Source organism: uncultured Capnocytophaga sp. (genome assembly GCF_937936315.1).
Classification (GTDB): Bacteria; Bacteroidota; Bacteroidia; order Flavobacteriales; family Flavobacteriaceae; genus Capnocytophaga.
On sequence record NZ_CALGWU010000013.1, the window covers coordinates 1 to 47107 of the forward strand.

Annotated in this window: 37 protein-coding genes and 1 tRNA gene; 20 read left to right on the plus strand and 18 right to left on the minus strand. The window is 37.5% G+C overall.

Annotated features, from left to right (window positions below):
- Positions 1-120 precede the first annotated feature (120 nt).
- Both rpsT and Q0162_RS01870 read left to right on the plus strand, forming a co-directional pair.
- The gene (gene rpsT, locus Q0162_RS01865; RefSeq protein ID WP_002682001.1) at positions 121-378 is read left to right on the plus strand and encodes a 30S ribosomal protein S20; all 258 of its coding nucleotides are present in this window, start codon (positions 121-123) and stop codon (positions 376-378) included.
- Between the two features lie 86 nt (positions 379-464).
- A complete protein-coding gene (locus Q0162_RS01870; RefSeq protein ID WP_297888228.1) occupies positions 465-1586 on the plus strand; it encodes a hypothetical protein in 1122 nt (373 codons plus the stop codon).
- Positions 1587-1784: 198 nt separating this feature from the next.
- Here the strand turns inward: Q0162_RS01870 and Q0162_RS01875 are convergent, their stop codons facing one another.
- The 7 genes from Q0162_RS01875 to dgt all read right to left on the minus strand — a co-directional run bounded on the left by Q0162_RS01875 (position 1785) and on the right by dgt (position 9417).
- Positions 1785-2657 (minus strand): OmpA family protein, encoded by an 873-nt coding sequence (locus Q0162_RS01875; protein WP_297888230.1) that lies wholly within the window; start codon positions 2655-2657, stop codon positions 1785-1787.
- Positions 2658-2708: 51 nt separating this feature from the next.
- Positions 2709-4397 (minus strand): OstA-like protein, encoded by a 1689-nt coding sequence (locus tag Q0162_RS01880; protein ID WP_297888232.1) that lies wholly within the window; start codon positions 4395-4397, stop codon positions 2709-2711.
- Between the two features lie 44 nt (positions 4398-4441).
- The gene (locus Q0162_RS01885; protein WP_297888235.1) at positions 4442-6091 is read right to left on the minus strand and encodes an alpha-1,3-galactosidase B; all 1650 of its coding nucleotides are present in this window, start codon (positions 6089-6091) and stop codon (positions 4442-4444) included.
- Between the two features lie 15 nt (positions 6092-6106).
- Positions 6107-6871 (minus strand): acyl-ACP thioesterase domain-containing protein, encoded by a 765-nt coding sequence (locus tag Q0162_RS01890; protein ID WP_297888238.1) that lies wholly within the window; start codon positions 6869-6871, stop codon positions 6107-6109.
- 18 nt (positions 6872-6889) lie between these two features.
- The gene (locus tag Q0162_RS01895; RefSeq protein WP_297888242.1) at positions 6890-7678 is read right to left on the minus strand and encodes an HAD family hydrolase; all 789 of its coding nucleotides are present in this window, start codon (positions 7676-7678) and stop codon (positions 6890-6892) included.
- A 176-nt stretch (positions 7679-7854) separates the two neighbouring features.
- A tRNA-Asp gene (locus Q0162_RS01900) sits at positions 7855-7928 on the minus strand.
- Between the two features lie 145 nt (positions 7929-8073).
- Positions 8074-9417 carry a dGTP triphosphohydrolase gene (dgt, locus tag Q0162_RS01905; RefSeq protein WP_297888245.1) on the minus strand — a complete coding sequence of 448 codons (1344 nt, stop codon included), beginning with the start codon at positions 9415-9417 and terminating at the stop codon, positions 8074-8076.
- A gap of 134 nt (positions 9418-9551) precedes the next feature.
- On the opposite strand from dgt, the gene Q0162_RS01910 reads away from it, so the two are divergent.
- From Q0162_RS01910 to Q0162_RS01930, 5 genes are all read left to right on the plus strand, one after another.
- The gene (locus tag Q0162_RS01910; protein ID WP_297888248.1) at positions 9552-11699 is read left to right on the plus strand and encodes a S46 family peptidase; all 2148 of its coding nucleotides are present in this window, start codon (positions 9552-9554) and stop codon (positions 11697-11699) included.
- Positions 11700-11743: 44 nt separating this feature from the next.
- Positions 11744-12697, plus strand: coding sequence for a hypothetical protein (locus Q0162_RS01915; RefSeq protein WP_297888250.1), 954 nt, complete (start codon positions 11744-11746; stop codon positions 12695-12697).
- Positions 12698-12733: 36 nt separating this feature from the next.
- Positions 12734-13507, plus strand: coding sequence for a hypothetical protein (locus tag Q0162_RS01920; protein WP_297888252.1), 774 nt, complete (start codon positions 12734-12736; stop codon positions 13505-13507).
- Between the two features lie 64 nt (positions 13508-13571).
- Positions 13572-14234: a deoxyribose-phosphate aldolase gene (gene deoC / locus Q0162_RS01925; RefSeq protein ID WP_297888254.1), complete on the plus strand. Its 663-nt coding sequence runs from the start codon at positions 13572-13574 to the stop codon at positions 14232-14234.
- Positions 14234-14998, plus strand: coding sequence for an exodeoxyribonuclease III (locus tag Q0162_RS01930; RefSeq protein WP_297888256.1), 765 nt, complete (start codon positions 14234-14236; stop codon positions 14996-14998). Before deoC ends, Q0162_RS01930 begins: the two co-directional genes overlap by 1 nt.
- An 83-nt stretch (positions 14999-15081) precedes the next feature.
- Here Q0162_RS01930 and Q0162_RS01935 read toward each other — a convergent pair whose 3' ends face one another.
- From Q0162_RS01935 to Q0162_RS01970, 8 genes are all read right to left on the minus strand, one after another.
- Positions 15082-16092 carry a 3-oxoacyl-ACP synthase III family protein gene (locus Q0162_RS01935; protein ID WP_297888258.1) on the minus strand — a complete coding sequence of 337 codons (1011 nt, stop codon included), beginning with the start codon at positions 16090-16092 and terminating at the stop codon, positions 15082-15084.
- A 19-nt stretch (positions 16093-16111) separates the two neighbouring features.
- Positions 16112-17074 carry a type I phosphomannose isomerase catalytic subunit gene (locus tag Q0162_RS01940; RefSeq protein ID WP_297888261.1) on the minus strand — a complete coding sequence of 321 codons (963 nt, stop codon included), beginning with the start codon at positions 17072-17074 and terminating at the stop codon, positions 16112-16114.
- A 332-nt stretch (positions 17075-17406) separates the two neighbouring features.
- Complete coding sequence (locus Q0162_RS01945; RefSeq protein ID WP_297888264.1) at positions 17407-18093, minus strand: hypothetical protein; 687 nt, start codon at positions 18091-18093, stop codon at positions 17407-17409.
- A 37-nt stretch (positions 18094-18130) separates the two neighbouring features.
- Positions 18131-19234, minus strand: a complete 1104-nt coding sequence (locus tag Q0162_RS01950) for a response regulator (protein WP_297888266.1) — start codon at positions 19232-19234, stop codon at positions 18131-18133.
- Positions 19231-21351 (minus strand): sensor histidine kinase, encoded by a 2121-nt coding sequence (locus Q0162_RS01955; protein ID WP_297888268.1) that lies wholly within the window; start codon positions 21349-21351, stop codon positions 19231-19233. The genes Q0162_RS01950 and Q0162_RS01955 overlap by 4 nt, the downstream gene beginning before the upstream one ends.
- Positions 21348-22610, minus strand: a complete 1263-nt coding sequence (locus tag Q0162_RS01960) for a DNA cytosine methyltransferase (RefSeq protein ID WP_297888269.1) — start codon at positions 22608-22610, stop codon at positions 21348-21350. The genes Q0162_RS01955 and Q0162_RS01960 overlap by 4 nt, the downstream gene beginning before the upstream one ends.
- 287 nt (positions 22611-22897) lie before the next feature.
- A complete protein-coding gene (locus tag Q0162_RS01965; protein ID WP_297888271.1) occupies positions 22898-23332 on the minus strand; it encodes an SMI1/KNR4 family protein in 435 nt (144 codons plus the stop codon).
- Positions 23333-23337: 5 nt separating this feature from the next.
- Complete coding sequence (locus tag Q0162_RS01970) at positions 23338-24057, minus strand: nitroreductase family protein (protein ID WP_297888273.1); 720 nt, start codon at positions 24055-24057, stop codon at positions 23338-23340.
- Between the two features lie 156 nt (positions 24058-24213).
- Here Q0162_RS01970 and rsmH point away from each other — a divergent pair, with 156 nt between their 5' ends.
- The 9 genes from rsmH to Q0162_RS02015 all read left to right on the plus strand — a co-directional run bounded on the left by rsmH (position 24214) and on the right by Q0162_RS02015 (position 35416).
- Positions 24214-25128, plus strand: coding sequence for a 16S rRNA (cytosine(1402)-N(4))-methyltransferase RsmH (rsmH, locus tag Q0162_RS01975; RefSeq protein WP_297888275.1), 915 nt, complete (start codon positions 24214-24216; stop codon positions 25126-25128).
- A gap of 21 nt (positions 25129-25149) precedes the next feature.
- Complete coding sequence (locus Q0162_RS01980; protein ID WP_002677480.1) at positions 25150-25476, plus strand: FtsL-like putative cell division protein; 327 nt, start codon at positions 25150-25152, stop codon at positions 25474-25476.
- A gap of 24 nt (positions 25477-25500) precedes the next feature.
- Positions 25501-27519 carry a penicillin-binding protein gene (locus Q0162_RS01985; RefSeq protein ID WP_297888286.1) on the plus strand — a complete coding sequence of 673 codons (2019 nt, stop codon included), beginning with the start codon at positions 25501-25503 and terminating at the stop codon, positions 27517-27519.
- Between the two features lie 4 nt (positions 27520-27523).
- Positions 27524-28984 carry a UDP-N-acetylmuramoyl-L-alanyl-D-glutamate--2,6-diaminopimelate ligase gene (locus Q0162_RS01990; RefSeq protein WP_297888288.1) on the plus strand — a complete coding sequence of 487 codons (1461 nt, stop codon included), beginning with the start codon at positions 27524-27526 and terminating at the stop codon, positions 28982-28984.
- Positions 28985-29121: 137 nt separating this feature from the next.
- Positions 29122-30861 carry a hypothetical protein gene (locus tag Q0162_RS01995; protein ID WP_297888290.1) on the plus strand — a complete coding sequence of 580 codons (1740 nt, stop codon included), beginning with the start codon at positions 29122-29124 and terminating at the stop codon, positions 30859-30861.
- Positions 30862-30974: 113 nt separating this feature from the next.
- Complete coding sequence (locus Q0162_RS02000) at positions 30975-32294, plus strand: hypothetical protein (RefSeq protein WP_297888292.1); 1320 nt, start codon at positions 30975-30977, stop codon at positions 32292-32294.
- Between the two features lie 115 nt (positions 32295-32409).
- Positions 32410-33405, plus strand: coding sequence for a hypothetical protein (locus Q0162_RS02005; RefSeq protein WP_297888295.1), 996 nt, complete (start codon positions 32410-32412; stop codon positions 33403-33405).
- Positions 33406-33847: 442 nt separating this feature from the next.
- The gene (locus Q0162_RS02010) at positions 33848-34630 is read left to right on the plus strand and encodes a hypothetical protein (RefSeq protein WP_297888298.1); all 783 of its coding nucleotides are present in this window, start codon (positions 33848-33850) and stop codon (positions 34628-34630) included.
- A gap of 126 nt (positions 34631-34756) precedes the next feature.
- Positions 34757-35416 carry a hypothetical protein gene (locus Q0162_RS02015; RefSeq protein ID WP_126371943.1) on the plus strand — a complete coding sequence of 220 codons (660 nt, stop codon included), beginning with the start codon at positions 34757-34759 and terminating at the stop codon, positions 35414-35416.
- Here Q0162_RS02015 and Q0162_RS02020 read toward each other — a convergent pair.
- Positions 35413-36306 carry a WYL domain-containing protein gene (locus Q0162_RS02020; protein WP_297888305.1) on the minus strand — a complete coding sequence of 298 codons (894 nt, stop codon included), beginning with the start codon at positions 36304-36306 and terminating at the stop codon, positions 35413-35415. The two genes, Q0162_RS02015 and Q0162_RS02020, sit on opposite strands and share 4 nt — an antisense overlap.
- 355 nt (positions 36307-36661) lie before the next feature.
- Between Q0162_RS02020 and Q0162_RS02025 the strand changes: the two genes are divergently transcribed.
- The 4 genes from Q0162_RS02025 (at position 36662) to Q0162_RS02040 (ending at position 45883) form a co-directional block, all read left to right on the plus strand.
- On the plus strand, positions 36662-39787 hold the full coding sequence (locus Q0162_RS02025) for a TonB-dependent receptor (RefSeq protein WP_297888308.1): 3126 nt from the start codon (positions 36662-36664) through the stop codon (positions 39785-39787).
- Between the two features lie 13 nt (positions 39788-39800).
- Entirely contained in the window at positions 39801-41273 is a 1473-nt protein-coding gene (locus Q0162_RS02030; RefSeq protein ID WP_297888311.1) for a RagB/SusD family nutrient uptake outer membrane protein, read from the plus strand.
- Between the two features lie 132 nt (positions 41274-41405).
- Complete coding sequence (gene uvrA / locus Q0162_RS02035) at positions 41406-44162, plus strand: excinuclease ABC subunit UvrA (protein ID WP_297888314.1); 2757 nt, start codon at positions 41406-41408, stop codon at positions 44160-44162.
- 92 nt (positions 44163-44254) lie between these two features.
- Positions 44255-45883, plus strand: coding sequence for an acyl-CoA carboxylase subunit beta (locus tag Q0162_RS02040; protein ID WP_095902146.1), 1629 nt, complete (start codon positions 44255-44257; stop codon positions 45881-45883).
- An 87-nt stretch (positions 45884-45970) separates the two neighbouring features.
- On the opposite strand, the gene Q0162_RS02045 is transcribed toward Q0162_RS02040, so the two are convergent.
- Both Q0162_RS02045 and Q0162_RS02050 read right to left on the minus strand, forming a co-directional pair.
- Positions 45971-46471, minus strand: coding sequence for a hypothetical protein (locus tag Q0162_RS02045; protein ID WP_297888327.1), 501 nt, complete (start codon positions 46469-46471; stop codon positions 45971-45973).
- Positions 46468-47001, minus strand: a complete 534-nt coding sequence (locus Q0162_RS02050; protein WP_297888330.1) for a hypothetical protein — start codon at positions 46999-47001, stop codon at positions 46468-46470. The genes Q0162_RS02045 and Q0162_RS02050 overlap by 4 nt, the downstream gene beginning before the upstream one ends.
- Positions 47002-47107: the final 106 nt, after the last annotated feature.

The window sequence follows — 47107 nt, forward strand, 5'->3', positions numbered from 1 at the left end:
AGGACGCAAGGTTTTCATCCTTGTAACAGGGGTTCGATTCCCCTACGGACTACTACACTAAATGCACTTGCACTATTAGTATCTAAAAGATACAACTTAAAATTAAATTAGTAAAGGAAAATGGCAAACCATAAATCAGCATTAAAAAGAATTAGAAGAAACGAAGCAGCTCGCTTGCGCAATCGTTATCAACACAAAACGGCTCGTAATGCCGTAAGAAAACTACGTGCTTTAGAAAATGTAGAAGAAGCAAAAACTCTTTTCCCTAAAGTAGTTTCAATGATCGACAAGCTCGCTAAGAAAAATATCATTCATGCTAACAAAGCAGCGAATTTAAAAAGCAGTTTAGCTAAACATATCAATAAATTAGCTAAATAGTCATTTAGGTTTTAGATTTATCACTGATAGCCAGATTTATGCAAGTAAATCTGGCTTTGGTGTTTTAAAGTTAAATATATAAAATTATGAAATATACATCTTATGCCCTACTCTTCTTACTTTCAGGAGTTATTTCTTGTAATGACACAAATCAATCAGATAAAGAAAAACAAACTCATAAAACAAAGTCTATAGAGTTTGAAGAATTTAAACTCATAGACCTAACTCCTAAAGCTCAAGAAGATATGAAGCACTGGAAGAATTTCCAATCACTGATGCAGGTTATCGTATCAATGGCTCCTGCCAAGATTAAAAACACCGATGATTTGATGCTCTCTAATCCTGATAGTTTGTTAGTATACAGTCGCTTGTATCCTATCAATTCTAAAACAGAAGTTATCAATAGTATTGTAGAACACGATTGGAGAACTCCAGCCGATGCCGCTAAAGATACTGTTTTTAGGTTTGAAAAAAAGAAAAATAATGCAGTAGGCTTTTTACAATGGAATCGCTTTTTGGTAGCAAATATTCCTTACACTTTTTCCATAGTATTGAAAAAAGTAAATTATCCCAATGTAAAACTAAATTTTTTAGAAGGTGAAAATGATGAATTATCAGCAACTTTAGCTCTTGATACCCTTAGCTCTTCCACTAATAATGTAAAGAGAATAACCCTATCCGATGATTGGTACAGCTACCAAATTGATTTCTCACCTAAAAAATCAGCGTCTTACTCTATAAGACTTTCCTTAGACGAAAATGCCAAAGAAAATGACAATTTCATACTATACCGATCCATTTTAGAGCTTCCTGCAAAACATTTCCATCAAGTAGGAAAATTTTCTGATAAAATTGTAGGAGAACACTCTGATGTAGAAAGTTCTTATTATTCTGTATTTTTTTGGTTAGTACAAATAGAAGACGCTCTCAAGGAACTACTCAATAGTGACACCTTTCCAGAACGTATTAATGTCCCTACAGTAAAAGCTCGTTTTAGGCTCTTTCAAACACAAATTAAATCATTAGCTGATAATGTTAAGAACAACCCTGATTTCAACGAAAATGAGCTTAAAAACAATATCTTTCTATTAAGAGAAACTTTTAATAGTATTATCGCTCGTATCAATAATATATATGGCAACGACTTAGATGAACGTATGAAATATATCGATACTCAACAAGATTCCATTCCTTCAATTGACAATTAAATTTAAACGTATCATCTATTGTGATATGAACCTATAAGATATTATTGGCTTTTTTCAAAAGTTTAAAAAACCTACTACACTCTCTTTTTCATCAAATATCTTCCATACAAAAAGTCAGCAATTAGCTTTACACTAATTACTGACTTTTTTTCATATTTTTGTATTTTTCAAATTTGCTAACTACTTATGGAGTTTGCATTATTTTCCTTTTCCTCCTATAGCAGGGTCTTTCATACCCTCTTCGATCATAGTGTAGAATTGGTCGAGTTTAGGTAATACTACGATACGGGTACGGCGATTTAGAGCGCGACCATTGGCATCACCATTACTTGCTAATGGAACATAGTAGCTACGACCGGAAGCAGTCATACGTTCAGGAGCAATACCAAAATCTTTTTGCAATACACGTACAATCTCGGTAGCGCGCATTACGCTCAAATCCCAGTTATCGCGTATACAAGCTGTTTTAATATTTACGTTATCGGTATGACCTTCTACCATAAATTCAAAGTCAGGTTTGTTTTTCACTACTTTAGCTACTTTTTCGAGTACGTTCTTAGCGTTTTTAGAGATGGTATAGCTACCACTGCTGAATAGCATTTTATCGGAGATATTGATGAATACCACTCCTTTTTCTACTTTCACATCTACATCTTGGTCGTCTAAGTTACCTAACACTCCTTTAAGGCTTTGTACCAAAGCGAGGTTTACAGAGTCGCGGCGGGTAACTGCATCGCGCAAGTTTTTGATAGTTAAATCTTTTTCGCGCAAACTTTCCAATGATTTTTCGAGGTTTTCAGCACCTTTTTGGGTAAGTGTAGTGAGGTTGCCCATATTGTTGATGAGCTGCTGATTGTTCTCTTTGAGCAAATCGTTTTGGTTTTTCAAACTCTCAATTTTATATGCCAAATTGTTTTTCTCGTCTAAACACATATTGAGTTTTACGGTAGCAGTGTTTAGCAAATCTTCAGTTTGTTTGTTTCTCGCTTCTAACTCAGCATACTTCTTTTTAGATACACACGATGTGGTAACTAATGCCAACATCGATAGTGCGATAATAAATTTTTTCATACTAGTTTATGTTTTATAATTAATGAATATGTTACAATAAAAGTGCCAAGATTATCTCTTATTTGTTTTTTGCTTGGCTTTGGATTTCTCTTTAGCGTTTTTGAGTTCTTTTTTCAGAGATGGATTGGCTAATATCATTTCGTCTTCATCTATCTCTTCAGGAGACTTCATTCCCTTTATTTCTTTAGGCTTTATCTTCTTCTCGGCATCGCTATATATTTGTTCTTTACTGCGAATACGCTCATCACCTCGCCAGATAAATTCCTTAAACTTGCGATCGTTCACGTGCAATTTCTCCTCTGGGTATAAATTCCCCGAAGGCTGTGTAATAAACACAGTTTGTTGTAGTTGCTGCTTTTTATCCAAATAGAGTTTAATATGACTGCAAGTGAGTTTGTTGATGCCTACCAGTTCTTTAGCATCGTTGTACACGTAGTAAATAGACTCAGTATTCTGCAAAAAGTCTATCTGTCGCAATGCATTATCTTTAAACTTGCCATATAAGAACTTACCTTTCACTTGGTTATAACCATCGCCCAAAGTATCTTTTTCTACCACCAAAGCATTGTTGAACACTTTTAGGGAGTCTAACTGTTGAGTTTTTGTATTGGCAATCAGGTGGATATTGTCGCCCGTCATTTGGCTTTCACCTGTCCACGCTACAGGTTTGCCTACGAGTTGCGTAAGTCCGTTAGCTTCGTTAGAGTGGATGGAATCGCATTTGGCTTGCATATCGCTTTTGAAGATACGAGCATCGGGATAAGCGCGAATCACGCGGTGTTGAGGTTTGCCTGTAACCAAAATGCGCTTGCCGTGCATATACATCGAATCCTTCTCTACTAACGTAATTACAACCGCTTTTTTGGTGATAAACATCGAATCTTTTGCTTTGTGAATTTCACCATAATGGCCTCGTACAAAGGTTTTATTCACAGTGTCTGAAATAAAAATATTGTTAGAGCCTGAAGAGAACTGACGGCGTTTATCAAAGTACAAGCTATCACCTACTAAGGTTTTGAGGTCGTATTCTATTTTAGCGTTCTTCATAAAATATCCTTGTTCTCGTTTTGTATCATAAAAACCACGTTCACAATACACTTTATAATCAGCTCCTACAATGGTAGTTTTGCCATAAAAATAGGCATTTCCTGAATTGTGATAATAGTCTAAGACCTGTGAATTGACAGTAAAATCACGATTGACAATCTTTACTGAATTGGTAAACTGATTTTTTTTAGTAGTTACATAATATTTTCCGGTTTGGCTCGTAAGTTCATTTTCGGGGTCGGTGATTTTACCAAAGTTATTGTAGTAAGCTTCTTGTTTATTGCGGTCGAAAAATAGTTCTTCGGTTTCAAGGGTCATATTTCCATTTCGCAACACCACTCCCTCGCGGGCTACTGCTGTTTTGGTATTTCCTTTATAGGTTATATACTGGCTGTTCATTTGCAATGTATCACCTTGTTGTAACACTACATCACCATGAGCGATTACCTCGTTTTTTTCCTCATATAGCACTGCTAAATCACACCAGACGTCTAATCCTTGATGGCGAAACTGAACACGTTGCCCATCTGATTTAAAGATAGTTGCGCCAGGGTATTTTACATTATCAATAGTAAATTCTCCTCCATATACAATTTCTATGCGGCGGGTTTTTCCATTGCTATCTTGAGACCAAAGATATGTGCAGAAGTTAAATAAAAAGAGAAATAATATATAGGTATACCTGTGTTTCATTTAGTGAATATAATTTTCTAAAAGGCAAAAATACAAATAATTCATCAATTAGCAAATTCTTCTATCATCACATTTTTTGCGCGTTCTAACTTAAAGCGTTCTTTATTCCAATGAAAGGGTTTGAAGTCCTCATTTTTGATAATCTTATTATTGCGATAGATAAGATTTTCTACTGATTTGGCATAGAAAATAGGTTCATCGAAAGTTTCAAAAAGGTTGTTTTCAATGCGTATATTAGAGTGAAAATATTTTTGTTGTACTTCTAAGTTAGGAATTTCTGGACAGATAGAGATAATAGCATTCGTAAACTGATAATTGGCAGTAAGTGCATTGACAAAATGGTTGTTTTTGATGCTTACATTGCGGCAAGCACCCGTTTCGTACCAGCCGTTGCAATCGCCACAGAGCAAGATAGCTGCCCCGTGGGTATGATCGAATAAATTATTACTGCACACCACTTTTTTAGGGGTACTAAAAAGTGCCCCTCGTGCCCGATTGTTGCGCACGATGTTGTTTTTGAAAAGCACTTTAGGCGTCCAAGTAAGATTTTCTACCCCACAAGGCGTATCGGGGTTTACCTCAGCAGGTAAAGGTTTATCAAAAGTGATTTCAAATATTTTAGCCCCTACTTCAGTAGGTTTATCAACAGCTTTTATTTGTTGAATTTTATAAGTTTTATCACCTATAGTTTCCATTGTTTTAGCAGCAACAAATTGCACTTGGTCACCCTTATTTCCCCAAAGAAATCCCCACGACTGAGGGTGCATATATTGCGCTTTGATAGTATAATCATTCTCACGAGTAATAACTTTCAAGTAAGTGCCGTGTACATTGATAGCATCATCAGCCATACCTTCATACAAACCATTTACCGAGCGTATTTTTCCTTTACAAGCTGAAAAATGGGTAGCATCGGCTTGAGTAGTGAAAAAACGTTCGCTCCCCTCCTCTATCGCTACTCGAAACTTATCAAGAGTCATATTTTCAGTGAGTTGCGCCAATAGCCCCATCCCTTGCACATTGTGTATTGTGATATTTTCAAGAGTTATATTTTTGCTTTCGGTTACAAAAATAGCAGGTGTAGGTCGGGAATAAGTACGCAACACAAAGCGCTCGCCTACTTGTAGAAAAGGCGATTTACCCATTCCCTCTATATAAAACTCGTTAGGAGCAAGTTCAACAATTTTTGTAGGTGAAAAAGGAACATCAGCACGGCGGTAGGCTAAGTGTTTATCAGGAGAGAAGACCATTCCACCAAAAGGCATTTCCTCATAATCTTCACCTATGAAGTAGAGTTTTTCATTCTCAATTTTGTAGTTTCCTTGAGGGTAGAGTTGCGCCTTTATACTGTTATTCAGAGTATCTACTTCAGTGATGTGCAACTGACGCAAATGAGGAGTTGCAAAATCTATTGAGAAGTTGCGAAGGGTGAGATTGCTACAATGTTTCACTACAAAAGGCAAAATTGTACCGTGAAACACTAAATTCTGTCCCTTTCCATCAATGACTACACTGTGCAGGTTTTCGTAGTAGAACGCTACTTTTTTAGGGTTAGTTTGGTCGTGATTGGAGATGTACAACTCTTTGTCAATTGTTTGATTGATAGTATAATGAGTTGTTGTAGGAAGATAATGTACGCTTTGGCAAGAGCCGAAAAGCAAGGCAGTGAGGGTGATGATAATAGCTGGTTTCATATTTGGTGTTTTTTGTTAAATTCTTTCGGCTATCCAATGAGAAATGAAGGCGGGTTTTGCTCCTCCTATTTTCTGAGCATAGTGATAGAGTTCTACTAAATTATGAGCATCGTCTAAATACCTACCTTTGCTTTTAAAGCCTTGCATTTCGTCGCCCATAAAAGTTTCGGAAAGGAAGTTGATATCGTACTCTTTGATTGTAAACTCACGGTGGTTGCGTTCAGTCATCATATCTAATGCCCATTGAGTGTATTTCACATTGTTCACGTGAGCATTCATATCGAGGTCACTCACACGTACCTTGAATTGATTAACTTGTTGCATATCATCGGGTAAAGCAATACGATCGGTACGGAAATTAAGACCTCCATCAGTACGTGGGTGGAAAATTTCTTGTTGTTCAGTAAGTTCTATAGGGCGACGGGTGGCTATGTCCATTGTAATCCAAGTGCTAGCGCATTCGCCTATTTTTTGGTCGTTGTAATAGAGTTCAAACTCGCGGAAAGCATAGACCCCTTGTACTGGTAACGACCAAGTTTTCACAGTGATACGCTCATTCCACTGAGGCCAGTAGTTCATTTTAAGTTTTTGCTGAATCAGTGCCCAGAAGAAGCCTTTTTGCACTAATTGTTTGTAACCAAATCCTAAATAAGCAGCGTGTTCAGCAGCAATATCTTGGAGCATTCCTAATAGTCCGTATAATCCTAACTGATTATTTAAATTCACTTGAGTGCTACGCACTTTATAAGTTTCGGTGAAAATTGTTTTATTATAGTCCATTGTAATATATTTTTAGGTTTATGATTGCAATAATTTTTCGAGGGTACGCACTACACCTGCGTGATTGTTGTCGTATTCGGTTACATAGTTAGCAAGCGCTTTGAGTTCCTCTTGCGCGTTGAGCATTGCATAACTATAAGTAGCCTGCTGAATGAGCTCTACATCGTTTAAATGGTCGCCAAATACCACAGTTTCATCAGGTGAGATGTTCAGTTGTGATTGCAAGTGCGCGATAGCATCCCCTTTATTGACATCTTTACCCGTGATATCCAGCCATATTTCACCCGATACCACTACGTTAAACTCATTGCTATACTGTTTGAGGTACTGATATGAATTGAAACGAGAAATACCTCTATCACACACTGTTATCTTAAAAATATCATCATCGATAGCGGCAAAATTGGTTACACGAGTATGGGCGGGATAATGGCGAGCAATCTCATTGAAAATCCACTCATCGTCGGTTTTTATATAAGCACTTTTCTTGCCACAAAGGGCTACACCTATTTGCTGAATCTCATTACAAGTGTGCAAAATAGGAAAGAAAGAAGTAAAAGCGATAGGTCGCTCAAAAAGCGTTTTTCCCTGATAGATAAGCGATGCGCCATTATCGGGGGCATAAGCAATGCGTTCTTTGATAGGAGCGAAGAGTTCGTGCAAACTTTGCAGCTGTCTGCCACTTGCTGCACAAAAAAGAATACCTTTCTGTTCAATAGTTTTGAACACTTCCCAAAAGCTATTGGGGATTTCCTTTTGGTTATTCACCAAAGTACCATCTATATCGGAAACAATAAGCTTGATCATATTATAATTTGGTACGAGCTGCACCGGCTGTTTGTCAATTTTTTAATTTGCTAATTTTTGATGTATTGATATTAAAATAAGAAAAGCTCTCCTTGGAGAAAGGAAAGCTTTCATTGGTTTACTATAAACCCGTGTAAAAATATTTACACAAAACAACACAACTAAATCTTATGAAGCGGTCTGGACGGGACTCGAACCCGCGACCCCATGCGTGACAGGCATGTATTCTAACCAGCTGAACTACCAGACCATTTATCAGTAAATTGTGCAATTCATTTCTTCATTGCGGTTGCAAAAGTACAACTATTTTCAATACCTGCAAATTTTTTGAAGACTTTTTTTTATTTTTTTTTAAACTTTTTTCAAATACTACTGATAATGAATATTTTGCATTATCACATATTTGAGGTGCGACTGGCAGTTTTTAGGTGTAATTCCAGTGCATTACTATCGGTAAGACTAGCTACATAGCAGGTAATGCCCATCACTTTGTCGTATATCGACCCCTCTTTACGGTATTTTTCAGGTAATTTTTTTAGCAAAAGTTTATCAAATGATGTTTCCCTTCCATTCTCACTGTTGATAATTGCCGTAAAAAAGATATCTAATAAATGCTGTAAAATCACATAGCCCGAAACTTCTTTTTCTACTACTTCGTCCGATTGATAGATACGTTCTACACTGCAATCGATTACATCGGTGATTTGGTGACGGTATTTACTATTATATAATAAGGACTGATGAAAATCACCTGCGAGAATTGCTTCTTCATTCTGTAAGAAAATATCGGTAGCATCTTGCACCAATGCTCCAATCACTACAGCACGCAAATAAGCAATGCGCTCTTCCTTTGTTTGCAGTTTAGTGTATTTTTGAGTATTGATGCGATTATCGATGATAGCCCCTAAATATTCTAAAGCGAGTTCTTCGCTGATAAGCCCCAAGTTGATACCATCTTCAAAATCTATAATAGTATAGCAAATATCATCGGCAGCCTCTACCAAGAAAGCCAATGGATGGCGCGCATAACGCAATTCACCCGCCTCACTATTCGATTTGAGTCCTAAAGTATCTGCTACTTCTTTAAAGAAAGCCTTATCACCTTGAAAGAATCCATATTTTTTATCGGCGATTCTATTGGTTGGGCGTATAGGCAATGATTCTTTAGGATATTTAGTGAAAGCCCCCAAAGTAGCATACGTAAGGCGCAAACCACCCTCTACTCCTAAACGCGTTTCGTTGAGAATTCTAAAACCATTGGCATTCCCTTCGAAGTTACACAAATCGGCATACTCGGCATCACTGAGCAGGTGCTTGATAGCTGTTCCCTTTTTAAACTGAAAGAACTCACCTATCGCTTTTTCACCACTATGCCCAAAAGGTGGATTACCAATATCGTGTGCCACGGCTGCTGCTGCAATAATAGCCCCAAAATCATTGTTTTGATACCCTAATTCGCGCAAGTGAGGGTATTTGTTGAGCAGATGTTTACCCACCGAACGCCCCAAACTGCGCCCTACCACCGACACTTCTATACTATGTGTGAGGCGGGTATGCACAAAACCTGTTTTAGAAAGCGGAATTACCTGTGTTTTATCTTGCAGACTGCGGAAAGCACTTGAGAAGACCACACGATCGTAGTCCATATCAAAACTGAGACGTGTTTCGTCCTCTTTGAGGCGAGGTCGTGGAGTAATATCCCCATATTTATTTAATGAAAGTAATTTTTCCCAAATCATATTTTTTCAATTAACGATTGACAATTAAAAATTGCCCGTTTAGTATTCAATCCGCAAAAATACAAATAATTTGTAAATTAATGATTTATTAGAAAAATATTCCTTACATTTGCGCACTAATTTAAATCAATACTATGAAAAAAATCAATTTCATTCTACTACTTCTTATTCCTTACCTTTTACCCTTTACCTTAACAGCTCAACAAGGTGGTATGTGGATTCCTTCTCTTCTAGAAGGTATGAATGCTAAGGAAATGAAATCCTTAGGTATGAAAATGTCAGTAAGCGATATTTATAGCATCAACAAATCAAGCTTGAAAGATGCTGTACCTCATTTCAATGGCGGTTGTACTGCCGAAATAATTTCTAATCAAGGACTCTTGCTTACAAACCACCACTGTGGTTACGGACAAATACAGGCACATTCGTCTGTGCAAAACGACTATCTTACTGATGGTTTTTGGGCTAAAAATCTATCGGAAGAATTACCTAACAAGAATTTGGTAGTTACCTTTATCGTTCGCATTGAAGATGTAACCAAAAAAGTACTCGCCGACACACAAAACCTCAGCGATGAAACCCTACGTGAAGCCCAAATACAAAGAAATATAGCCTCTTTAGTAAAAAACTCACCTAAAGAAAGCTGGCAAGAAAACCGCATTCGCGCTTTTTATGAAGGCAACCAATATATCCTTTTTGTAGTTGAAACCTTTAAAGATGTACGCTTAGTAGGCGCTCCCCCTTCCTCTATTGGCAAATTTGGTTCTGACACTGATAACTGGGTGTGGCCTCGCCATACTGGTGACTTCTCTCTCTTCCGCGTCTATGCCGATAAAAACAATCGCCCTGCCGAGTACTCCAAAGACAATGTCCCCTATCGCCCCAAACATTTCTTCCCAATATCGCTCAAAGGCGTAAAAGCCGGTGATTTCACAATGGTCTTTGGCTATCCAGGTCGTACTGAAGAGTACCTTCCTGCCGTAGCCGTAGAGCAAATTGTGAATGTACTCAACCCTGCTAAAATAGGTATTCGCGATGTGATTCTCAAAACCCAAGACGGATTTATGCGCGCCAATAACGAAATAAAAATCAAATATGCCTCTAAATATGCCAGTGTTGCCAACTATTGGAAAAAATGGATAGGTGAAACTCAAGGTTTGAAAAAATCGAATGCTGTGGCTATCAAACGTGCTCAAGAACAAAAATTTATAAACGAAGTTGAAAAACGCGGTAAAACTGCTGAATATGGGCATATTCTACCTCAATTTGCTGAAAAATATGCTAAAATACAAGATTATGCTTTAGCAGCCGACCTTTATTGGGAACTTGCTCAACGCAATATCGACCTAATTGCCAATGGTTACAAAATACTCCAACTTCGCAATGCGCTACGCGAAAAAGGCACTCAATCGTTCGCCGACCGAAAGAAAAACCTTTTAAACAACTTTGAAACTGTATTCAAAAATTACGATATAAATGTAGATAAAGCTGTGTTTGAACAAGCGATTAACTACTATGCTAAAACAATGCCTAAAGCCTTGCTATCTCCTAACCTCCACCAATTTGATGCGCACGCTTTAGCCGATAAACTTTACAAAGAATCGTTTTTAGCCTCTAAAGCCGAAATGGATAAAGTGCTCAACCTCCCCGATGACGCCTTTGAAAAACGCCTCAAAAACGATGTGGGAGTGCAGTTTGTAGAGCAAATCATCGCTCATTTCTATGAAACTGTAATGCCTACTTATCAAAACTTAGGCAGTGAAATAGCTACTCTACAACGCACTTATATGAAGGCTATTTTAGAGTTTTCTAAACCTCAAGACCGCATCTTCCCCGATGCCAACAGTACCTTGCGCGTTACTTATGGCAAGGTAGCAGGCTATTCACCTTTAGATGCTGTAACTTATGATTATATAACTTATTTAGACGGGGTTATGGAAAAATATGTACCTAATGACTACGAATTTGATGTACCCGCTAAGTTACGTGAACTCTACGAGAAAAAAGACTACGGCATCTATGGTGTTAATGGCAAAATGCCCGTGTGCTTTATAGCGACGAATCACACCACAGGAGGAAACTCAGGAAGTCCTGCTATTGATGCACAAGGCAACCTCATCGGGCTCAATTTCGACCGTGTATGGGAAGGTACAATGAGTGATATCCACTACGATCCTAAAATATGTCGCAACATAATGGTAGATATGCGCTATGTGCTTTTCATCATTGATAAATACGCTGGAGCAGGCTATTTGTTAAACGAAATGAAACTGGTGAAATAATGACGAGTTACGAATGACGAGTTACGAGTTATGAATGACGATAAATGAAACACCTTACACTTTACATATCATTATTCTATCTCATAGGCTGTAACCTTTTTCAAGGGCAACAGCAGGCAGGGGAAAGTGTTGCGGTTGAGGAAAAGCAGGTAGAAGTGTTTGTGCCAGTGCAGAAAGAGTTGTATGTCATTGATAAGGAAGAACGGGAAGATTATTATCTTTTCGGCGAGAAAATAAAAATAAGTGCAGAAGGAAATGAGTTTTACAAAACTGACAGAGGAGATTATATAAAAAAGAAAGATGTAGGCGATTGGAATACCCTAAAAACTAAAATCACTGGGGATGATCTTATAAAAAATGTAGATATTAACGGAAATTCTAACGATAGTATCTCTAAATATCTGAGTATAGATCAAATTTCTTATGAAGAATATCAAGAAGCTCTTAGAAATAAGATAGATTTCCTCATAGAAGATACCCTTGCAATTGTAAAAAAGAATGGCAAACTTACCTTCCCTTGTGAGCATAAAACAGTTTATCTAAAAGACCAGTCTGATAGTGTTGAAGATCCTTTTTCTACAACCTATGCTTATGTAGGGAATGTTCCTGTTCTCAATCAATATTTAGTTTTTGAAGATTCTGAAGATTTTTATGCTTATATTTTTATAGATAAAACCACTGGTAAGCAAACTGATTTTGAGCGTTTTCCCTTTCTCTCTCCCGATAAGAAGTATATCATTACAATAGGGAGAGCTTATGAAGATTTAGTGGGAACGATTTCTTTGTATCGCATAAAAAGCATAAAACCATTTGTGATTGAAACTTTAGTAAATGAAGACATAAAATGGTGGGCAACCTATGATTTTGATGAAGACCCCATCTTTTTTAGTAAAAATGGTTTCTTATACGCCCCGATGAATGTTATCCCAAACTTTTTTGACGAGCATAATAATCCTAACAAACAGCGAATGTATATCAAGATAGGAATTAGAAATTAGAAATTAGAAATTAGTAAATAGCATTATAACTAATCTATGAAATACTTTATCTCTTTTATTTTAACACTATTATTAGCTGGTTGTAACCTCTTTCAAGGGCAACAGCAGGCAGGGGAAAGTGTTACTCCTACTGAAGAACCTCAAATACAAACAGAAAATTCTGCTAAAGAGGATAAACCTACAGAAAAAGAGCTTTTAGAAACAATGGGAGACACTTCTGATACTAAGGCTTTGGGGAAATATTTTACTATAGAAAAGGTTTCGAAGCAGGAATACCTACAAGCATTGAAACAACGCTATTATTTTCTCACTAACGACAATTTAAGAATTGAAAAACAAGAAGGTGTGATTGAGCTTCCTTGTAAAAATAAAACTATTACATTTGAAGATACAGAAGCATCAGAGGAGTTTGGAGATGCTGAAAGATATGATTATTTAGGTGAAATACCTGATTTAAATCAATATGTAGTGAGATATACGGTTTATAGAGCTCAAGAAATTCTTTTTATTGATAAACAAACAGGTAATCAGACTAAAATGGAAGGCGAACCGCTCTTATCACCTGATAGAAACTATGTAATAGGGACATATAGTGATGTTTTGGGAACATTTTTAATGTTTTATAAAGTAAAACAAGCAAACTCATTCACTTTAAAAGAACTTATTACTGTTACCCCTCAATATTGGACAATTGATTACAGTGAAAAAGAAGCAATATTCTTTAGCAAAAACAACTATCTGTATATATCTATAACATTTAAAGAAAATTACAATCAACGAGAATATATTAAAATAGGAATTAGGAGTTAGAAGTTAGAAATTAGTATCGTACTTATCTCTTACCTCTTACTTCTTACCTCTTAACTAAAAAACTATGGAATTAAACAAACTAATTGACCACACGCTTCTAAAAGCTACAGCTACCATTAGCGAGATTGAAACTCTTTGTAAAGAGGCTGTGGACTACGATTTTTATTCGGTATGTGTGAATAGCGGCTATGTAGCAACTGCTAAAAAATTCTTAGCTGGCACTGATATCAAGGTGTGTAGCGTAGTAGGCTTCCCCTTAGGAGCAATGTCGGCTAAAGCTAAATATTTTGAAACGGGTGAAGCCCTTGCCGATGGCGCTGATGAAATTGATATGGTACTGAATGTAGGATGGCTTAAATCGGGGGAGGTGAACCAAGTATTAGACGAAATTATCGCTCTTAAACGCTGTGTAGGTGAGAATCGCGTACTAAAAGTAATTCTTGAAACTTGTTACCTTACCGACGAAGAAAAACGCTTAGCTTGCCGTTTAGCTCTTGACGCTCAAGCCGATTTTGTAAAAACTTCTACCGGCTTTGGTACGGGGGGCGCAACACTTGCCGATGTAAAACTGATGAAAGAATGTGTGCAACACAAGGCTAAAGTAAAAGCCTCTGGAGGTATACGCGACTATGAAACAGCTATCCAATACGTAAACCTTGGCGTAGAACGCATAGGCACTTCTAACGGAATTGCTATCTTAAAAGGAGAGAAAGGAACTGGCTACTAATGAAGATTATCAGTTACAATGTAAATGGCATAAGGGCAGCCCTCACCAAAGGCTTTGCCGATTGGCTGAAAAGTGCTAACCCCGATGTACTATGTTTGCAAGAGATAAAAGCCCTTGAAGACCAAATACCTACAGAAGTATTTACTGAATTAGGGTACGCCTACCAATATTATTACAGTGCCGAAAAGAAAGGTTATAGCGGTGTGGCTATTCTTTCCAAAATAGCCCCCAAACACGTGGAAGTAGGCACAGGGATTGATTATATGGACAAGGAAGGACGAGTACTTCGCGCTGATTTTGAGACACTCTCAGTAATGAGTCTATACTTGCCTTCAGGCACCAACCCCGATCGTTTGGATTTCAAACTCACTTTTATGGCTGACTTCCAAAAGTACATTGATAAGCTTAAACAAACAGTACCTAACCTCGTTATCTGTGGTGATTACAACATCTGTCACGAGGCAATCGATATACACGACCCTGTGCGCAATGCTACTGTATCAGGATTCTTGCCCGTAGAGCGTGAGTGGTTAGATACCTTTATGAAGAGTGGTTTTATTGATAGTTTCCGTTACTTTCACAAAGAGCCACATCAGTACTCGTGGTGGAGCTATCGCGCCAATGCTCGCAACAACAACAAAGGTTGGCGGATTGACTATCACTTAGTGTCTGCCCCTTTAGAAAACCGAATGGAGCGTGCGCTTATACTCCCTGAGGCAAAACACAGCGACCACTGTCCTATTGTATTAGAGATTAGGAGTTAGAAATTAGAAGTTAGGAGATAGAAAAAAGCTGTTGAACAAATTGTAATGTTCAACAGCTTTTTTTATTGCTTGCCACGCTGTGGCTACCAACGAATGATGGCACTTGCCCAAGTAAAACCACTACCAAAGGCAGCAAGTACTACGAGGTCGCCGTCCTTGATTTTGCCTTGTTGAACTGCTTCAGTAAGAGCAATAGGCACAGAAGCAGCAGTAGTATTACCATACTTCATTATATTGTTGAATATCTGCTCATCAGTGAGTTTGAATTGGTGTTGTACAAACTGTGAAATACGCAAATTAGCTTGGTGAGGAATCAACATATTAATATCTTTATTAGAAAGACCATTGGTTTTCAATCCCTCTTCTATCACTTCGGCAAAACGCACTACAGCATTTTTAAACACAAACTGACCATTCATATTAGGGTAATAACTCACATCATCGGGGTCGTTTTCAGCTAATAATTCGGTTACCCATTTTGTTCCTACCCCTGGAGTAATCATAGCCAATTGCTCGGCGTGCTCACCTTGACTGTGCAAGTGAGTAGAGAGAATACCGCGTTCGGGGTCATCAGAGCGAGAAACGATAGCAGCACCTGCTCCATCGCCAAAAAGCACTGCCATATTGCGACCACGAGTGGTCATATCCAGCGCAGGCGATTGGGTTTCAGCACCTATCACAAGGATATTTTTGTACATACCCGTTTTAATATACTGATCGGCTACTGAAAGGGCATAGATAAAGCCCGAACATTGGTTGCGAATATCGAGAGCCCCTACAGTAGGCAAACCTAATTCTTTTTGTACTAACACCCCGCAACCAGGGAAATAAAAGTCGGGACTGAGGGTTGCGAATACAATAAAGTCTATTTCTTCTTTATTGATTTTAGCAGCTTCAATAGCTTTTAAACTCGCTTTCACTCCCATTGAGGTAGTAGTATCAGAACCTCTTAATGCGTGACGACGTTGCTGAATACCGGTACGCTCTTGAATCCATTCATCGCTGGTATCCATTAGTTTGGATAGGTCGTCGTTAGTAACTACGTTTTCAGGGACGTAAAATCCTAATCCCTTAATTCTTGAACGATATAACATATTTTTAGTTTTTAGTTGTCTAAATAAACACTTCTAATAAATCCATTCCTTTGGTCTTTACCTCTAATTTGTGGCAAGAAGCAGGGAAAAGCACTGTTTCACCTTGTTTGATAGGCAATTCGGTAGTGCCATCACCGATGGTACCTTCTCCTTTTACACACATATAAATATGGAAAGAATCATCAGCAGAGAGTTGTTTTTCATACCCTGCGGTAAGTGGCAGTAAATTGGTGATAAAATAAGGGCAATTCACCACTTTGTTCACCTCATTAGCATTTTGAGAGTACTGCACTTTAAAGTCGTCTTTCTTCTCATAGTCAATGGCATCGAGAGCGAGTTCAGTGTGGAGTTCGCGCAAGTTGCCATTTTTATCACGACGGTTAAAATCGTACACGCGGTAGGTAATATCGCTGGTTTGTTGTATTTCGGCAATGATAATTCCCTTACCTATGGCGTGCACTTTGCCCGTATTGATAAAGAAAGTATCACCGTCTTTCACTTTTTCGTAGTTGAGAATATCAGTAAGCGTACCATTGTCTAAATGCTGCTGATACTCCTCTTTGGTTACTGTTTTGTTGAAGCCTACAATCAATTCAGCACCTGCATCAGCGTGAAGCACATACCACATTTCGGTTTTACCAAAAGAATTGTGGCGTTTTTTTGCCAATTTATCGTTAGGATGCACTTGTATAGAAAGGTCTTCGCGTGCATCTATAAATTTAATAAGGATAGGGAAATCACGACCAAAACGCTGGTGTACGTGTTTGCCGAGCAATTCATTAGGGTATAAATCAATGAGTTCTTGGAGACTTTTACCTTCAAGAGCTCCATTGGCGACTACAGAGATATCGCCTGGTACTCCTGATACTTCCCAGCTTTCGCCTGTAATATCACTTTCAATAGGTTTGTTGAATAATGTTTTTAGTTTAGTGCCTCCCCAAAGGCGTTCTTTGAGGATTGGTTTGAATTTTATTGGATACATTTTTATTAAGGTTGTTAATTAAACAGGGCAAAGATAATAAATAATTACGAATAACGAATGACGAATGACGATTTTTTCAATTAAATAGTCCTTTCTTATACTGTTGATTTCGATAATACAGCATAAAAATATAAGCTGGCACGGCTATAACAGCCGATAAACCCACAGCTAAAGTAGGTAGCATTATAAGTCCGTATATCACAAATGTAATAACATCTATGGTGAGAAAATAGTTTTTGAAATTGAAAGAAGTTTTCTTTTTCAGAACAATAGGGAGAAGTATATAAAATAGGAATGGAGCAATAACGGTAAAATCCTAAAAAATGTTAGTTTCACCACGCTACCTCTACAGCAAGATAATTCCATATAACTATTCTGACACTTAGAGGATCTGTAATTACCATATACTGGTAAATATTGGGTTGCACAATCTGCCAATGTGAATAAATATTATTTTTACTATCAATGTATAAATCCATAAGGGCTCTGCTCCCAACTTCTGGCAGAAAATCCATTTTCTTACACGCATAAAATGCATCTCTTTCCTTTAAGGATAAGTTAGGTAATACTTCAAATTTCCAATAAGTGGGCGGATCAATTACAGCTTCACTATTCTCATATTTTATGTGACCTTTAGCTAATTTCACAAAGAAATTTTCTAATCGACCAACTTCTACATTGAAATGCGTTTCTCCATTAATTGATATCAAGGAATTCGATATTCTATGTTGTAAACTCTCTTTCTTGGAAAGAATATTTTTAATCTTTACCCTTGTCAAATTTTCAATACTTGTTGTGCCATGTATAGCACATTCAAGCAAACATGCAACATATTCTTCATCTAATGAAAAACTTCTATTACATTTTGAACAGCAAGGGACTACTGGTAAATTCTCAGGATATGGTTGATCTAGTAAAATCTTTGACGGCACATGATCTCTTGTATCTGGATTATTTATTCCGCAATAAGAACATATTAGGTCAAGACGTTCATCACTGTGATGTGTTCTTTGTATCATGAAAAAGGTTAAATTTGTTGTCAAAAAACTCTCGTGGTTACAATGCTTTTAATATTAGTTCGCTATCAATATCAGGATAACCAATCCGATTGTAGTAACGAATGAAACTTGAAACCATTGATTCCGCATAAGGACTATCTAATTTTGCCACTCGAGTATAGGTTTTCAAATCATCATATTTCACCATTTCTTTAGATTGAAAATCAATTATTCGATTTTCAATAAATGGCGTTTGTGGTAAGAAGAAATATCTATCCCCTTTCCTAGATTCTATTAAACTAATCAAATTTCCCTTTTCATTTCCCTTTTCATCCTTGCCATCTTTTTTACTTTGATACTTTTCATATTCTTTGGTCTCTGATAATAACTTAGTTTTTGCTAAAAGAACATCACTTACTTTTCGTGATCGATTTTTTCCCGAAATAAAATCACAACTCGGTGTGAGAATTACAAATACCTCTTGATCTTTTTGTAATATTTCTCCACATTCATATTCACCTAAATCGGTTGGGTATATGTAGAATTGCATAGGATGAACTTTCTCTTTATTCAGACTATTATCTCCCAAAATTTCAGAGATTTTATCTTGTGAAAGAGAGCTGCTAAACTTGCGTAACATTAAATAACCAAGAGAAAAGTCGTTTATTCCCGGTCTAAACTTATCTCTTTGGTTATGAATTATTTCCCAAAAATAGTTTTTTAGTTCTTCTTCTAAACAAGCGTGTATATTCTCCTTAATAAATGGCAAATTGAATTTTATGAGCCGTTCTATTTCTAGTTTCAATCCATTAAATCCGTCATCTCCCTTTGTGACAACTCCTACAATCTGAGATTTTAAATCCTGTACATCTTTCGTATTACCTGAATAAAAGATTACTGGGATAAAACATTTGCTCTGAATTTGTTCTAGAATTTGAAGTCCTAACTGCTCTCCTCCATTAATAGGATTACCTTTATAAATATCCAAAATAATTATGTGATAAGGTTTTGAGTTGATTTTTTCAATAGCATTATCAAACGTGTCTACTGCTTCAATATTCACTTTAAAATTGCATAAAGTATCATTTTGCAATAGTGCTATCAAATCATCCCTATTCTGTTTATCATCTTCTATGTATAATAATTTTAGCTCTTTACTCATATTCTGTTTCTAAATGTTATTTTAAAAGTTGCTCCATCTAAAATATCGCTATTTATCAGCATAAATTCACCATTGTATTCTGAAACCAATTCACCAATAATTGCCAATCCCAAACCTATACCATCAGGTTTGGTACTGAAGTAAGGTTCAAAGATATTATTTTCTGTTCCTAATTTTATTCCGGGTCCATTGTCGCTGAAAATAATCACCAATTCTTCATTTGCTTTTGAGACATTGACAACAATCTTTCTCTCAGACTCAATATTTTCAAGCCAATAAATTGAGTTTTGAATTAGATTCATAAATATGATTCCCAATTCTGCTTCATCAATGGCTACTGTATGTTCTGTTTCTGAGATGACATAGTTGATATTCAAACGTGATAAATCTGTGTGGTAAAGCATAAATTGACTTTTTATTACCTCCTCTACAATCACACTCTTAGGTCGACCACGTCTTCTACCACCAAATGGTTCAATTCTCCTGAATAATTGTGCAAAATCTTTTCTAATATTTTGAATATTAGCGACCAAACCTTCTATTTCTTCAATATTTTTATTTTTTAATGCTTTTACAATCAAATTCGCTTGTAAATCAATTTTATTCAAAAAGTTTCCACCATCATGAACAACAGCATCAATCAGTTGTCCCAGAGTAGTAAGCCTCCTATATCTTGATATTACTTCTTGAACCTTGGATACGCTATCTTTTATTTCGATATCTTTTCTTTTTACTGCTTCAAGAATTTCTTTTTCGGAAGGAACTTTTTCTTTGATAAGTTTTGAAATTGAATGCAGCGAAAATGTTTCAAACAAACTTTCTTTCGACATAGGATTTTTATCCCCCTCTCTTGGTCGTTCCTGATATCTTCTCTGCTCTACCTCATTTAATATTAAAAGAATAAACTCTCTAATATCTTTAAGAGCCTGACTTTCAACGATACCTTCTCTATTACTCTGATCTTTTAGTAAAGGATTAGCATCCAAACCAATGGCAATATAGCCAACTATCTGATTATTACTTAATCTCAATGTTGGATTGTTAACCCTGCGAATATCCAAGCTTACCCAATCGTTATTCTTGTTCCCATAAGGTAATACCCTGATGTTATCCCGGTATATACTAATTCCTGACAAATCATCCAAATCCTTTTTTATGTTTTTTACTGTAGAATTTATCTCTTTTGATAATTTTTTCAAATCATCTCTATTCCAAACCCGAAACTCAAATGAAAACTTTCCTGCAACAGATTGTCTTTGCGGGTCCTTTAATAAAAAATCTTTTTCTGTAAATATTAGTTGTTCTTCCTTTCCTATGCTTTTACTAAAAAATAAAACCTCATCTGGACGTCCTTTTTCAGTAATATGTCCTTTAATATAATAGTCCGGTTTATTTAATGTTTCAGGTCTTTCTATTATACCATTCAAATTTTTATCTAACCCAGAAGGAATATTTACATTTATTAAAAAATCCTCTACAGGAACTATTGGATTTAGCAACCTTGACAAGGTTACTCTCATTTCTCGGATTTTCTCTTCGTCCCAGTCATCACTTAAACCGATCAACTTGAGTATTGTACCACTTTCTTTTATCTCTGTTGGTTGTCTTATTTCCCAATGTATATTAATGTTTTCCAAATAATTATCTTCATCTGAAAAATCATCCCAATTAAAATATACAATTATCTCTTCACTATCTTTCTGTCTTGTAATCAACTCCAATCTTGAAGCTAACTTTGCAGAAGCAAAACGTCCAATACCTTTTTCTCCTGTGAATTTTCGCTTTGTATTTTGATTTTCTTTTTTCTTTTTGAAATTTGTTGCAGGTTCCATCCATGCAGATTGGATAGTATTGAAATCCATCCCTTTTCCTTCGTCAAGGATAATTATGGATGCATTTATTTTGTCAATGTATTTTTTTATTTTTTTTCCCTCAAACCTCTCTTTAACAATTCCGTTAAAGGTAATTTCAACAATCGGAGATTCGGCATCGTAACTATTTTTTACCAATTCAACGACAGCAACATTATCATTACTGATAAGTTCTTCACCTATAGTTTTAATAATTCTCGCCTTAGGTTTAAAGACAAAACTTCCTTTATTTATACTTGCATTCATATCAACATCTTTTTTATTTCTTCTGCAATTTTATGAGCCAAAACCACTGGGACAGCATTACCTATCTGTTTAAATACAGCGCTTCTGCTACCTTCAAAATAATAATCATCTGGAAAGGATTGTAGTCTGGCAGCTTCGCGAACGGTTATTGAACGAACATTTTCTATTGTTGGAGAAAGTGTCGGATAAATGTAATAATGTCCATCCATAGCAATATGGGCAACAACTGTATGACAACAGCCATAAGGATCAACAACTTGAAAACGATTGAGAAATGTTTCCTTATTCTTGTGGTGTTGAAGGTGAGCGGGAATTTTCGAGTAATCAATACGTTTTTTCTCATTCAACCACATCTCAACCGCCATTCTGTATATTTCTCGATCATTTGCATTGTTTGGTCGGGCAATATGCTGTGTTGTAAAATCAAAATCACTACTGCGGATACCTGATTTTTTCAGATACTTCATTTTTGAAAGAGGCTTCGTGTATAAAATTGGTTCACATAACTTACCTTCTCCATGCTTGCGTTCTGGTAAGTCGGAAAATAAATCTTTTAGTACTTCGTAATTATTATATTCTGTTTTCAGTTCAGGGTAATGAAATCTCGTATTCTTTCTCCATCCAACAATAATTACCCTTTGCCTATTTTGTAAAACTCCATGTTGTGAAGCTATTTGTATATGATCTTCCATCATATATCCAGCTTTATCTACAAGCTGCTTCAAATCTTCAAAAAGTTGACCGTTCTTCGCAGTTCGGATACCTAAAACATTTTCAAACACAAACATCTTAGGTTGATAATATTGAAGAAACTTTACATAATACTTATAGAGTTCATTACGCGGGTCTTTTTCCACGGCTTTACCCATTCTTGCCCTACCTGCCACAGAATAAGCCTGACAAGGCGGTCCTCCAATGATAATATCAACTTGTTTATCGCCTTTAAGTTTATCTACCTTTACAAAAATATTTTCTATGGTATCTTCTCCGATAGTCTCACGAATAACACTATCAATTATTTCCTGCGGGACTTGCGTCCAAAGTTTGCTACCATCGGTTCTTTCTTCTTTATTATAAAGATAATCTTTGTATTTTTGTAATTGATTGTTGGCTCTTAACCAATGAAAAGCCGCACGGGTTTTTAATGTATCACAGGCATACTTTTCCATTTCGATATGTGCTAAAGGAGTATAACCAGCCCGAATAAATCCTTCTGACAACCCTCCTGCACCTGCAAATAGATCTATAAATGTAAGCATTCTAATCGTTTTATATTAAAAAAAAGAGTTGTTTTCTTATAACTTTTTAATTACAAATACTTATAGGAAAAGGATTACAATTTGTCCACTACTTAAATTTCCAAAAACTTCCTTAATTTGCTATCATTTCAAATCAACTCTTGATATTAATGCAAAGATAAATAAAAAGTATTACCTGACCAAAAAAAATACTTGTTTTTCATTGTAATGTCTAATAAAAAAACAAAAATCGTAAAAATATCACTTAATCCCTAAAAAAAATAAGAATGCACAATACTTTTCAATGTTTAATTTGCTAATTCTAATTTACTAAGGATAAGTTCTTCTAATGAGTTGAAGAGTTTTTCATACGCTCCAATATCGTGATTATACAAAATCACTTCACGAGTTGCGGTGTCTACCAATATAGGATTCCCCATATCGTCTACCGAAATAACATATTGTTGTGTCTCTATACTCATTTGCTCTCTAAAATCATTGGTAAGCTCTACAAAAGTTTCATCACCTATTAGTTCAGTATTTTTTAGTCCATAAATACGAATGTCACCTATTACCACCCCTCCATAATGTAGTAATAAATATCGGTGAGTTTCGTCCAATTTCAGCTGCATAGTTTGTTCCACAAGCAATAACTCATCGGCTGTAGAAGGTTCTCCCACTGTTATAGGATTCTTTTGGAAAAAATCCTGCAGTTTTTTAATAATATTTGGGTTAATCATCATTTCTACTATTTATGCCTATACACTTCCTCAAAAGGCAACCTAAACCTTTCACCCCATATACCGCGTTCTTCGCGAAAGCCACAAGCTACAACCATAGTCACCTCAGCCCCATAAGGCAAGTGCAACAGTTTCTTAATACGACGGCTATCATACCCGCCTAACGGACAAGTATCATACCCTTCCTCTGCCATTGCTAACATAAAAGTTTGTGCTACAAGCCCGCAGCTTTTATGTACATCCACACGCATATCACTTTCAGAAAGTTCTCGCACCATAGGGCGAAACCAACTGATGACCACCCCAAAGAGTTTGCGAAAAGCACCTAGTAAGCCGAAAAAACGACTGTATACAAAGGGGATTAGTTTGCCGTAATACCTCTCTCTATCTTTAATGCGTTTGGCTTGACGTTCAGGCGGACTGTTGCGCTGTATATTACCGCGCTCAAATTCCAAAATCATCTTGGCGTGCTGACGGTGTTTGTCTTGTCGAGTCACGAAAACGACCATCTGTTGTGCCGTGGTTGCAGAAAGCTGCCCCAAACAGACTTGTGCTAATTTTTCTAACAAAGTCTTATCAGTAATATGATAGAACTCATATAGTTGCATATTAAAACCACTAGGTGCTAGTGTAGCGAGCCTAAGGCATTCACGCACCTTTTCCTCACTAATGGGTGTAGGAGCGAAATAACGTACCGCCCTGCGGAAATTTAAAATATCTTTTAACATAGGATTAGTGTTTAGCAGTCAGCTAAAATTACCGACATTTCTTGTCAATTTTTAGTTTATGGCAGCAAATTTACAAAAAGAAACTGAAAAAAACAAACTATTGCTAATTTGCTAATTATTTGTACCTTTGCCCTTTGATTTAGAACATTCTGTAATATGAACGATAATTCCTCTTATCACATTCCCGTTTTGTTGCAACAAAGTGTTGAGGGTTTGGCAATTAAGCCCAATGGCACTTATGTAGATGTTACCTTTGGCGGCGGCGGTCATTCGCGTGAAATCCTCAAACATTTAGGCAATGAGGGGCGACTTTTTGCTTTCGATCAAGATACTGATGCAGCTGCCAATGCTATAGCCGATGACCGTTTTACACTCATCCAGCAGAATTTCAAATATTTGCGACAATACTTGCGTTTCTATGGTATCACACAAGTAGACGGGGTTTTAGGTGATTTTGGGGTTTCTTCTCATCAATTTGACGTTGCCGAACGCGGCTTTTCTACTCGTTTTGAAGGTACTTTGGATATGCGTATGAACCAAAATGCAGCGATTTCGGCTAAAGAAATTGTAAATGAATATGATGAAGAAGATTTAAGCCGATTGTTTTTCAACTATGGTGAGCTGAAAAACGCCAAAGCTATTGCTCGAGCGATTATCAATTATAGAGCACAGAAGCCTATTCAGTTAGGAAGTGAGTTACAAGAGGCTGTAAAGAGTTTTTTACCTAAGTTCAAAGAAAACAAAGTGTTAGCGCAAATCTATCAGGCAATACGCATAGAGGTGAATGGCGAAATGGAGGCTTTAGAATCGTTTTTGTTACAACTGCCCGATGTGGTGAAACTTGGGGGACGCATCAGTCTCATCAGCTATCATTCGCTTGAAGACCGTGCCGTAAAACGCTTTATACGCGACGGACAATTAGAAGGCGCTCCCGAAAAAGATTGGTTTGGCAATGTGTCAGTTCCGTTTAAAAAAGTAGGCGGACTTATCACTCCTACCGATAGTGAAATTGCAATGAATAACCGAGCTCGCAGTGCTAAACTTCGCATTGCTGAACGCATAAACTCTTAATTCTTAACTTTTAACTAAAAAATGGGAAGAGCTACCGACGAAATTAAAAATATACTACGCGGAAAGTTTTTTGTAGGCAAAGACGCTTTTAAAAGCTGGATGTTTGTAGGCTTTCTGTTTGTGCTGATTATCATAGTGATTACCAGCTCGCAGCGGGTAGATGCTAAAGTACACCAAATAGCCAAACTGAATGAAGAGGTGAATGAACTCAAAAGTCAGTTTGTGGATGTGCGTTCGCGTTTGCAGAAAGTGCGATTAGAATCCTCATTGTTAGAACAATTAGATTCTAAAGGGCTCAAACAGCCTGAAAAACCACCACAAAAAATCAAAGTAATCGTAGAAGAATAACATAACAAATAAGGAGATAAAGCATTGGAAAAAAGCGACAAAAAAATAACAGCTCGCACTTATTTCGTAGCATTGGTAATCCTGCTAATGATTGTAGTGATTGCCATAAAACTTATCAAAATACAAATAGAAGGAGAGGAATATCGCGCCAAAGTAGATGAAACTACCTTGCGCGAGGCTGATATTATCCCCAGTCAGGGCAATTTGTATTCCGATGATGGGAGTTTATTGGCTACCTCGGTAACTCGTTACGATATTCGTTGGGATGGGATAGCCCCTTCTAAAGCCAATTTCAACAAATATGTAAAGCCGTTGAGCGATTCCCTTTCAAAGATGTTTGGTCGTCCAAGTAACTACTATTTGAATCTACTTAAAAAAGAGCGCAATTTAAAGAACAGATATCTACTGATAGCCAGTAACTTAGGTTATAGTGAATACGCGCGTATCAAAAAATTTCCACTGTTTGACAAAGGTCCTTACAAAGGGGGAATTATTATAGAGAAAAACATCAAACGCGAATATCCATTAGGAGGGATTGCACACCGCAGTATCGGCTATGCCCGTACCGATGAAACTGGTTACACTACCCGTGTAGGGCTTGAAGGTGCTTATGCCAATTACCTTTTGGGTACTAAAGGACGACGCTTAGAGCAGAAAATTGCCAAAGGACAGTGGAAACTCGCCAGTGGGTTTGATATTATAGAACCTAAAGATGGTTATGATGTAGTCTCTACTATCAATATCAACATACAAGATATTGCACACCACGCACTGCTCACCCAGCTTAAGAAATACAAAGCTCAGCACGGCTGTGTGATTGTAATGGAAGTGAGTACAGGCGAGATAAAAGCTATTTCCAATCTTGAGTTAAACAAAAAAACCGACACCTATACCGAGCGTTATAACTTTGCCATAGGCGAAGCTCACGAACCTGGATCAGTATTCAAATTGATGACAGTTGTCGCTGCTATGGAAACCCGCAATATCGACACCACTTATGTAGTGGATATAAAAGACGGGAAACAACAATACTACGATAAGACTTTTCAGGATTCACAACATCACTTCACAGGGCGCATTAGCTTAAACAAAGCCTTTTCGGTATCCTCAAACGTGGGGATGACCGAGTTAGTACATTCGCTATTTGCGAAAAACCCTTCAGATTTTACCACCCAATTGCTAAGTATGAACCTCAACCAGCAGTTAGGTTTGCCCATATTAGGAGAAGGAGAGCCTTTTATTCCTACACCACGCGACAAACTATGGAGTGGGGTAACCCTCGAATCTATGTCGATAGGTTATGCCGTAAAAATCACCCCCTTGCAGAGCTTGGCTTTCTACAACGCTATTGCCAATGGAGGTGTGATGGTAAAACCACGAATGATCAAAGAAGTAAAAGAATGGAACAAAGCAATAGAAAAGTTCAATGTTGAGATTATCAACGGAAAAGTGTGCTCTAAACAAACAGCTGATAAAGCTAAGGGAATGCTCGCCGATGTGGTGAGACGCTCATACGGATCAGGACACCGCCTTTATTCTCCCGATTTTTCGATGGCAGGCAAAACAGGAACTGCTCGTAAGAACTATGCCAACGCCGATGCAAGTAAACTGAGTTATATCTCCTCGTTTGCAGGTTTTTTCCCAGTAGACAACCCAAAATATTCTTGTATAGTAGTCATTCACGAACCCGACCGCAGTGTGGGGATTTATGGTGCTGATGTATCGGGACCTGTATTCAAAAGTATAGCCCATAAAATCTATACTAATTCACTGTTGATGGACACCGTAGAAGATGTAGAAAATGTATCGGAAAAGACTACTAAAAACTATGAAGATTACTACGCTAAGGCTGCAAAATACAAAACTGTAATGCCCGATCTTACGGGTATGAATGTAATGGACGCCATTGCCCTACTCGAAAATATGGGCTTACGAGTAAAATTTTCGGGCGAAGGCAAAGTAAGTAGCCAATCGGTTGCCAAAGGCACCAAAGTAGCGCGCAATACCATAGTAGTTTTGCAGTGTGGAGAATTAACTAATTAACATTATGAATTTAAAAACATTACTTAAAAACATCTCTATAAAGGCTTCTCTTTATGAAGAAGATAAACCTATTACTTCCGTTTGCTTTGATTCTCGCAAGGTAGAAAAAGGAAGTATGTTTGTTGCTATTTCTGGCACTCAATCTAACGGACACGAATATATAGACCAAGCCACTCGCAGTGGGGCAACCGCTATCGTCTGTGAGCAATTACCCCAATTGCTCTTCCCTGATGTGAGCTATATCATTGTACCTAATACCCATAGTGCCTTAGCTCTTATCGCTGCTAACTTCTATGGCAATCCTTCCGAAAAACTTACCTTAGTAGGTGTTACAGGCACTAACGGAAAGACTACTATTGCAACGCTTCTCTACCAATTGTTTAGAAAAGCAGGACAAAAAGCAGGCTTGCTCTCTACCGTAGCAGTATACGTAGATGACCAGCGTTTTGAAGCTACTCACACCACCCCCGACCCTCTTCAACTGAATTATTATCTGCATTTAATGGTAGAACAAGGGGTGAAATACTGCTTTATGGAAGTCAGTTCGCACGGTATCGACCAGCATCGCACCGAAGGGCTACAGTTTGCAGGTGGTATTTTCACTAATCTCACCCGTGATCACCTCGACTATCACAAAACCTTCGCTGCCTATCGCGATGTGAAAAAGCGTTTCTTTGATGCGTTGCCTGCTACCGCTTTTGCCTTAGTAAACAACGATGATAAAAATGGGGCTTTTATGCTACAAAACACCAAAGCCCAAAAGAAAACTTACGCTCTCAAAACCTATTCAGATTATAAAGCTTATATCATCGAAAGCAGATTTGACGGCTTGTTGTTGCGCATAAATCAGCACGAGGTATGGACAAAACTCATAGGGGAGTTCAATGCCTATAACCTTTTGGCGGTATATGCAGCAGCTACACTTTTAGGTATTGACGAACTTGAGGCGCTTACACTCATCAGTGCTATAGAACCGGTAACAGGGCGCTTTCAGTACGCCGTATCGGCTACGGGAGTAATTACCATCGTAGATTACGCTCATACTCCCGATGCCCTTGAAAACGTTCTAAAAACCATCAACGATATACGCACTCACAACGAGACACTTACTACTGTAGTGGGCTGTGGGGGCAATCGCGACAAAGGCAAACGCCCTATAATGGCTGATATCGCTACAACCCTCAGCGATAATGTCATCCTCACTTCCGACAACCCTCGGAACGAAGAACCTGAGACGATTCTTGCCGAAATGGAACAAGGGGTACAGCCACAACACTTCCACAAAGTACAAACCATTACCGACCGTCGTCAGGCAATACAATCCGTTTGTAAGAACGCCAAAAAAGGAGATATCATCCTCATCGCCGGTAAGGGACACGAAACTTACCAAGAAATTAAAGGCGTAAAACACCATTTTGACGACTTTGAAACCGTCCGCGAGTTTTTGGAATTGTACAAGAAGTAGGAGTTAGGAATTACGAATTAGAAATTAGACTTTGCTAAGAGTTTTAGGACTCTTAGCAAAGTTTTTTTTATACTGTATCACGAAATGGTACACCTCCCTCTTTACCTTTGCCGCATCAAACTAAAAGTTTCTAACAAATGAAAAAAAATACACTATCATTGCAGTTGCCTATAGCGCTGCTCAGTAAGTCTAAAGTAACGATGCGTGCACTTTTAGAGCGCGAAGTAGCACAACAAGAGTGTTATATTAAAGAAACTCTCAAAGCCATTGAGATACCTTTTAAAGGCTCACTACACCCGAAAATAGACAGAAGGCAAACCATCTTTTCAATAAAGATGAAACCTTATTTCAGTGATGAGGATTTTGAAAAAGTACAAAAAGCCTTCCCAAAAGGTTATGTATTACCTCATTACAATTTTGTAGGCGAAGAGGTGACTTCACGTTTCGTACAGATAGTTATCCCTAATAAAACTACTCATTTCGTATACCTGAGTGAAATATTCAGTTCTAAGCAGTTCAAACAGTCAGCAATGCCTTTACCTATTGCTTTAGGAATGAACGAAAAAGTTCTTCATTTGATTGATTTAACGACTGAAGCACATTTGGCTATTCAAGCCGATGACCCTACCTATCGGCGCAAATTACAACAGCTTGTATTGCTATCCTTGCTTTACAAACACAGTCCAGAAACGCTCAAAATAGTGTGGATAGGAAGAGCTGACGATTGCCCGCCTGCGATGTTGCAAGTTATAACACCTTATGCGTTTAGCACCGCTACTGATACTGAAGAAATTTTGCAATCCTTAGTAGATGAAAACCAAAAACGCACAGAAAATGCTCTTTCTTCACCATATATAGTAGTCTTTATCAATGAGGCTGATACGCTTTTTGAGAAACATTTTCTACTTTTAAATGCTTTGAAAGATAGCCAAGCGCAGGGTATTTATATTGTGGGTATTTCGGAAGTATTTGAGAGGAAAAGCATTACCGTAAAACAGCTACTTGATTATCGTTTGCTCTTTAACAATTTGCTATGGGTTCACGAAGATGGAGCAATAGGCTATGAGCGCACTTCTCTTCTGTTACCCTTTTTTGAAGAAGAGGTTTTTGACAAGATCATACAATTTAGAGAAGGAAAAATAAAAGTACCACCAGAAGAATTGCTTTCAGAGAGAGCTGAAACTCTACAAAAACAAATAGCACAGATATTAGAAAATAGGAGTAATATTCTTTTAGAACGAAAGACTTTAAAAGACCTTAAAAAGTCTTTGCATACCCCCTTGGTAATGAGAAGCCTGCTGTGTAGTACAGATGGTGCAATAGTTCTTCCACTAAATGTAATTAGAGGGTATTTTTCTCGATTATTACAAACGAAACTATTTAATGAAATGCTTGGCAGAGTTATGGATAATATTACCTATTTTGCAGGAGAAACACCTAAGAAGTTAGGTAGTATAACTCATTTTGAAATACTTAAAGAAAGCAAACAGATACTTATTGATGGTGAACCCTTACACACTCACTCTATAGGAGATAGTTTAGCGCCTTTTATTGTAGAAGATGACTATGATATACTCAACCCAATAGCCGTCACTCCTGAGAAAGTGGTATGCCCATTGTTAGACACTTTACCTAATGCTACTTATCCACAGTTGAGCCTTATTGTAAAGAAGTTACGAGAAGTTGAGCCAATACCTTCTAATTTAGAAGAGAAAGCACTGTTAGTACACAAGCTTTTTAACAATTCAATTTTCACTTGGCAGCTTTCACCTATAGCATTGCTTTCGGAAATAGAAATCCTATTGTCGCAAGTTAATTTTGAGCTGATTAACAAGAAGTTTCTTAGATGCCGTCAAAAGTCAGCAGTAGGTAGTTAGAAAGCGTTCTCAAGCTCTTAATAATAAAATTATGTAAACATTTAACAAAAAAATGTATGAATGCTAAAAAAATTATACTTTTGAGGCGTTAAATTAATAACCATATAAAAAAAATGAGAAATTTACAAAAAGAACAAGAGTTCAAACAGTGGCTAAAAGAAAATCGTTATGACGACAGAACAATTGATAGCCGTATTACCAATTGCAAAAAGGTAAATGAAAAGTACGACTTGTACGAGTATTTTACTAAGGGGAATACCCAAGAAATTTATAGACTCTTTACCTATACTACCAAGGATATGGATAGTGGTTTAAAACCATTACATAATATACCTATCAATGGTAATCCTTACGCAGGTACTCATACCTATAAATCTGCTATAAAACTCTATTTTGCTTTTTTGGCTGAAGAGTTTAAAGAGAAAGAAACATTTGGTAACATTTTTATGGAAGAAGCTTTTAAAGCCTACTTACCTAAAAATGGAGTGGAAAAAAGTGTTAGTAATTATCTAAGTTACATAAAAAATGTAGACCGTTTATTCGAATATAAACTATTCCCTATTATTAAGGAAATTTATGAATCTCAAAACTTTGAGGCTCTTAATAGATTGAGAGAACAAGGAGATGATTATTTAGGCGAAACTTTTAAAGGATTAAAAAACTTGAAGGATTATAGGTCTGGCTTCAAAAAATATCTTTATTTTATAGAGGATAGTATAGCTGATGTTGTAGAAGCTACTCCTGACACTGTTAACAAAATAGTCAATGACCTTGTTGATGAAGAAATAGACGAGGTTACTACTGAAATAAAAGACAGTTACACTCACGAAGATATTCGCAAAAACTTCTTTTTTAGATTGATTAGTCAGAATCGTTTTAATCAAAAGAGTGATTTTTACTTCCCTATCCGATTTATCCAACAGTATTTTTATAAAACTAATGATAAAGAATACTTTAACAATATTATCAATCAGCAAATTGATGGTATTCGCTTCTTTTATGCTAAAAATTCAGATGAATTTAAGCATTTAAAAGAACTTAAAATTTCTGAAGACGGCAAGCTACTCATCAATGATAAAGTAGTTTTTTCAGAAGACTTTAAAAACAATAGTACTTATGTTCCTTTTGAAATTACAAAACTTTCTGATATAGCTATTGATCACATAAAGCCTATGGACGCTATTCTTAGCGAGCTAAAGAAAGCTGATTATTGTGAGTTAGAAAAAATTACTACCTCTTTAAATAAAGGATTACATAGCAGAACTTATACAAAATTAGCTGCAAGAGGTACTAAACTTTCTAACAATAAAGACTTTATAAATAGTATTGACAAAGGAGAACTCAAAAGAGAGTTTGAAGATATTGTAAATAGAATGCAGTTGCAGTTAATGCACAAAAAGCATAATAACTACAAACGCAATAAGGTTAAGTAGCAAATATACCGCAACAAAATAATCACCCTAACACCCTAAATTCTAACATTTTATATTTGGCAACAAGGAAAATAATTAGTACTTTTAGGGCGTTAATAAAAAAACAAAATTAAATATGTTAAATGCTGGCGAATCTTTGATTGAATCTTGGCTAAAACACATTAACAATTGTCAAGTAGTTCAGAAAAACTGGAAACCCTCAAAGTCTTGGGAAACTATCTCTGATAAAGAAATAGAAAGACTGTTAAAATATTTAGACAAGAAGTTTAAAGTCTTGAGCGGAAAAACTTATGAACAATTTTTCTCTCAAGGAGAAGTTGATTGTTTAGGAGTATCTCTAAAATTAAATGAAGATTTAAATCTTTCTTTTAATAAAATCTTCGCTGTAGAAATTGCTTTTCATGAAAATGGTTTAAACTATTCAGGAGGCTTAGAAGCTAATATTCTCAAATTAAAACAAAAACTTATCAGAAATGCTTTAAGTGTTTATAGATATTTTGGAATTAAAAATAAAGTTGAGATTATTTTTGCAACTCCAAAAACTATGAATACACATACAGTTAAATTACGAGAGGTAATAGAACAGATTTTTGTAGAATTTTCATTATTAGGCTTTCAATATAACTTCAAACTATTTACAGATGAAGATTTCAATGATAAGATATTTCAAAAAGTAATCAATAAGATTGAAAACATTAATGATGAATCAGAATTCTTTATAAGGAGTTTAAAACTTGCTAATATTTTTAATGAAAAAGTCATTGAAAAATCTGTAAAAGTAAATATACCTATGGAATATTCTAAAATTACTGAAATTGGAGTAGGCGCACGCATTATCGAGATTTTCGAAAAGTTAGAAGCTGAGCAACGTCTTTCAGCTGAAGAAATTAGTAATCTTTGTTCTAAAGATTACTCAAACTCGATTTTTAAAATTAACTTTCCTTTATTAGTAAAGTATAAAGACGGAAGTGAGGCTTTTGTTAATAACTATAGAAGATACTATACCCAAACGTTTAAATTAGGAGGGAATGAGTATTTCTTATGTAGTCAATTGTATGATAGAAATCGTCCATATCTTGAAGAGTGGTTTCAAAAAGTAACTAAAAAGTAGAATTATTTTCTCAAACAACACTAAAAAGGTGCTGTCCAAAAAATCTCAAAATCACTTTTGCGTCGCTACACTTTGCCAAAATTTTAATTGCTTATCGTGCTACGACCTTTGGCAAAGTTGATTACTCTAATTATCAACAGCTTTTGTAGTATGTTATGTAAGAAAGCCAGCTATAGCTGGGTATGTGCTGCAAACACCCACACAAATAAAACTTTTCGGACAGTCCCTTTTAAGAGGGGAAAGAGTATTCAGCCTTACGAAGTTCCACACTTTGGCAAAGTTTACAATATACTCTTTGCAGAAATAGAAAGACTATTATTTTTATTTAGTGAATGAACAGTGAAAAAAATTATCCTAATGTCCCAAATTTTAACATTTTATATTTGGTAGCAAGAAAAATAGTTAGTACTTTTGGGGCGTTAATTAATAACCAAATAAAAAAATGGCACATTTTAAAGGCACTTTTGAGGAATTTTATAAGATTATAAATCCTCTTACAAGAAATCTCGTTGCTAATATGAGTAGGAAAGCAAAACAACATACCACCTGCTCAACTCCTGATTGCAACAAAAGAACAGGTTTAGAAGCTGCACATCTTGCAGGTAAATCACGCCCTACTATTACAGCTGATATAGTTCGTAAAATGATAGGTAAAAAAGATCTTGATAATGGTATTATTGAGATAGATTTAGATGTTTTCCTACAGAAATTTGTAGAAGAACATACGCCTTTGGAAAAGTCTATTAAAATTCTCTGTAAGGAATGTCATAAAAAATATGACAAAGAGAATAATGTAGAGTTTAACGATGTTATAAATATAGATAACATTGAAGACGAAGCTACAGACGAAGATTTTAAGGAAGCTGTTTTGTCTACTATGAAAAAAGAAGACATTCGTGCTATAGTTGCAAAAGAAGTAGAAGACTTTTCTTTTAGTGATTCTTGTTTTTTTGCTAATGTAAACAAAACAAAGACTGTTTGGTGGGTTGAACCTAATAAAGACAAATTTAACAATAGCTGGTTATTGTTAAACAACACAGAAAAAAGAGAGGTTTATCTATTCAAAATAGGCACTAAACTTTCTACTGAAAAATTGAAAACTAGAGATGATAAAAATAACCAATATAAATTGGAAATCCTTACAGAAAAAGCACCTAATAGTTTTAAAGATAGGCTTTCAGGTATTGATTTTAAGGAATTTTACATCAAAACAGTAAAATATTAAAATTATATTACAACACTAAAAAAGAGTGCCAAAAATTGTTTTGGCACTCTTTTTTTACTATAGTATCACAAAATGATACAGCCTCTATATTATCTTTGCCCTCAATAACTTATAATATCACACAATATGGAAACCTTTCAAGATCTTTTGCAAATTAGTACTCCCAAAAAAATGAAGCTCCCTGTGCCTTTAGGCATATCTGTTGAAAAAGTGAAATTCGTAGATATTGCTAAAATAAGTCCTATACTTATTGAGGGAAATAACCCTGATGAAAGACAGCTCTTAGTACAAGAAATACGCTGGACAATGCTCTACCATAAGCATTCTAAAAATGTACGAATGTTCTCTATCAATGTACAAGATGAACAAAAAATGTTCAAAATGCTTGCTATTTTACAAAAAGAAATAGCAAATCGATATGAAAAACAGCATAGTAAGCGCTATAAAGTTCCTCATATTATTGTGTTTATAGAAAATATTGAGAACTTTGCCATTACTCACTTTGAGACTTTAAAAAACATCTTCGAAATAAGTCAGAAAGTAAGGATTTACTTTGTATTATCAATTGGTAAAACAGAAAAGAAACACTATTTTAAGTTATTAGGACTATGCAACTATCTTCTAATAGTCGCTGATAATTTAGTACAAAGAGCCAACTTACTCAAAATAACTTTACAAGAATGGCATAATTTATACCATCAAAAAATCAATCGCAATACTGTAGAGCTTCCTATAATAAAAGCAGATGAAGTGCAAAACTTTTTAAAACTGCAATCAACAAATTAACGCACTTCCAAATTTCTCTTCACTGCTTCTTGCCAATATTTTACAAAAGTATCTCGCAAGTGAGTAGGTTTTAATATAGTAAGCGACCAACTGCGTTTCATCAATTCCATAATAAAGTCGAGAGTGGGTTTTACATAGAGTTCAAAGGTGATATGCGTTGCGGTTTCAGCTATAACGCGCTGTGAGTGGTGAATAGGTGAGGCTTTGAGATAGTTGCCATCGCGGTGATCAAACTGTAACACTACCTTTTCGGCTTTGGCATCGGTAAACATCCCAAAAGCATTGTAATACGGACTGTAGAAGTCTAATTGCTTATTAGGGCGGAAGGTAGCACCTATTTCTAACGAACGCACACGCTCTAAGGCAAAAGCTTTAAAAGGCACACTGTTATCTTGTTTATCTACTGCCAACACATACCATTTATAGTCTTTATGCTTTAGTTTGTAAGGCTGTAGCGTATAGGCTTTAGTTTGCTCATCGCGGTAGTCATAGTAAGTAATGTGCAGTTCTTTATGTGCTTCTATAGCCTCTATACAGTCGGCTATATGGTTTGTACCCGTATGCTGACGAGTTTCTGTAATCACGCATTCAGGTAGTTTGCCGTCTTGGTTTTGCACGATAAACAAGATGTAAGCTGCCAATAGATCGTCTACTATCAACTGGTTTTCATCTTCGTATAGCGCATAAGTTTCATCCTCAAATCTCAAATCATAGTGCCATTCATCGCGTATTGTCTCTTTGTCGCGCTCAAATAATTGTCGGTTATACCCTTTTTCACCTAAATAACTATCCATTTCTTTATAGATTTGTTGGTAGTTAGGGTAAATTCCTTTTCTATTACAATCGCGTATAAATCGCAATAGGTGTATGATACGTAGTAATTTATCCATTTTTTTGTTTTTTTAGTTTATGAGGCAAATGTACGAAATTATTAAGAAACTATATATACACCTTTAAAATTTCGTCTCTCGTCATTCGTCTCTCGTCATTCGTAATTCGTCATTCGTAATTCGTCATTCGTAATTCGTCATTCGTCATTAATTTTGCGTTTTCTTCAATAAACAACCTTCAAAACTGACAATCTTTCAAAAAATATCTTTACAGCGGTTTCTATTTTGATATTCTGTTAAAAATCAAGAATGTTATAAAAAAGTGTTAAATAGTTAATCTTTGTTAATTTTGAAACTTTCACTTTGTTATTACGAAAGATATTGATACTTTTGAGCCGTTAAAACAAATAAAAGTATGGATAACACACACAAAATCGCTTCGTTTATCTTCTGTTTACTTTTTCCTTTTTGGCTAATAGCCCAGGAAGTAACTATCAAAGGAACCGTAAAAGATCAGGACGGTCTAGAATTGCCTGGGGCTGCTATTGTTATCAAAGGCACCAATAAAGGTATGGCTACCGATTGGAATGGAAACTTTGAAATCAAAGCTCATCAGGGGGATATTTTGGTATTCTCAACTATCGGCTATGCTCCTAAAGAGGTAAAAGTAGGTAAGGAACACAACCTAAACATCGTTCTTTCTGTTGATGTACTTGAGCTTGAAGGTACTGAGGTAGTGGCTGTCGCTTATGGTACTACCGATAAAAAATCGTTTACAGGCTCTATGGCTACTATCAAAGCCGAAACTATTCAGGCTAAACAAACTACCGATGTAGCCAAAACTTTAGAGGGGGCTGTAGCAGGGGTACAAATTTCCACTTCTTCAGGGCAACCAGGGAGTAGTTCGGCTATCCGCATTAGGGGGATTGGCTCTATCAATGCTTCTAGTTCTCCACTTATCATCTTAGATGGTGTACCTTTTGAAGGAACACTCAACGCTATCAACAACAGCGATATAGAGAGTGTGAACGTACTAAAAGATGCTTCTTCTTCAGCACTTTATGGGGCTCGCGGCGCTAATGGGGTGGTACTTATAACTACCAAAAGCGGTTCTAAAGGTCGCTTATCTATCACTTTAGACAGTAAGTTGGGCTTCAACTATCGCGGTATTCCTGAGTATGACATCATCAGCAGCCCAGCCGAATACTACGAAACCCTTTGGTCTGCACTCTACAATCAGAATTTGTACACTCAAAATCAGGCTGATGCCTTGGCGCGCAGCAATGCTAGTAAGTCGCTCATTGGCAATGTGGGTAGTGGTTACAACATCTATAATGTAGCCGATGACCAAGTGGTGCTTCCTAACGGCAAACTCAACCCTGCAGCTTCTATCAAATATTCCGATGCGGCAACTTTCAACCAGTGGGAGAAAGCGCTCTTCAACAATCGTGTGCGCAAAGAACACAATTTGAGTATGACCAAAGGTACAGAACACAATAGTTTCTATTTTTCTTTTGGTTATTTAGGCGATGAAGGGTATAATATGAATACTTATTTCAATCGCTATGCAACTCGTTTTTCTTATAAGGGGGATATTACTTCTTGGCTTAAAACCAATGCTTCTTCAATGATTACTTATACTGAACAACAAGGAAGTACAGAAGATAATGGCTACGACAACCCTTTTGCGTGGACGCGCACTATCGCTCCTATTTACCCTATCTATGAACACGATGCCAATGGCAATCGCTTGAGTACTTACGACTATGGGATTACCCGAAAATTCAACGATAATACCAATCCCGTGGCAACACAACGCGAAAACTTGAACTACAATCGCGATTACTATTTCAATCAGGCGCTTTCATTAGATGCAACATTACATAAAAATCTTACCCTTTCTGCCAATGGTAATTTCTATGCCAATTTCTACGATGTGAATTACTTCACTACCCCATTAGGTGGAGCTGGCAAGAACTATGGTGGGGCATCTACTAAGTACAAATCGGATAATATAGTACTGACATTCAATCAATTGTTGCGCTATAATAAAAACTGGGACGACTATGGTTTTGAAGCCTTTTTAGGACACGAAACTTATCTGAAGCGTTTTGGTACCATTGAAGGGTCTAAGAAAAATTTCGTAGATCCGCGCAATAGTGAGTTCAACAATGCGGCTGTGCTCAGTTCACTCACTTCATACTCCCGTCGTTATTTTGTAGAAGGTTACTTCGGTCAGATAAATGCTAATTACAAACATAAGTATTATCTTTCAGGCAGTTTGCGTCGCGATGGGTCTTCGGTTTTTGCTCCCGAAAATCGTTGGGGTACTTTCTGGTCAGTTGGGGCATCGTGGTTGCTCAGCGAAGAAAAATTCTTAGAAAAAGCGAAATTCGTCGATTTGATAAAACTAAAACTCAGCTATGGTGTACAGGGTAACGATGCTCTTTACCTCCCTGGGGGTGGGCGTTCCTACGTACCTTATATGACGCTCTATAGTGTAAGTACCAATGGCAATACCCCAGGGCTTGAAGCTAGCTATAAAGGCAATCGCAATATCACTTGGGAAGAGAGTGGCAACCTCAATGCAGGGATAGAATTAGGATTCTTTAGAAACCGACTTACCTTAGAGGCAGACTATTTTATAAAGAAAACTAAAGATTTGTTATTCAATATGCCGCTGCCTGCTTCTACTGGTTTTTCTTCAGAACCGCGCAACGTTGCCGATATGATGAACAAAGGATTTGAATTTTCTATAGGAATAACCCCAGTACGCACCGACAATGTGCAGTGGACAATCTCGCTAAACGGATTGCACTACAAAAACGAAATCACTCGCCTACCTGAAGAATTGCGCGAAAAAGGACTTTCAAGCGGCTATCAAATACTAAAAGAGGGGGGTAGTATCTACGATTTCTATATGGTGAAATGGGGAGGCGTAAATCCTGCTAATGGTGATGCGCAATTTTACGTAAAAAATGCGACTACGGGTGAATATGAGTTAAAAGGCAGTGCCGATTACGACAGTTCTAGCAAACAATATGTTGGTACCTCTATCCCCGATTTGCAAGGAGGCTTTGGCACAACGCTCAGCGCCTATAATTTCGACCTTGCCATACAGTTCTCTTATCAATTCGGTGGTAAATTCTACGACTCTCAGTACGCTAACCTAATGCACTCTGGCGACTTGGGTAGAACTTGGCATACCGATATACGCAATCGTTGGACTCCTGAAAATACTACCTCCGACATTCCTCGATTGGAGTTTGCAAACCAAAAAATGCTTAGCCTTTCCGACCGATTTATGGTATCATCAAACTATTTATCGTTGCGCAATGTGAGCTTAGGCTACACTTTCAAACAAGAAATAGTAGAAAAATTAGGACTTACTAAATTGCGTTACTACCTCACTGCCGATAACGTGTACTTGTGGAGCAAACGACAAGGATTAGACCCTCGCACCAGCTTGGCAGGTGATAACGACGATGCTGTATACAGCCCTATTCGCACTGTTTCAATGGGATTAACACTCAATTTTTAAAATCGTAAAAGCTATGAAAAAACATATACTTTCCGTCACTCTTGTATCTCTACTTATAACTGCTTGTTCTAAGAGTGATTTCGACCCTAAGGTAGACGAATACCTCACCGACCAGCGTAAAGAGGAACTCAAAACTAATGTAGAAACCAAAGCCAACTTGTTACAAGTAGAGCTCAACGGTATTTACAACAACAATGTAGCCGAACAAAGCAGTTATGACGATGACGATTCATTTGGGCTTAAATCTATCCATATGTCGTCAGACCTTACAGGGCTTGATATGGTGCAAGCTTCGTATCATTGGTTCGGCTATGACTATTATTTCGATATGCGAGATGCTACCTATAGGCGTACCAGTTTTATGTGGTCTTTTCTCTACCGACAAATCAGTGCAATTAACAAAGTGTTAGCCGATTATTTTACTGAAACACCTACCGAGCAAGTGCTTTACCAAAAATACGCCGAACTCAAATCGTTACGCGCGATTTACTATTTCTATTTGGTAAATTTATATCAACAATCATACAAGGGTAACGAAACAAAATTGGGCGTTCCACTAATGCTCAAACCTACCGATAGCAAACTGCCACGTGCCACAGTAGCTGAAGTATACCGCCAAATGGAAGAAGACCTATCAGTGGTAGATGATGCCCGATTTACCATCACCGAAAGCAAAGAAGATGTAGATAAAGCTGTTGCCGCTGCCTATTTCGCCAAAGTATACGCTCATAAAGAGGAGTGGGCAAAGGTAGCCCAATACGCGCAAATCGTGCTCAACGCAGGCGATTTCAATTATACATCAATGGCTGAAGTGCAAGGCGCTAAATGGGATATTAGTAACACCTCTTGGCTTTGGGGGTATGATATTACCCAGCAGACAACAACCTCTTGGGGCTCTTTTTATTCGCATATCGACAATACTATAACACAGGGTTATGCTGGTGGTTCAGGAGCTTATAAGAATATGTATAGCAATCTCTACGCTAAAATAGCCGATACCGATGTGCGCAAAAAATTGTACATCAATAGTACGCTCTTCCCTACAATAGCCGATCGTTATGGACTTCCCGATTACGCTAATGTGAAATACGTTACCGATCAACGTTTCTTGAGTGATTACTGCTTTATACGTATAGAAGACCCTTTTTTCTTGTATGTAGAGGCTTTAGTAGAGCAAAACGATTTGACTACTGCCAAGACTACCTTAGAAGACTTTATGCGCATTTATCGAGACCCTTCTTACACCCTCACTGCTACAACTCAAGCGGCTATGCGAGAGGAAGTACGTACACAGCGCCGTATAGAACTATGGGGTGAAGGTACTGCATTCTTCGATTTCAAACGTTGGCATTTAGGTGTAGACCGAAATGAGGCAGGCAGCAACCATATCTTTATGATAACAGTACCCGCTGGCGATAAACGTTGGGTATACCAAATACCACAAGACGAAATAGAAGCAAACTCACTAATAGTACAAAACGAATAAAAAATAACACAAAAACCTAAATAGACACGAACTACCTAAAGAAGAATACTTTTTGGGTAGTTCTTTTTTATATTGCGCAAGCATTGGCTAATTAGCAAATTAGTCGTAACTTTGCCCCCTTGATAGTTAAAAATGAAAAACAGAGAAATTCTTATAAAGGGTGCTAAACTGCACAATCTTAAAAATATTACCGTGGGGATTCCCCGCAACCAGTTGGTGGTGATTACAGGGCTTTCAGGTTCAGGTAAATCATCATTGGCGTTTGACACGCTTTACGCCGAAGGGCAACGCCGTTATGTGGAGAGCCTATCGTCGTACGCACGTCAGTTTTTGGGTAAGTTAGACAAGCCCAAAGTAGACAATATCATAGGGATTGCCCCTGCTATTGCTATTCAGCAGAAAGTAAACACCTCTAACCCTCGTTCTACCGTGGGCACTTCTACCGAGGTGTACGACTACTTAAAATTACTCTTCGCACGTATCGGGAAAACGTATTCTCCTATTTCAGGTCAAGAGGTAAAAAAACATAGCGTTACCGATGTGGTAGATGCGGTGATGCGCTATCCCGAAGGCACAAAATTGTTGCTTTTAGCCCCTGTGAGTATCCCCAAAGACCGTACCGTAGAGCAAGTGCTCAAACTCCTCTTACAACAGGGCTATGCACGCATTCTATACAAAGAAGAAATCATCCGTCTTGAGGAAGACAATTTGCCTAAGAATCTCGACAATTTCCAATTGGTAGTAGATAGGGTGATTGTGCGTCACGACGAAGACTTTCAGCACCGCCTTGCCGATGCCGTGGATACAGCTTTTTTTGAAGGCAAAGGCGAGTGCTATATTCAAGAAATAGATGGAGTGGTGCAAACGCATTTTAGCAATCGGTTTGAGTTGGACGGCATCACTTTTTTAGAGCCTAACGTACACTTGTTCAGTTTCAACAACCCTTATGGAGCTTGCCCCAAATGCGATGGCTATGGCGATACTATTGGTCTTGACGAAGAGCTTATCATACCTAACACAGGGCTTTCAGTCTACGAAAAGGCAATTTACCCTTGGCGTGGTGAGACTATGGGCTCTTATCTCGACCAATTAGTGAACAATGCTTATAAATTCGATTTTCCCATACACAAACCTTGGTTTGAACTCACTGATAAACAGAAACAATTAGTTTGGGACGGCAATAAATATTTCACAGGACTCACCGATTTCTTCAAAGAGTTAGAGGACAAAAGTTACAAAATACAAAACCGAGTACTCTTGGCTCGCTATCGCGGAAAAACGCGTTGTCACGAATGCCACGGCAAGCGTTTGCGCAAAGAGGCTAACTACGTGAAAATAGCTGGCAAAAGCATTTCGGACTTGGTAGAATTGCCTATTGAAGAACTACAAATTTTCTTTAAAGAACTCAAAATCAACGACTATGAGCAAGAGGTAGCCAAACGATTGTTGTTAGAAATCAACAACCGCCTGCAATTCCTCGCCGATGTAGGTTTAGGCTATTTAACCCTCAACCGAAAATCAAACACGCTCTCAGGGGGGGAAAGCCAGCGTATCAACTTAGCAACCTCCTTAGGCAGTAGTTTGGTAGGCTCTATGTATATACTTGATGAGCCCAGTATCGGCTTGCACCCGCGGGATACCGAACGACTGATAGGCGTACTAAAATCCTTGCGCGATTTAGGCAATACGGTGATTGTGGTAGAACACGACGAGGATATTATGAAAGCTGCTGACTATATTATCGACATAGGTCCTGAAGCCGGAACGCACGGCGGTGAAGTGGTAGCAGCAGGCACTTATAAAGAACTTCTAAAAGCCGATACCCTTACGGGGAAATACCTCAGCGGACGTTTGTCAATTGAAGTACCCAAAAAACGGCGCACCTCTCCTCAACACATCACTTTGATAGGCTGCCGCGAGAACAACCTTAAGAACATAGATGTTACTTTTCCTTTGGATATGCTCACGGTAGTTACAGGGGTATCGGGTAGCGGAAAATCTACTTTGGTGAAAAAATTGCTCTATCCTGCTATTCAAAAAGAATTAGACTTAGGCGGAGAGAAAATCGGTCAGTTTACCAAAATAGAAGGCAAATACAAGCACTTGCAAAGTGTGGAGTTTGTAGACCAAAATCCTATTGGTAAATCGTCCCGTTCAAATCCTATTACCTATATCAAGGCTTACGACGATATTCGCGCCCTTTTTGCTAATCAGAAATTGGCAAAGATGCGCAATTTCCAATCCAAACACTTCTCATTCAACGTAGATGGAGGTCGTTGCGAAGTATGTAAAGGAGAGGGTGAAGTAACCATAGAAATGCAATTTATGGCTGATGTGCACCTCACTTGTGAGGCTTGTGGGGGCAAACGCTTCAAAAAAGAAGTCCTTGAGGTGATGTACGAAGGCAAAAATATAGATGACCTGCTGAACACTACTATCGATGATGCTGTAGCCTTTTTCCAAAAACACAAACAAACCAAAATAGCCGAAAAACTCAAACCTTTACAAGATGTAGGGTTGGGGTATGTAACACTGGGACAGTCCTCCTCTACCCTATCGGGTGGGGAAGCCCAACGGATAAAATTGGCTTCTTTCCTATCAAAATCGGATAGCAAAGAAAAAGTGCTGTTCATTTTTGATGAGCCTACCACCGGTTTGCACTTTCACGACATTCGCAAACTCTTAGATTCATTGCAAGCCCTTATAGAAAAAGGGCATTCGGTTATCATTATCGAACACAATACCGAGATGATCAAATCAGCCGACTATGTAATAGATTTAGGTTTAGAAGGCGGCGCCAAAGGAGGCAATCTCGTAGCGACGGGCACCCCTGAGGAAATCGCTAAAAACAAACAAAGCTACACAGGTAAATACTTAAAACTGAAATAGCGATGAAAGAATTAGAAGAAACTTCAGTTGCTCGAATTTTTCGAGTAACTGCCGATGATGGTAAAATGTAAAATGTACAATATTAATCAAATATGGACATTCAATTCAATACAAACGAAGATTACAATAAATTAGCCCTTAGCGAGTTGCGTAAACGCCTGAAAAAAGTAAAAGAAGGCGGGGGCAAAAAGAACCTCGAAAAATTACACAGCCAAGGCAAACTCTCGGCTCGTGAACGCATAGAATATCTCTTAGACAAAGATAAACCTCAAATAGAAATAGGCGCTTTTGCCGGTGAAGGAATGTACGAAGCACACGGCGGCTGTCCCTCGGCAGGTGTAGTGGTAGTGATAGGCTATGTTGCTGGCAAACAATGTGTAGTAGTAGCCAATGACGCTACCGTAAAGGCAGGTGCGTGGTTTCCTATTACAGCTAAAAAGAACCTACGCGCTCAAGAAATTGCAATGGAAAATCGCTTGCCTATCATCTATTTAGTAGATAGTGCGGGGGTGTACTTGCCTTTGCAAGATGAAATTTTCCCCGATAAGGAACACTTTGGTCGCATCTTTCGCAACAACGCCCTGATGAGCAGTATGGGCATCACCCAAATAGCAGTGGTAATGGGCAGTTGTGTGGCAGGCGGGGCTTATCTGCCTATAATGAGCGACGAGGCACTGATAGTAGATAAAACGGGAAGTATCTTCTTGGCAGGCAGCTATTTGGTAAAAGCTGCTATAGGCGAAAATATCGATAATGAAACCTTAGGCGGCGCGACTACCCACTGCGAAATCAGTGGTGTAACCGACTATAAGGCAACCGATGATAAAGATGCCCTCGACCGTGTACGCCGTACAATGGCTAAACTCGCCGATGCCGAAAAAGCAGGCTTTAACCGCATTGAAGCGCATAAACCGCTGAAAGACCCTAACGAAATTTACGGTATCTTGCCTAAACTGCGCTCAGAGCCTTATGATATGAAAGATATCATCCTCCGATTGGTAGACAATTCAGAATTTGACGAATATAAAGAAGGTTACGGACAAACCATCCTCACGGGCTATGCGCGTATTGAGGGTTGGGCAGTAGGCATTGTTGCCAACCAGCGCAAAGTGGTGAAAACTAAAAAAGGGGAAATGCAATTTGGAGGTGTAATCTACTCGGATAGTGCCGACAAGGCAACCCGCTTTATAGCCAATTGCAACCAAAAGAAAATACCTTTGCTCTTTTTGCAAGATGTTACCGGTTTTATGGTAGGCTCTAAATCAGAACACGGAGGGATTATCAAAGATGGGGCTAAACTCGTGAATGCTGTGGCTAACTCAGTTGTGCCTAAATTTACAGTGGTCATAGGCAATTCGTATGGAGCAGGCAACTACGCAATGTGTGGTAAGGCTTACGACCCGCGTCTTATCGTATCGTGGCACAGTGGAAATATTTCGGTAATGGGGGGCGCACAAGCTGCTAAAGTGCTCTTGCAGATAGAAACTGCTAACCTAAAGAAAAAAGGTGAAGAGCTTACCCCTGAAAAAGAAGCTGCTCTTTTTGCGCATATCAAAGAGCAATACGACGAGCAAATATCACCTTACTATGCCGCTGCTCGCCTCTGGACAGATGCCATCATCGACCCATTAGAAACCCGCCAATGGATAGCAATGGGTATAGAAGCTGCCAACAATGCCCCCATTGAAAGAGCGTTTAACTTAGGAGTGATACAAGTTTAGGTAACAGGTAAGAGATAAAGCCAGCGAGGGCTCACAGCTGGGTATGTAAGTAAACCTGCAAGAACTGCTGGGTTATGAATAAGAAAATTACTTTATTAATTTTCCGTCATAATCAATGTGGTATTCCTCATAATTAAAATCTACTAAATCAATACCTTGTGGGGTCATCTTAAAAGCGTGAGTGCGCTCTATGGGCGAGACAAAAATATCCTTGCCACTGAACTGCCAGAGGATTTCGCCCTGCTTGTTGAGGCGTACTATCTCCACCTCGCCGTGGGTAATATAATCATCTTGATAGGGGATTATTTCAAAGCAAGTAGCCATATCCACCTGCGTATGCCAAAGGAGTTCTAAAGAAGGCAAGAGAATACAAAATACTTCATTGCCACAAGCTATGAGCAGTCTATCGCCGTCTAACAGCGCACTTTTCTCCCACAGACTGCTCACGCTCCCTCCTCCCGTGAGGACTATGTTTTTAATCTCCTCTTCTGTCTGATAGAGATAAACCGCTACTTGTGGTGGGTGTGCTTCCTTTTCTCTTATCTCTATCTGATAAGGATTTTTATAAAGCCAAAGGGTGTTTTTCATAGTTTTGATTTTCTTTTGAATATAATAAATAGTATAAAACACAAACTTACTGCTATATTAATTATAAAATTTAGTAGAGGGGCGTGTTCTAAAAGATTTTCATCTAATAAGAATTCAGCTCCATCTTGTTGCTTAAAAGGTTTGGTAACTACAAACTCATAGAGCGTAAATAACAGCAATCCTAAACTCAGCACAAACAATACATTTTCATAGAGTTTATTTCTATACCTGAGCAAGAAAAGGATGTTAAATACTAAAATGAAAAACGCAAAAAATAGAGGTACAGGATACCATTCTATAAGATCTAACTCCCAATAGGGAATTATTGGTCGCACACACCGGAATAAAAAGATTCCTACAGCTATATTATAGACCATTATGCCCAATGCTAATAAGATTTCAAGTAGAGAGAAAATAGATTTATTCTCTACTTTTTTTGCCACGAAAGCAATTAAGAGAAATACTAACAAAGGAATTATAAGTTTCCCTGCCAGTTCTAACTCTGAAGATATAGAAGGATATAAGTGCATAATAACTTCTTTTTAAGGTTTTATAATTGCTCTTTAATAGTGTCTATCAACTCCTCTACTTTCTTGAGTTTCCCTCCAAAATATTTTTTGTCTTCTATGATTTTTT

Coding starts and splice junctions, on each gene's coding strand:
- rpsT (WP_002682001.1), top strand. CDS start 121: ATGGCAAACCATAAATCAGCATTAAAAAGAATTAGAAGAAACGAAGCA.
- Q0162_RS01870 (WP_297888228.1), top strand. CDS start 465: ATGAAATATACATCTTATGCCCTACTCTTCTTACTTTCAGGAGTTATT.
- Q0162_RS01875 (WP_297888230.1), bottom strand. CDS start 2,657: ATGAAAAAATTTATTATCGCACTATCGATGTTGGCATTAGTTACCACA.
- Q0162_RS01880 (WP_297888232.1), bottom strand. CDS start 4,397: ATGAAACACAGGTATACCTATATATTATTTCTCTTTTTATTTAACTTC.
- Q0162_RS01885 (WP_297888235.1), bottom strand. CDS start 6,091: ATGAAACCAGCTATTATCATCACCCTCACTGCCTTGCTTTTCGGCTCT.
- Q0162_RS01890 (WP_297888238.1), bottom strand. CDS start 6,871: ATGGACTATAATAAAACAATTTTCACCGAAACTTATAAAGTGCGTAGC.
- Q0162_RS01895 (WP_297888242.1), bottom strand. CDS start 7,678: ATGATCAAGCTTATTGTTTCCGATATAGATGGTACTTTGGTGAATAAC.
- dgt (WP_297888245.1), bottom strand. CDS start 9,417: ATGATTTGGGAAAAATTACTTTCATTAAATAAATATGGGGATATTACT.
- Q0162_RS01910 (WP_297888248.1), top strand. CDS start 9,552: ATGAAAAAAATCAATTTCATTCTACTACTTCTTATTCCTTACCTTTTA.
- Q0162_RS01915 (WP_297888250.1), top strand. CDS start 11,744: ATGAAACACCTTACACTTTACATATCATTATTCTATCTCATAGGCTGT.
- Q0162_RS01920 (WP_297888252.1), top strand. CDS start 12,734: ATGAAATACTTTATCTCTTTTATTTTAACACTATTATTAGCTGGTTGT.
- deoC (WP_297888254.1), top strand. CDS start 13,572: ATGGAATTAAACAAACTAATTGACCACACGCTTCTAAAAGCTACAGCT.
- Q0162_RS01930 (WP_297888256.1), top strand. CDS start 14,234: ATGAAGATTATCAGTTACAATGTAAATGGCATAAGGGCAGCCCTCACC.
- Q0162_RS01935 (WP_297888258.1), bottom strand. CDS start 16,092: ATGTTATATCGTTCAAGAATTAAGGGATTAGGATTTTACGTCCCTGAA.
- Q0162_RS01940 (WP_297888261.1), bottom strand. CDS start 17,074: ATGTATCCAATAAAATTCAAACCAATCCTCAAAGAACGCCTTTGGGGA.
- Q0162_RS01945 (WP_297888264.1), bottom strand. CDS start 18,093: ATGATACAAAGAACACATCACAGTGATGAACGTCTTGACCTAATATGT.
- Q0162_RS01950 (WP_297888266.1), bottom strand. CDS start 19,234: ATGAGTAAAGAGCTAAAATTATTATACATAGAAGATGATAAACAGAAT.
- Q0162_RS01955 (WP_297888268.1), bottom strand. CDS start 21,351: ATGAATGCAAGTATAAATAAAGGAAGTTTTGTCTTTAAACCTAAGGCG.
- Q0162_RS01960 (WP_297888269.1), bottom strand. CDS start 22,610: ATGCTTACATTTATAGATCTATTTGCAGGTGCAGGAGGGTTGTCAGAA.
- Q0162_RS01965 (WP_297888271.1), bottom strand. CDS start 23,332: ATGATGATTAACCCAAATATTATTAAAAAACTGCAGGATTTTTTCCAA.
- Q0162_RS01970 (WP_297888273.1), bottom strand. CDS start 24,057: ATGTTAAAAGATATTTTAAATTTCCGCAGGGCGGTACGTTATTTCGCT.
- rsmH (WP_297888275.1), top strand. CDS start 24,214: ATGAACGATAATTCCTCTTATCACATTCCCGTTTTGTTGCAACAAAGT.
- Q0162_RS01980 (WP_002677480.1), top strand. CDS start 25,150: ATGGGAAGAGCTACCGACGAAATTAAAAATATACTACGCGGAAAGTTT.
- Q0162_RS01990 (WP_297888288.1), top strand. CDS start 27,524: ATGAATTTAAAAACATTACTTAAAAACATCTCTATAAAGGCTTCTCTT.
- Q0162_RS01995 (WP_297888290.1), top strand. CDS start 29,122: ATGAAAAAAAATACACTATCATTGCAGTTGCCTATAGCGCTGCTCAGT.
- Q0162_RS02000 (WP_297888292.1), top strand. CDS start 30,975: ATGAGAAATTTACAAAAAGAACAAGAGTTCAAACAGTGGCTAAAAGAA.
- Q0162_RS02005 (WP_297888295.1), top strand. CDS start 32,410: ATGTTAAATGCTGGCGAATCTTTGATTGAATCTTGGCTAAAACACATT.
- Q0162_RS02010 (WP_297888298.1), top strand. CDS start 33,848: ATGGCACATTTTAAAGGCACTTTTGAGGAATTTTATAAGATTATAAAT.
- Q0162_RS02015 (WP_126371943.1), top strand. CDS start 34,757: ATGGAAACCTTTCAAGATCTTTTGCAAATTAGTACTCCCAAAAAAATG.
- Q0162_RS02020 (WP_297888305.1), bottom strand. CDS start 36,306: ATGGATAAATTACTACGTATCATACACCTATTGCGATTTATACGCGAT.
- Q0162_RS02025 (WP_297888308.1), top strand. CDS start 36,662: ATGGATAACACACACAAAATCGCTTCGTTTATCTTCTGTTTACTTTTT.
- Q0162_RS02030 (WP_297888311.1), top strand. CDS start 39,801: ATGAAAAAACATATACTTTCCGTCACTCTTGTATCTCTACTTATAACT.
- uvrA (WP_297888314.1), top strand. CDS start 41,406: ATGAAAAACAGAGAAATTCTTATAAAGGGTGCTAAACTGCACAATCTT.
- Q0162_RS02040 (WP_095902146.1), top strand. CDS start 44,255: ATGGACATTCAATTCAATACAAACGAAGATTACAATAAATTAGCCCTT.
- Q0162_RS02045 (WP_297888327.1), bottom strand. CDS start 46,471: ATGAAAAACACCCTTTGGCTTTATAAAAATCCTTATCAGATAGAGATA.
- Q0162_RS02050 (WP_297888330.1), bottom strand. CDS start 47,001: ATGCACTTATATCCTTCTATATCTTCAGAGTTAGAACTGGCAGGGAAA.